Origin of the sequence: Sphingomonas sp. NY01 (assembly GCF_038809135.1) — a bacterium.
Classification (GTDB): domain Bacteria; phylum Pseudomonadota; class Alphaproteobacteria; order Sphingomonadales; family Sphingomonadaceae; genus Sphingomonas; species Sphingomonas carotinifaciens.
This window is the reverse complement of sequence record NZ_CP101722.1, coordinates 2,818,291-2,873,238: the sequence shown is the minus strand read 5'-3', so window position 1 is coordinate 2,873,238 and position 54,948 is coordinate 2,818,291. Positions and strand designations below refer to the sequence as shown.

At 67.9% G+C, this 54,948-nt stretch carries 50 protein-coding genes and 1 pseudogene (2 of these 51 cut by a window edge); 25 read left to right on the top strand and 26 right to left on the bottom strand.

What is annotated here, in order from left to right:
* Together gloB and NPJ82_RS13945 are read right to left on the bottom strand one after the other, a co-directional pair.
* Window positions 1–301: the 5' end (the start) of a hydroxyacylglutathione hydrolase gene (gene gloB / locus NPJ82_RS13950; protein WP_342657715.1), read on the bottom strand. 419 nt of this gene lie to the left of the window's left edge; 301 of the gene's 720 nt are visible here — the first part of the coding sequence; the start codon lies at window positions 299–301; its stop codon lies beyond the left edge, outside the window.
* The gene (locus tag NPJ82_RS13945) at window positions 301–735 is read right to left on the bottom strand and encodes a VOC family protein (protein WP_342657714.1); all 435 of its coding nucleotides are present in this window, start codon (window positions 733–735) and stop codon (window positions 301–303) included. Before NPJ82_RS13945 ends, gloB begins: the two co-directional genes overlap by 1 nt.
* A gap of 84 nt (window positions 736–819) precedes the next feature.
* On the opposite strand from NPJ82_RS13945, the gene NPJ82_RS13940 reads away from it, so the two are divergent.
* Window positions 820–1,536 carry an SIMPL domain-containing protein gene (locus NPJ82_RS13940; protein ID WP_149681468.1) on the top strand — a complete coding sequence of 239 codons (717 nt, stop codon included), beginning with the start codon at window positions 820–822 and terminating at the stop codon, window positions 1,534–1,536.
* Window positions 1,537–1,652: 116 nt separating this feature from the next.
* On the opposite strand, the gene NPJ82_RS13935 is transcribed toward NPJ82_RS13940, so the two are convergent.
* Genes NPJ82_RS13935 through NPJ82_RS13925 form a run of 3 tightly spaced genes read right to left on the bottom strand, consistent with a single transcriptional unit; the run spans window position 1,653 to window position 4,503 of the window.
* The gene (locus NPJ82_RS13935; protein WP_342657713.1) at window positions 1,653–2,336 is read right to left on the bottom strand and encodes a tetratricopeptide repeat protein; all 684 of its coding nucleotides are present in this window, start codon (window positions 2,334–2,336) and stop codon (window positions 1,653–1,655) included.
* Window positions 2,333–3,055 (bottom strand): alpha/beta hydrolase, encoded by a 723-nt coding sequence (locus NPJ82_RS13930; protein ID WP_112381336.1) that lies wholly within the window; start codon window positions 3,053–3,055, stop codon window positions 2,333–2,335. The genes NPJ82_RS13935 and NPJ82_RS13930 overlap by 4 nt, the downstream gene beginning before the upstream one ends.
* A gap of 53 nt (window positions 3,056–3,108) precedes the next feature.
* Window positions 3,109–4,503 (bottom strand): Mur ligase family protein, encoded by a 1,395-nt coding sequence (locus NPJ82_RS13925; RefSeq protein WP_342657712.1) that lies wholly within the window; start codon window positions 4,501–4,503, stop codon window positions 3,109–3,111.
* Between the two features lie 66 nt (window positions 4,504–4,569).
* Here NPJ82_RS13925 and NPJ82_RS13920 point away from each other — a divergent pair, with 66 nt between their 5' ends.
* The 4 genes from NPJ82_RS13920 (at window position 4,570) to NPJ82_RS13905 (ending at window position 11,393) form a co-directional block, all read left to right on the top strand.
* Window positions 4,570–5,385, top strand: coding sequence for an LD-carboxypeptidase (locus tag NPJ82_RS13920; protein WP_162853742.1), 816 nt, complete (start codon window positions 4,570–4,572; stop codon window positions 5,383–5,385).
* A 269-nt stretch (window positions 5,386–5,654) separates the two neighbouring features.
* The gene (gene thrS, locus NPJ82_RS13915) at window positions 5,655–7,655 is read left to right on the top strand and encodes a threonine--tRNA ligase (RefSeq protein WP_342657711.1); all 2,001 of its coding nucleotides are present in this window, start codon (window positions 5,655–5,657) and stop codon (window positions 7,653–7,655) included.
* Between the two features lie 141 nt (window positions 7,656–7,796).
* Window positions 7,797–8,330, top strand: a complete 534-nt coding sequence (infC, locus tag NPJ82_RS13910; RefSeq protein ID WP_112381333.1) for a translation initiation factor IF-3 — start codon at window positions 7,797–7,799, stop codon at window positions 8,328–8,330.
* A gap of 258 nt (window positions 8,331–8,588) precedes the next feature.
* A complete protein-coding gene (locus tag NPJ82_RS13905) occupies window positions 8,589–11,393 on the top strand; it encodes a TonB-dependent receptor (protein WP_342659026.1) in 2,805 nt (934 codons plus the stop codon).
* Between the two features lie 33 nt (window positions 11,394–11,426).
* Here the strand turns inward: NPJ82_RS13905 and NPJ82_RS13900 are convergent, their stop codons facing one another.
* A complete protein-coding gene (locus tag NPJ82_RS13900; RefSeq protein ID WP_342657710.1) occupies window positions 11,427–12,131 on the bottom strand; it encodes a hypothetical protein in 705 nt (234 codons plus the stop codon).
* Window positions 12,132–12,258: 127 nt separating this feature from the next.
* Here NPJ82_RS13900 and NPJ82_RS13895 point away from each other — a divergent pair, with 127 nt between their 5' ends.
* The 3 genes from NPJ82_RS13895 to gmk all read left to right on the top strand — a co-directional run bounded on the left by NPJ82_RS13895 (window position 12,259) and on the right by gmk (window position 15,172).
* A complete protein-coding gene (locus tag NPJ82_RS13895; RefSeq protein ID WP_342657709.1) occupies window positions 12,259–13,863 on the top strand; it encodes an ATP-binding protein in 1,605 nt (534 codons plus the stop codon).
* Entirely contained in the window at window positions 13,860–14,444 is a 585-nt protein-coding gene (locus NPJ82_RS13890) for a response regulator (protein ID WP_267350467.1), read from the top strand. Before NPJ82_RS13895 ends, NPJ82_RS13890 begins: the two co-directional genes overlap by 4 nt.
* Before the next feature lie 80 nt (window positions 14,445–14,524).
* The gene (gene gmk / locus NPJ82_RS13885; RefSeq protein WP_112381331.1) at window positions 14,525–15,172 is read left to right on the top strand and encodes a guanylate kinase; all 648 of its coding nucleotides are present in this window, start codon (window positions 14,525–14,527) and stop codon (window positions 15,170–15,172) included.
* Between the two features lie 259 nt (window positions 15,173–15,431).
* Here gmk and NPJ82_RS13880 read toward each other — a convergent pair whose 3' ends face one another.
* From NPJ82_RS13880 to NPJ82_RS13855, 6 genes are read right to left on the bottom strand one after another with little or no spacing between them, the layout of a single operon-like run.
* Window positions 15,432–16,118 (bottom strand): ATP12 family protein, encoded by a 687-nt coding sequence (locus tag NPJ82_RS13880; protein WP_342657708.1) that lies wholly within the window; start codon window positions 16,116–16,118, stop codon window positions 15,432–15,434.
* On the bottom strand, window positions 16,115–16,333 hold the full coding sequence (locus tag NPJ82_RS13875) for a hypothetical protein (RefSeq protein ID WP_112381329.1): 219 nt from the start codon (window positions 16,331–16,333) through the stop codon (window positions 16,115–16,117). The genes NPJ82_RS13880 and NPJ82_RS13875 overlap by 4 nt, the downstream gene beginning before the upstream one ends.
* The gene (locus tag NPJ82_RS13870) at window positions 16,330–16,998 is read right to left on the bottom strand and encodes an HAD-IA family hydrolase (protein ID WP_342657707.1); all 669 of its coding nucleotides are present in this window, start codon (window positions 16,996–16,998) and stop codon (window positions 16,330–16,332) included. The genes NPJ82_RS13875 and NPJ82_RS13870 overlap by 4 nt, the downstream gene beginning before the upstream one ends.
* Window positions 16,999–17,015: 17 nt before the next feature.
* Window positions 17,016–18,110, bottom strand: coding sequence for an RluA family pseudouridine synthase (locus NPJ82_RS13865; RefSeq protein ID WP_149681036.1), 1,095 nt, complete (start codon window positions 18,108–18,110; stop codon window positions 17,016–17,018).
* Window positions 18,107–18,481 (bottom strand): fluoride efflux transporter CrcB, encoded by a 375-nt coding sequence (gene crcB, locus NPJ82_RS13860; protein ID WP_267350460.1) that lies wholly within the window; start codon window positions 18,479–18,481, stop codon window positions 18,107–18,109. The genes NPJ82_RS13865 and crcB overlap by 4 nt, the downstream gene beginning before the upstream one ends.
* Before the next feature lie 55 nt (window positions 18,482–18,536).
* Complete coding sequence (locus tag NPJ82_RS13855; RefSeq protein WP_342657706.1) at window positions 18,537–19,271, bottom strand: hypothetical protein; 735 nt, start codon at window positions 19,269–19,271, stop codon at window positions 18,537–18,539.
* 90 nt (window positions 19,272–19,361) lie between these two features.
* Between NPJ82_RS13855 and NPJ82_RS13850 the strand changes: the two genes are divergently transcribed.
* A complete protein-coding gene (locus tag NPJ82_RS13850; RefSeq protein WP_298092383.1) occupies window positions 19,362–19,583 on the top strand; it encodes a hypothetical protein in 222 nt (73 codons plus the stop codon).
* Window positions 19,584–19,622: 39 nt separating this feature from the next.
* On the opposite strand, the gene NPJ82_RS13845 is transcribed toward NPJ82_RS13850, so the two are convergent.
* From NPJ82_RS13845 to NPJ82_RS13835, 3 genes are all read right to left on the bottom strand, one after another.
* Window positions 19,623–20,189 (bottom strand): glycine zipper 2TM domain-containing protein, encoded by a 567-nt coding sequence (locus NPJ82_RS13845; protein ID WP_112381324.1) that lies wholly within the window; start codon window positions 20,187–20,189, stop codon window positions 19,623–19,625.
* 82 nt (window positions 20,190–20,271) lie between these two features.
* Entirely contained in the window at window positions 20,272–20,703 is a 432-nt protein-coding gene (locus NPJ82_RS13840; RefSeq protein WP_112381323.1) for an OsmC family protein, read from the bottom strand.
* 77 nt (window positions 20,704–20,780) lie between these two features.
* Window positions 20,781–21,089, bottom strand: coding sequence for a glycine zipper 2TM domain-containing protein (locus NPJ82_RS13835; RefSeq protein WP_235903844.1), 309 nt, complete (start codon window positions 21,087–21,089; stop codon window positions 20,781–20,783).
* Window positions 21,090–21,212: 123 nt separating this feature from the next.
* Here NPJ82_RS13835 and NPJ82_RS13830 point away from each other — a divergent pair.
* Window positions 21,213–21,841: pseudogene (locus NPJ82_RS13830) on the top strand (trimeric intracellular cation channel family protein).
* A gap of 3 nt (window positions 21,842–21,844) precedes the next feature.
* Here the strand turns inward: NPJ82_RS13830 and NPJ82_RS13825 are convergent.
* Window positions 21,845–22,417, bottom strand: coding sequence for an N-acetyltransferase family protein (locus NPJ82_RS13825; RefSeq protein ID WP_342657705.1), 573 nt, complete (start codon window positions 22,415–22,417; stop codon window positions 21,845–21,847).
* Window positions 22,414–24,378 carry a signal peptide peptidase SppA gene (gene sppA / locus NPJ82_RS13820; protein ID WP_342657704.1) on the bottom strand — a complete coding sequence of 655 codons (1,965 nt, stop codon included), beginning with the start codon at window positions 24,376–24,378 and terminating at the stop codon, window positions 22,414–22,416. Before sppA ends, NPJ82_RS13825 begins: the two co-directional genes overlap by 4 nt.
* 253 nt (window positions 24,379–24,631) lie before the next feature.
* On the opposite strand from sppA, the gene groES reads away from it, so the two are divergent.
* Both groES and groL read left to right on the top strand, forming a co-directional pair.
* Complete coding sequence (groES, locus tag NPJ82_RS13815) at window positions 24,632–24,919, top strand: co-chaperone GroES (protein WP_112381318.1); 288 nt, start codon at window positions 24,632–24,634, stop codon at window positions 24,917–24,919.
* A 50-nt stretch (window positions 24,920–24,969) separates the two neighbouring features.
* A complete protein-coding gene (gene groL / locus NPJ82_RS13810; protein ID WP_112381317.1) occupies window positions 24,970–26,610 on the top strand; it encodes a chaperonin GroEL in 1,641 nt (546 codons plus the stop codon).
* 124 nt (window positions 26,611–26,734) lie between these two features.
* On the opposite strand, the gene NPJ82_RS13805 is transcribed toward groL, so the two are convergent.
* A complete protein-coding gene (locus NPJ82_RS13805) occupies window positions 26,735–27,718 on the bottom strand; it encodes a sugar phosphate nucleotidyltransferase (RefSeq protein ID WP_240313400.1) in 984 nt (327 codons plus the stop codon).
* Between the two features lie 237 nt (window positions 27,719–27,955).
* On the opposite strand from NPJ82_RS13805, the gene NPJ82_RS13800 reads away from it, so the two are divergent.
* The 3 genes from NPJ82_RS13800 to NPJ82_RS13790 all read left to right on the top strand — a co-directional run bounded on the left by NPJ82_RS13800 (window position 27,956) and on the right by NPJ82_RS13790 (window position 32,249).
* Window positions 27,956–29,344 (top strand): TIGR03013 family XrtA/PEP-CTERM system glycosyltransferase, encoded by a 1,389-nt coding sequence (locus NPJ82_RS13800; RefSeq protein WP_149681030.1) that lies wholly within the window; start codon window positions 27,956–27,958, stop codon window positions 29,342–29,344.
* 67 nt (window positions 29,345–29,411) lie between these two features.
* The gene (locus NPJ82_RS13795) at window positions 29,412–31,436 is read left to right on the top strand and encodes a tetratricopeptide repeat protein (RefSeq protein ID WP_342657703.1); all 2,025 of its coding nucleotides are present in this window, start codon (window positions 29,412–29,414) and stop codon (window positions 31,434–31,436) included.
* 9 nt (window positions 31,437–31,445) lie between these two features.
* A complete protein-coding gene (locus NPJ82_RS13790) occupies window positions 31,446–32,249 on the top strand; it encodes an ATP-binding protein (protein ID WP_112381313.1) in 804 nt (267 codons plus the stop codon).
* Between the two features lie 119 nt (window positions 32,250–32,368).
* On the opposite strand, the gene NPJ82_RS13785 is transcribed toward NPJ82_RS13790, so the two are convergent.
* Window positions 32,369–34,150: an ABC-F family ATP-binding cassette domain-containing protein gene (locus NPJ82_RS13785; protein ID WP_342657702.1), complete on the bottom strand. Its 1,782-nt coding sequence runs from the start codon at window positions 34,148–34,150 to the stop codon at window positions 32,369–32,371.
* Window positions 34,151–34,282: 132 nt separating this feature from the next.
* On the opposite strand from NPJ82_RS13785, the gene NPJ82_RS13780 reads away from it, so the two are divergent.
* Genes NPJ82_RS13780 through NPJ82_RS13770 form a run of 3 tightly spaced genes read left to right on the top strand, consistent with a single transcriptional unit; the run spans window position 34,283 to window position 36,683 of the window.
* Window positions 34,283–34,594: a hypothetical protein gene (locus tag NPJ82_RS13780; protein ID WP_112381311.1), complete on the top strand. Its 312-nt coding sequence runs from the start codon at window positions 34,283–34,285 to the stop codon at window positions 34,592–34,594.
* Between the two features lie 27 nt (window positions 34,595–34,621).
* Entirely contained in the window at window positions 34,622–35,296 is a 675-nt protein-coding gene (locus NPJ82_RS13775; RefSeq protein ID WP_112381310.1) for a response regulator transcription factor, read from the top strand.
* 19 nt (window positions 35,297–35,315) lie between these two features.
* On the top strand, window positions 35,316–36,683 hold the full coding sequence (locus NPJ82_RS13770; protein WP_267351720.1) for a HAMP domain-containing sensor histidine kinase: 1,368 nt from the start codon (window positions 35,316–35,318) through the stop codon (window positions 36,681–36,683).
* A 36-nt stretch (window positions 36,684–36,719) separates the two neighbouring features.
* Here NPJ82_RS13770 and NPJ82_RS13765 read toward each other — a convergent pair whose 3' ends face one another.
* Window positions 36,720–37,718 carry an LLM class flavin-dependent oxidoreductase gene (locus NPJ82_RS13765; RefSeq protein ID WP_342657701.1) on the bottom strand — a complete coding sequence of 333 codons (999 nt, stop codon included), beginning with the start codon at window positions 37,716–37,718 and terminating at the stop codon, window positions 36,720–36,722.
* 50 nt (window positions 37,719–37,768) lie between these two features.
* Window positions 37,769–40,084, bottom strand: a complete 2,316-nt coding sequence (locus tag NPJ82_RS13760) for a S8 family peptidase (RefSeq protein ID WP_342657700.1) — start codon at window positions 40,082–40,084, stop codon at window positions 37,769–37,771.
* A 135-nt stretch (window positions 40,085–40,219) separates the two neighbouring features.
* Here NPJ82_RS13760 and NPJ82_RS13755 point away from each other — a divergent pair, with 135 nt between their 5' ends.
* The 4 genes from NPJ82_RS13755 (at window position 40,220) to NPJ82_RS13740 (ending at window position 43,461) form a co-directional block, all read left to right on the top strand.
* A complete protein-coding gene (locus NPJ82_RS13755) occupies window positions 40,220–40,882 on the top strand; it encodes a pyrimidine 5'-nucleotidase (RefSeq protein WP_112381307.1) in 663 nt (220 codons plus the stop codon).
* Between the two features lie 3 nt (window positions 40,883–40,885).
* Window positions 40,886–41,713, top strand: a complete 828-nt coding sequence (gene dapD / locus NPJ82_RS13750) for a 2,3,4,5-tetrahydropyridine-2,6-dicarboxylate N-succinyltransferase (protein WP_342657699.1) — start codon at window positions 40,886–40,888, stop codon at window positions 41,711–41,713.
* Window positions 41,714–41,800: 87 nt separating this feature from the next.
* Window positions 41,801–42,766, top strand: a complete 966-nt coding sequence (glpX, locus tag NPJ82_RS13745; protein ID WP_342657698.1) for a class II fructose-bisphosphatase — start codon at window positions 41,801–41,803, stop codon at window positions 42,764–42,766.
* On the top strand, window positions 42,766–43,461 hold the full coding sequence (locus NPJ82_RS13740) for a CPBP family intramembrane glutamic endopeptidase (protein ID WP_342657697.1): 696 nt from the start codon (window positions 42,766–42,768) through the stop codon (window positions 43,459–43,461). The genes glpX and NPJ82_RS13740 overlap by 1 nt, the downstream gene beginning before the upstream one ends.
* A gap of 196 nt (window positions 43,462–43,657) precedes the next feature.
* Here the strand turns inward: NPJ82_RS13740 and NPJ82_RS13735 are convergent, their stop codons facing one another.
* From NPJ82_RS13735 to NPJ82_RS13715, 5 genes are all read right to left on the bottom strand, one after another.
* The gene (locus NPJ82_RS13735) at window positions 43,658–44,419 is read right to left on the bottom strand and encodes an ABC transporter permease (RefSeq protein WP_149681021.1); all 762 of its coding nucleotides are present in this window, start codon (window positions 44,417–44,419) and stop codon (window positions 43,658–43,660) included.
* A complete protein-coding gene (locus tag NPJ82_RS13730) occupies window positions 44,416–45,363 on the bottom strand; it encodes an ABC transporter ATP-binding protein (RefSeq protein WP_112381302.1) in 948 nt (315 codons plus the stop codon). The genes NPJ82_RS13735 and NPJ82_RS13730 overlap by 4 nt, the downstream gene beginning before the upstream one ends.
* A 31-nt stretch (window positions 45,364–45,394) precedes the next feature.
* Window positions 45,395–46,021, bottom strand: coding sequence for a DsbA family protein (locus tag NPJ82_RS13725; RefSeq protein WP_342659025.1), 627 nt, complete (start codon window positions 46,019–46,021; stop codon window positions 45,395–45,397).
* Between the two features lie 56 nt (window positions 46,022–46,077).
* The gene (locus NPJ82_RS13720; protein WP_112381301.1) at window positions 46,078–47,424 is read right to left on the bottom strand and encodes a M48 family metalloprotease; all 1,347 of its coding nucleotides are present in this window, start codon (window positions 47,422–47,424) and stop codon (window positions 46,078–46,080) included.
* 156 nt (window positions 47,425–47,580) lie between these two features.
* Window positions 47,581–50,256 (bottom strand): ribonuclease E/G, encoded by a 2,676-nt coding sequence (locus tag NPJ82_RS13715; protein WP_342659024.1) that lies wholly within the window; start codon window positions 50,254–50,256, stop codon window positions 47,581–47,583.
* Window positions 50,257–50,786: 530 nt separating this feature from the next.
* Between NPJ82_RS13715 and NPJ82_RS13710 the strand changes: the two genes are divergently transcribed.
* The 3 genes in view from NPJ82_RS13710 to NPJ82_RS13700 are tightly spaced (at most 49 nt apart) and all read left to right on the top strand, a layout consistent with a single transcriptional unit that may run on beyond the window.
* On the top strand, window positions 50,787–51,974 hold the full coding sequence (locus NPJ82_RS13710) for an N-acetylmuramoyl-L-alanine amidase (RefSeq protein WP_235903842.1): 1,188 nt from the start codon (window positions 50,787–50,789) through the stop codon (window positions 51,972–51,974).
* 49 nt (window positions 51,975–52,023) lie between these two features.
* Window positions 52,024–52,965: a rhodanese-related sulfurtransferase gene (locus NPJ82_RS13705; RefSeq protein ID WP_342657696.1), complete on the top strand. Its 942-nt coding sequence runs from the start codon at window positions 52,024–52,026 to the stop codon at window positions 52,963–52,965.
* A gap of 45 nt (window positions 52,966–53,010) precedes the next feature.
* Window positions 53,011–54,948, top strand: partial view of a transglycosylase domain-containing protein gene (locus NPJ82_RS13700; RefSeq protein WP_342657695.1) — the 5' portion only. Its footprint extends 546 nt past the window's final position; 1,938 of the gene's 2,484 nt are visible here — the first part of the coding sequence; its start codon is at window positions 53,011–53,013; its stop codon lies beyond the right edge, outside the window.

Sequence of the window (54,948 nt, the reverse complement as noted above, 5' to 3'; positions counted from 1 at the left end):
CGGTGTCGCCGACCCGCACCGTGTCGCCCTCGGCCAGCAGCGTATCGAGGCCGACGATCTTGGCCGTTTCCGCCGCGGGGCCGAAAAGCCGTGCGCCCGCCGCCTTCAACTCGGCATTGCCGCCGGTGTGATCCGGGTGCCAGTGCGTGGTCCATACCTGCCCGATCGCCCAGCCGCGCGCGGCGGCGGCGGCCAGCACGGGCGCCGCCTCACCGGGATCGATCACGACCGTTTCCCCCGCATCGTGCACCAGCCAGGCGTAATTGTCGCTGAGCACGGGAACGCGGACGATCTCCACCATCACCAGCTTCCGGTGTTGGGCATCGAAGCCCAGGGTTCGGCCGGGGCCTTGGGCTCGCCAGCCTGGAGCAGTTCGATAGAAATGCCGTCGGGCGTCTTCACGAACGCCATGTGGCCGTCACGCGGCGGACGATTGATCGTCACCCCGGCATCGGCCAGCCGCTGGCAGGTTTCGTACACGTCGTCGACCCGGTAGGCGAGATGGCCGAAATTGCGGCCACCACTATAGGTTTCCGGGTCCCAATTGTGGGTCAGCTCGACCTCGACCCGGCGGTCGCCGATCGCCTGATCGTCCTTGCTCGCCAGGAAGATCAGCGTGAATCGACCCTGCTCATTGTCGATGCGCCGCACCTCTTCCAGTCCGAGCAGGGCAAAGAACCGGATCGTCGCTTCCGGGTCGGTGACCCGGATCATGGTGTGGAGGTACCTGGTCATCAACAACTCCATTGTTCTGCATCAGCCGCGGTTCAGGAAGCGGCGCGCAGCATGCCCGACGGCTATATGGGAGGCGGCATGGTGATGGAAAGCCGGGGAATTGCACTGCGTTCGGGGCTGGTGCCGGCGGCGGCGCTGCTGGCGGTCGGGTTGATCGTGGGCGGGTATCTGCTGGGCGACGGATTGACGCGGGCGCGCCATGCCGATCGCTCGGTCACGGTGCGCGGGCTGGCCGAGCGCAACGTGACCGCCGATCTGGCGGTGTGGACGCTGAATTATTCCGAACAGGGCACCGATGCCGCGCAGGTGCAGGCGGCGATCGACCGCGATACGCAGACGATCCGGGCCTTCTTCACGCAACTGGGCTTTCCCGCCGATGCGCTGACCGCGGCCGGGGCGGGGGCGAACCAGAATTACATGAACGGCGTGCAGACGGTGACGATCAACCAGCGGCTGCAACTGCGCACCACCGACATCGCGCGCGCCCGGCGGGCGGTGGCGCGCCAGTTCGATCTGGTCCGGCAGGGCGTGGTGCTGCAGGAAGGATCGGGCATTTCGTACAGCTTCACCCGGTTGAACGCGATCAAGCCGGCGATGGTGGCGGAGGCGACGCGCGACGCACGGGCCGCGGCGGAACAGTTCGCCAAGGACAGCGATACCGATGTCGGCGGGATCAAGAGCGCCAGCCAGGGCTATTTCTCGATCGAGGCGCGCGATGGCGAGCAATCCGGCTACGGCGTGGCGGACACCCCGCTGAAGAAGGTGCGGGTGGTGACGACGGTGGACTTCTATCTGGATTGACGACGGCGGGTCAGTCCGAGCATGCGGCCCTGTCTCGATACGAGTTCCCGATGCGCTCCTTTGGAGCTACCCGATCTCTGCTCGACACGAACGGATGATGCGAATGCAGTCCGCTTCTACCGGGTCACTGTCGAGGGGATCGGGCCGAATTGCGACAGCGCGGCCCGCGCGCTGATACCTGCGGGCGCGGTGGGAGCGATCCGCATCGCCATGGTCCAGGCGGCGCGGGCGCCGGCCTCGTCGCCGTCGCGGGCGGCGATGTTGCCGGCCTCAAGCTGTACCGAGGCATCGTCGCTCGCCCGTTCCAGCGCGTGGGCGATGTCGGCCTTGGCACGCGGCAGGTCGCCCATCCGCCGCGCCAGCGTCGCCGACAGCAGCCATGCCAGCGGGTCCTCCGGAGCATTGGCCAGCGCGGCGTTGAGGTCGGTGCGGGCGCCGGCAAGGTCGTTCTCCGCAACCAGCACGCGGGCATGATCCAGTTGCGCCTCGCCCAGATCGAGGCCGCTCAGCGTGCCGGCGGCAAGCGCGTGGTCGAGCGCCGCCTTCGCCCTGGACGTATCGCCACCGGCCAGCCAGGCATTGCCAGCCTGCGCCCAATAGCCGGCGGCGCGGTCGCGCGGCGATAGGGCCGCCGCCTGTTCGAACGCCTGCGCGGCGCCCGACCAGTTCTTGCCCGCGGCCAATGCCAGCCCGCGACACTGCGTCGCCGCGGCGCGTGCGGCCGGGGTCGCGTCCTTCGGCTCGGTCGCGCAGGATGCGCCGGCCTGCGTGGCGAGGGCGAGCAGCAGGGGCAGGATCATAAGCGGGCCAGAACATCCTCGACGGCGCGGACGAGAAGGGCGATGTCCCCTTCCCGCGACAACCGGTGGTCGCCGTCCTTGACGAGCAGCGTCTGCACATCGGCTGAACGGATCAACTCGGCCAGCCGCACGGTGCGCTGCCACGGCACGTCCTTGTCCTGCTGGCCTTGCAGGAAGCGGACCGGGCCGTCGAAGGCGATCTCGCCGAACATCAGGCGATTGGCCTCACCCGACGACCAGAAATGGCGGGTGTAGAGCGTCGGTTCCGGACCATAAGGGTTGGCGCGGGTGATGCGGCCCTGCTGCAACAGCGCCATCTTCTCCTCCATGGTGAAGCCCCAGTCGGTGAAGTCGGGGGCGGGCGCGATGCCGACCAGCGCCTTTACCCGCTCCGCCCGCGCCCTGGCGGCCAGCAGCATCAGCCAGCCGCCCATCGACGAGCCGACCAGTACCACGGGTCCTTGCGCCACATCGTCCAGCATGGCGCAGACATCATCGCGCCAGTCGGCCAGCGACTGATCCTCGAACGCGCCTTCGGACTGGCCGCAGCCGCCATAGTCGAAGCGCAGAAAGCCACGGCCCTGCCCGCGCGCCCATGCCTCCAGCGCGAGCGCCTTGGAACCCTGCATGTCGGAGGCATAGCCCGGCAGGAACACGATCGTGGGACCGGTGCCGGGGGTGTGATGATAGGCGAGGCGGGGGCGTTGAGGCGTCGTCATGGCCCGTGCTTCTACGGGAGCGGGGACGGCGAAGGCAACGCCTGCGCGGGACGCTAGCTGCGCGTGGCCAGTCGCTCCACCATGTCGGCGGCGAGCAGGCTCAGCGTGTCGTCGCGGGCGCCCATCACGATGATGCGGTCGCCGGTCCGCGCCTCGGCGATCAGGCGGTCGGTGGCGGCGGCGCGGTCGGCGATGTGGTGCGCGTCGCCGCCTGCGGCACGGATGCCGGCGACGATGTCGCCGCTGCCGACGTTGCGGGTGACGGTGCCGCCGAAATAGACGGGATCGGGCAGGACCAGCAGGTCGTCGGGTGCCAGGCGTTCGGCAAAGGTGCGGATCAGTTCGTCGCCCATCATCTTCAGGGGGCCATAGCCGTGCGGCTGAAACAGGACGAGCAGCCGGCCGGGAAAGGCATGCAGCGTGTCCAGCGTCGCGGCGATCTTGTCCGGGTTGTGGCCGAAATCGTCGATCACCGACACGCCGCCGGCCGTGCCGACCAGATCGAAGCGTCGACGCAGACCGGTAAAGCCCTGGATCGTGCGAACGGCATCTTCGATCGGAACGCCTGCGGCGACGCAGGCGCCGATCGCGGCGAGCGCGTTCGATACGTTATGCCGGCCGGGCACCGACAGATGCACGGGCAGTCGTGTGTTTCCCACGACCAGGTGGAAGCCGATCGCGAAGGGCTCAGGGATCAGGGCCTCGGCGACCAGATCGGCCTCTCCCTCCACTGCAAAGGTCGTGACGTTCGGCAGGCCTGCCAGCAACGCCGCGGTTTCCGGATCGCCGGCATTGGCGACGACGCGCGTCGCATGGCCGGCAAAGCCGGAGAACAGCGCGCGCAGCTCGTCCAGCCCCTTATGGTCGAGGCTGACATTGTTGAGGACCGCGATGCGCGGGCGATAAAGCGCGATCGAGCCGTCGCTTTCGTCCACTTCGCTGACGAACGCGTCGCCGCGCCCGACCAGCGCGCTGGCGAACGGGGCGTCGGGGGCGACGAAGTTCTTCATCACCGCGCCGTTCATCGCGGTGGGGTCCCGCCCGAGCGTGTGGAGAATATAGGCGATCATGCCGGTGACGGTGGACTTGCCGCTGGTGCCGGCGACGCCGATGGGCAGGGGGGCGGCGTTGAACAGTTCGGCGAGCATCTGCGCACGGGTGCGGCGGGGACAGCCCAGGCGGTTGGCGGCGACGATGTCGGGCACGCTTTCCTCCACCGCGGCGGAGGCGATCACCATCTGGTCGGCCGTGGTGACGCCCGATCCGTCCTGGCGAAACAGGGCAATGCCGGCGCGCCGCAACGCATCGAACTTGGCGGCCACGCGCCCCTGATCCAGCCCCCGGTCGGAGCCCGCCACCGTCTTGCCCTTGGCCCGCAGGATCATCGCCAGCGGCATCATGCCCGAACCGCCGATGCCCACCAGGAAACAGGAATTGCCGTCGTCCATGGCGGCGCGCTATCGGCGTTTCGGTCGCGGGGCAACCGCTTGGCGCGTGCGGGGAACAAGGCATTCATGAAAATCGGCATCCTGGCGCCGTCCAGCATCGGCAACCCGGCGGCCGAAGCGCCGGTCAGCGCCTTCGCCGCGATCGCCTATCCCGAGGTCGACCTGATCTTTCATCCGCAATGCTATGAGGCGGACGGCCATTTCGCCGGGTCGGACGAGCGGCGTGCGTCGGCGTTTCTGGAGTTCGCCAACGATCCGGGGATCGACGCGATCTGGTTTCTGCGCGGCGGCTACGGCTCGAACCGTATCCTGTCGCGGGTGATGCCGAACCTGGGCGCGGCGGCGCGGCACAAGACCTATATCGGCTATTCCGACCTCGGCTTCGTCCTGGGGGCGCTCTATGCGCGCGGTATCGGGCGGCCGGTGCATGGGCCGATGGCCAGCGATATCCGGCGGGAGGGTGGGGATGTGACGGTGGCGCGTTCGCTCGGCTGGCTGGCGCGGGGGGACAGGCAGGGGCTGGAGCCCGGGTTGGACGGGCGGCCGGCGGCGGCGTTCAACCTGTCGATCCTGGCCGCGCTGATCGGCACGCCGTGGTTGCCCGACCTTGCCGACCATGTGCTGCTGATCGAGGAAGTGTCGGAGCCGATGTACGCTGTCGACCGGTTGCTGTTCACCATGGCCAATGCGACGCAGTTGAAGGGGCTGGCGGGCGTCCGCCTGGGGGGCGTGACCGCGGTGCAGCCCAACGAGCCCGAATGGGGCGAAAGCTTGGAGTTCATGATCCGGCGCTGGTGCGGGGACATGGGGGTGCCCTATCTGGGGCGCGCCGAGATCGGTCATACGCAGACGAACCGGCTGGTCCCGTTCGGGATCGCCTGAGATCGGAAGACGATTTTGCGCGCATATTATTTCACGCGAAGACGCGAAGGCGCGAAGATGTTGGGGGGGCGGGGCCACCGCACCGCTGCATGCGATACGATGATCGTGATGGCGCTGACGCGCCGTGAAACCTCTTTGCGTCTTCGCGCCTTCGCGTGAACCCAAAATCGATGGCAAAACGCGGGACGTGACCAAAGGCGCCAATCCGCCTATACGGCCCCCGCGCGCGGGCTTTGCCGTGTGCATCCCTCCATCATGAGAGTCGCATAATGTCCGCCATGTTCCGCATCACGCTGCCCGACGGTTCCGTCCGCGAGGTCGCGCCCGGAACTACCCCGGCGGACGTGGCCGCCGCGATCGGCCCGGGGCTCGCCAAGGCGGCGATCGCGGCGCGGGTGGACGGTGAGGTGCGCGACCTGTCGCGGCCGTTCGCCGGGGATTCGCAGCTTGCGCTCATCACCTTCAAGGACGAGGCCGACGCGCTGGAGCTTGCCCGCCACGACTTCGCGCACGTCATGGCGGAGGCGGTGCAGCACCTGTTTCCCGGCACGCAGATCACCTTCGGTCCGGCGACCGAGGACGGCTTCTATTATGATTTCGCCCCCAATCCCGAACGCGGGCCGTTCACCGACGAGGACCTGCCCGCCATCGAGGACGAGATGCGCCGCATCATCGCCCGCAACGAGCCGTTCGTGCGCGAGGTGTGGTCGCGCCAGGACCTGATCGACCGCTGGACCGAGCAGGGCGAGACGTTCAAGGCGGAATGGGCGGCCGAACTGCCCGAAGGCGAGGAACTGACCATCTATCGCCAGGGCGCGTGGCTGGACATGTGCCGCGGCCCCCACATGCCGACGACGGGCAAGCTGGACCCGGCGGCGTTCAAGCTGACCCGCGTTTCCGGCGCCTATTGGCGCGGCGACCAGGCGAATGCGATGCTCAGCCGCATCTACGGTACCGGCTGGCTGACCAAGAAGCAGTTGCAGGAGCATCTGACCCGGCTGGAGGAAGCGGCCAAGCGCGACCATCGCAAGATCGGCGCGGAAATGGACCTGTTCCACCTCCAGTCGGAGGCGCAGGGGTCGGTTTTCTGGCATCCCAAGGGCTATATGCTGTGGCGCCAGCTGGAGGCCTATATGCGCCGCCGGCTGGATGCGGCGGGCTATGAAGAGGTGAAGACCCCGCAGCTGATGGACGCGCGCCAGTGGGAGCAGTCCGGCCACTGGGGCAAGTATCGCGAGAACATGTTCGTCGTGCCCGACGAGATCCCGAACACGGAGGACGAGGGCGCGGTCATTTCCGGCGATGCCGACCTGATGGCGCTGAAGCCGATGAATTGCCCCGCGCATGTCCTGATCTTCCGTCAGGGGATCAAGTCGTACCGCGACCTGCCGATCCGCATGGCCGAGTTCGGCTGCTGCCACCGCAACGAGCCGCACGGCGCGCTGCACGGCATCATGCGCGTCCGCCAGTTCACCCAGGACGACGCGCATATCTTCGTGCGCGAGGACCAGCTGGTCGAGGAAGTGCGCAATTTCTGCGAGTTGCTCGACTCGGTGTACCGCGACCTCGGCTTCGAGGATTATGCGGTGAAGCTCGCCTTGCGCCCGGAAAAGCGCTTCGGCTCGGATGCGATGTGGGACCAGTCGGAGGACGAGCTGCGCCGTGCGGTGCTGCAATCCAGCCTGTCGGAGACGATCAAGGCGAAGTTCGAGGAATTGCCGGGCGAGGGTGCCTTTTACGCACCCAAGCTGGAGTTCCACCTGACCGACGCGATCGGGCGGACGTGGCAGGTGGGCACCATCCAGTCGGACCGGGTGCTGCCCGAGCGTCTCGATGCCTCCTATGTGGCGGAGGACGGCAACCGGCACCGCCCGGTCATGCTGCACCGTGCGATCCTGGGGACGTTCGAGCGCTTCATCGGCATCCTGATCGAGCATCATGCCGGGCGCTTCCCGCTGTGGCTGGCGCCGGTGCAGGCGGTGGTGGCCACGATCGTGTCGGATGCGGACGGCTATGCCGAGCAGGCGGCGGCGACGCTGAGGGCCGCAGGGCTGCGCGTCGAGACCGACCTGCGCAACGAGAAGATCAACTACAAGGTGCGCGAGCACAGCCTGGCCAAGGTGCCGGTGCTGCTGGTCGTCGGCAAGCGCGAGGCGGAGGAAGGCAAGGTCGCCATCCGCCGTCTCGGCAGCCAGGCGCAGGAGATCGTGACGCTGGACGAGGCGGTCGCGATGCTCAAGGGCGAGGCGACCCCGCCGGATCTGCGGTGATCCAAGCCCCCTCTCCCCGACGGGGAGAGGGAGCAGGTTGTGCCCCCGAAAAGACTCCCCGCACACCATCTTTCAAACCAACCGCATTTGCCCTATATTGAGAAGGCAACTGCCACAGGAGAAATACCCATACGTCCTCCCATGATGCGCCGCCCGATGCAGGCGCCGCCGATGAATGGTCCCCGCTTCAACGAGTGGATCCAGAGCCAGAAGGTTCGCGTGATCGACCATGAGGGCGAGAATCTCGGCGTGATGTACACTCGCGAGGCGATCGCGCAGGCTCAGGAAGTCGGCCTGGACCTGGTCGAGGTGTCGCCCAACGCGGACCCGCCCGTCGCCAAGTTCCTGGACGTCGGCAAGTATAAGTACGAGGCGCAGAAAAAGGCGAACCTCGCCCGCAAGTCGCAGAAGACGCAGGAGATCAAGGAGATCAAGATGCGTCCGAACATCGACGATCACGACTATGACACCAAGATGAAGAAGGTGGTCGAGTTCATCGGTGAGGGCGACAAGGTGAAGGTCACGATGCGCTTCCGCGGTCGCGAGCTTTCGCACGGCCAGCTTGGCATGAACGTGCTTCAGCGCGTCGCCGAGCAGGTGAACGAGGTCGCCAAGGTGGAGGCCTATCCGCGCATGGAAGGCCGCCAGATGCTGATGGTGCTGGCACCCAAGTAAGCCACGGCGAATCCGTCGAACGGGGCGCGCGCAGCGATGCGGGCGCCCTTTTCGTATGCGGCGCCATCGACGCCGCTGCGGATATGGCCGAACCCGTCGGTGTGGCGCCCCGGTGACACACCAAAAAATCCGATACTCCATCTTCGAAATAGATAGACTTTATCAACGGTGCGCACGTAGCCTGACCCCGAACTACAAAAACGAAAAGGCGGATCGGCAAAAGCCGGCAGCCGGGTTCAGGACAGGAGAGTGAAGCCGATGCGCGCGAGTGCGTTCCTGCTATCTGCCGCCACCTTTGCCATCGCGGTCCCCGCCGCAGCGCAGGATGTTCCCACCACGCCCGCCGAGGCCCAAGTGCCGGCCCAGGGCACCGCCAACGCCGCGGTCGGCGAACAGACCAGCGACGCAACCGATGCCGACACGACGCGCGCCGCCGCCCAGGCGCCGCTCAACGCCGGCGATATCGTTGTAACCGCCACCCGCCGGGCCGAGCGACTGTCCGACGTGCCGATCGCGGTATCCGCGATCAGCCAGGAGTCGCTGCAAAATTCCGGCGCCACCGACATTCGCGCGCTGGGCCAGTTGGCGCCGTCGCTGCTGGTATCCTCGACGGGCAGCGAGGCGAACGCATCGGCGCGTATCCGCGGTATCGGCACGGTGGGCGACAATCCCGGCCTGGAAAGCTCGGTGGCGGTGTTCATCGACGGGGTCTATCGCAGCCGTACCGGCTCCGGCCTGAACGATCTGGGCGAGGTCGACCGGATCGAGGTGCTGCGCGGACCGCAGGGCACGCTGTTCGGTCGCAACGCGTCCGCCGGCCTGATCAACATCATCACCAAGGCGCCGTCCTACACCTTTGGCGGCTATGGCGAGGCGACCTACGGCAATTACAACAACGTCCGGCTTGCGGGTGCGCTGACCGGGCCGATCATCCCCGACATGCTCGCCTTCCGCATCGACGGGGTGTTCAACAAGCGTGACGGCTTCCTGTACGATGTCGTCAACAATACCGATTACAACGACCGCAACCGCTATTTCGTGCGCGGGCAGCTGCTGTTCGAGCCGTCCAGCGACATCGCGGTGCGCCTGATCGGCGACTTCACCCGCCGCGACGAGAAGTGCTGCGGCGCGGTCTATGTCGACCTGCGCGAAAAGATCGATCCCACCCCAGGCGTGCCCGGCGACTTCGCAATCAACCCGGCCGGCAACCGCATCGTGCAGGTGATGCAACAGCTCGGCGCCGTGTTCCCGAGTGCGGGCGATCCCTATAACCGGCGCATCGCCAACTCGCCGGGCCGGGCTTACGGCAACGTCACCAAGGATTATGGCGGGTCGATGCAGATCGACTGGAATCTGGGCGGCGCTTCGCTGACCTCGATCACCGCATATCGCGAATACAAGTCGGGCAACGCCGCCGATATCGATTATGGCAGCCTCGACATCGGCTACCGGGACGATGACGGCAACGCGTTCCGCCAGTTCCACACCTTTACCCAGGAACTGCGCCTGCAAGGCTCGGCCTTCGACGGCAAGCTCGACTGGCTGGTCGGCGGCTTCTATTCCAACGAAGACTTGGTGGTGCGCGACAATCTGCAGTTCGGCAGCCAGTACGGCCTGTTCGCCGCCTGCCGCATCGTCGCCACGGTGAACCCTGCCGCTGCCCTGCGCAGCACCACGCCCGGCTCCGGCTGTCTCAGCCCCATCGGGCAGGGCGCGCTGACCCAGCAGCTCGGTGCCGCCGCGCCGCTGATCATCGGCAATCTGCGCCGTCTGTCCGCGCTCAACAATCTGGGCGATACCCGCGCCGATTATTATCAGGACAGCGAGAATTACGCCGCGTTCACCCACAACATCTTCCGCCTGACCGATACGATCAGCATCACCGCCGGCCTGCGCTACACACGCGAGCAAAAGGCGTTCCGCGCGTTCTTCAACAACACCAACACCCTGTGTCCGCAGCTTCAGGCGGGCACCGCGCAGGGTGGCCTGGGCGGCCTGCTCGCCAATCCGGCGCTGGCCAGCCTGGCCGGCGGCATCATCACGCTTGGCTGTACCGGCAACAGCTCGTCCGCGCTCAACGCGCTGAACCTGAACGACTCCTTCAAGGAGGATCAACTGACCGGCACCGGCGTCCTTTCCTGGAAGCCGAACAACAACTGGCTGGTCTATGCCAGCTATTCGCGCGGGTACAAGGCGGGCGGATATAATCTCGACCGGTCCGATCTCGGCACCGCGCTGTTCCCGCGCAGCAATGCCGATGTGCGCAACCTGCGCTTCGATCCCGAACTGGTGAATGCCTATGAAGCGGGCTTCAAGTTCACTTCGGCCGATTTCACGCTGAACGTCGCCGCCTTCCGCTCCGACTTCGACAACTTCCAGTTGAACACCTTCAACGGCACCAACTTCGTGGTAGAGAATATCGGCAGTTGCTCGACCAGCCTGAACGGCGGCGATCGCGACGCCAGCGCCACGACCGGCGCCTGTGCGTCCGACGTGAAATTTGGCGTGCGCAGCCAGGGTGTCGAGGTGGAGGCGGGGCTGTATCCGGCGCGCAACTTCTCAGTCAACATGGGCTATACCTTTGCCGACACGCGCCTGCGCCGCAATCTGGTGGGCAGTGCCGCCGGGGCGCCGCTGGACCCCGCGCTGTTCCTGCTGCCGGGCAACCAGTTGTCGAACGCGCCGCGCAACGTCGTCACCGTGTCGGCAAGCTGGACGCCCGAACTGGGCTCGTCGGGGCTGTCCGCGCTGTTCTACGCCGATGGGCGGATGAGCTCGGACTATAACACCGGCTCCGACCTGTTCTTCGAAAAGGAGCAGGACGGCTTCTTCGTCGCCAATGCGCGCATCGGCCTGCGCGGGCCCAACCGTGCCTGGGCGGTGGAGGCGTGGGTGATGAACCTGTTCGATCAGGACTATCAGCAGGTCGCCTTCAACGCGCCGTTCCAGGGTGCCGGATCGCAAGGGCAGGTGCAACGCTTCGGCGGAGTGGGGAACCAGATCTTCACCTCCTATCTGGGCGAGCCGCGCACCTATGGCCTGACGCTGCGCACCCGGTTCTGATCGAATTGCCGGGCCGGAACCTTGCCGGCCCGGTCAATCGCCGCCACAGCCACTGCACCCATCGGCGCCGTCGCCGTCGCCATCGCCAAAGTCGAGATCGAATTCCCCGTCGTGATCGCGCTTCTTGCGCCGGGCAGCGCGCAGCGCGGCGATCACGACCGCGGCGATAGTCACCGTCAGGATCACGGGCATCAACCCTGCCAGCGGAAAGGCTGCGGTCGTGAGCATCGCCGCCAGGGGCAGCGCCGTCAGCGCCAACGTCCGCTTTTCGACGACCAATGTCTTCGACCGGTCGACACGCACGCCCTGAATAGCGAAACGGCGTTCCGGCGCGGGCCAGATCGCGGCGGGCGGTGCATGGCCAAAGACTGCGGCGTATCGCTCCAGCGTCGCGCTATAGCGGTCGTGATAATATTCCTTCGCATCCCGCCCCCCGGGTGTCGGGCCATGATGCAGCGGGCGGCGCAATATGCGACCGCACAGATCGTCCCAATAGCTGCGCGTATAGGTCAGATGCAGGTGCCATGCCTGATCCACCGCATCGGAGGGCGTCATGGGATGATCGATGGTCGCGGCGAGGTAGAGAAAGCGGCGATATTCACGATCGACGGCCACCGCATGGCGACGCGACCAGCCCTGTTCCCGTGCCAGCCGATCGGTGAAGCGCAGCGCCGCATTCGGTGGATCAACGTCCAGCGCCTCAATGGCGGCCAGCAGCGCGCGCGCATCATCGTCCATCGTTGCCATCCCCATCCGACCTGTCACCGCATGACGCTACCATGTTCGGCTTGCCGAAAGATGTTCGCTTGCCGCATCCGGGATTTTCCCGGCTTCGGTTCGGGCGCGCTTCCTGTCACAAGGGTTCATGGCCACCATGCCGTTCGATCATCCGGCCATGCATTTCGGTCTTCGCACATGGCTGCCCCGATGGAGCGATGCAGTTGCGCTTTCGCTCTATGCTGTCGGGTTTGCGTTGGCGCATGCGGTGGCGGTGTGGTGGAGCGGGGAGGGGTTCTATTCGCTGTGGTTCCCTGCGGCGGGGTTGCGGTTTGCGCTGTTGTGGCGGCTGGGGGCGCGGCTGACGCCGGCAGTGGCGTTGATCGAGCTGGCGGTCGATGTGGCAAAGGGGGTGATCGTCTTTGCGTCGCCCGACTGGCCGATAGCGGTGGTGGGCATCGTGCGGCCGGTGCTGGCCTATGGCCTGGTCGTGGCCGCGATCCGCCGGCTGGCGAGCGGGCGGCGGGCCGAGTTGCTGGTCGCGCCGATGCCGTTCGGGCTGGCCGCGGTGGCGGCGCCGCACTTCGCGGCCTTGGTCGCCTTGCCGCAGGCGATGCTGCGGCCGGACATGACCGGGGTGGCGGGCGCGCAATCGATCGTGCTGTCGCTGACCGCCTTTACGGTGGGCGACCTGCTGGGCGTGCTGATCGTGGCGCCGCCCGTTCTGTGGGCGGCAGGGCTCGGCGCCCGTCGCGCCGCCCCGCAATGGCCGCGGATGCGAACCGCAGCGCTGGTGGAGGCGGTGCTTACGCTGGGCGGTGCGATCGGCATCGTCGCGGCGCTCGACCTGTTGGGGCTGGGGTGGCAACCGATGCCGGTGCTGCTGGCGGTGGCGTGGATCGGGCTGAGATTCGGGCGGCATGCGGCTTGGGCGGCGTTGCTGGTCGTCGTCGTGCTGACCCTGTCGCGCACCGCCGGCGCGGTGGCCACGCCGCAGCGCCTGAACCTCCACCTGGGATTGAGCATGATCGCGGTGGTCGGGTATCTGGCGGGCAGCTTTGCCGACAGCCAGCGCCGTGCCCGCACCGATGTCGCCCGGCGCGACCGGCTGCTGTTCCAGGCCGAACGATTGAAGACGCTGCGGGCCATGTCGGTCGCCGTGATCCATGAGATCAGCCAGCCGCTGTCCACGCTGGCGATCGAGGCGCGCCACCTGAACGCGATCGCGCGCGACGCAGGGCCGGAGATCGCCGCCAGCGCCGAACTGATCGATCGCAAGGCCGATACGTTGTCCGCCCTCGTCCGCCGGCTGCGCCGTTTCGGCGGGCGCGTGGTGGACGAGCCGACGCCGCTCCCGCTCGTCGCCCTGATCGACAGCGTGGTCGGGCTCGCGGCGCCCGAGGCGAAGGCGGCGCATGTCCGCCTGAACGTGGCGCCGGTCGATCCGGACCTTGCCGTTCTGGGGCAGGAAGTGGAACTGGCGCAGGCGGTGATGAACCTGCTCCGCAACGCCATCCAGGCCTGTGGAGATGCGACGGTCGACCTGAGCGTCGACGCCGTCGGGGATCGCGCGCGCGTGACGATCACCAACCGCTGTTCACCCAGCCGCGCGCCGCAGCCCGGCATGGGGGTGGGCACGCTTGTCGCGCGTGCGATCGTGGCGGCGCATGGCGGTTCGCTGGACCGCGACATCGACACCCGCGGCACCGTCCGCGCCATCCTGACCCTGCCGCTGATCGGAGATCCCGCATGACCGTCTTGTCGCCCGGCACCGTCTATGTCGTCGACGATGACCGCGATCTGGGCGCCAGCGTCGCCCGGCTGCTCGGTCGCCATGGCTTCGATGCGGAGCCGTTTCTGGATCCGGCCCTGTTGCTGGAGGTCTATCCACAGGCCCCGGCGCACTGCATCGTCACCGATGTGATGATGGGCGATCTGGACGGTTTCGGCTTTGCCGACCGGGTACGGGCGATCGACCCCTGTGCGGCGATCATCTTCATGACCGCATGGCCGACGACCGCCAATGCGGTCGATTCGGTGCGCCGGCATGGCGGCCTGGATTATCTGGAAAAGCCGCTGGACGAGGCGCGGCTGCTCGCCGCCGTTGCCGAGGGCGTGGCCTGGTCGAGAGGACGGCGCGACCAGCATGGCCGCACTATGACGCTGTCGCCGCGCGAACGGCAGGTGTTCGACCTGCTGGTCCAGGGGCACAGCAACAAGGCGGTGGCCGGGCTGCTCGGCCTCAGCCCCAAGACGGTGGAGGATCACCGCGCCGCCGTGCTGGCGAAGACCGGCGCCAATGGATTGGCGCAGCTGATCGCGCTGGTGGCCTGAAGGACACGCGGCACAGGGCATTTGCCCCCGTGGTTCTTCCAAAGCTTGACGTGGCGGCGGCCCCCGCGCCAAAGGCGGCCATGCCCAGCACGCCCAACGATCCGCACGGCTTCAAGCGCCGCGGCGTCCTGTTCGTCCTGTCCTCGCCGTCGGGCGCGGGCAAATCCACCATCGCGCGCATGCTGCTCGCCGCCGATCCGGAACTGGCGATGTCGGTGTCCGCGACGACGCGGCCGATGCGCCCCGGTGAGGTGGACGGCAAGGACTATCACTTCGTCGATCTGGAAGAATTCCGGCGCATGGCGGCGGAGGACGAATTCCTGGAATGGGCGCACGTCTTCAACAATCGCTACGGTACGCCGCGCGCGCAGGTGGAGGAGATGCTGGCGGCCGGCAAGGACGTGCTGTTCGACATCGACTGGCAGGGTGCGCAGCAGCTGTTCCAGATCGCCGGCGGCGATGTGGTGCGAGTGTTCATTTTCCCCCCGTCGATGGAGGAACTGCGCCAGCGGCTGGAGCGCCGCGCGACGGATGCGCAGGAGGTGATCGATGCCCGCATGGCGCGCGCCACCAACGAGGTCAGCCACTGGGACGGCTATGACTATGTGCTGGTTAACGACGATGTGGAGCGCTGTTTCGAGGGCGTCCGCACCATCCTGGCGGCCGAGCGCCTGAAACGGTCGCGCCAGACGGGCCTGATCGGCTTTATCCGCAAGCTGACGCGGTAGGGGACGGGGGCGTGGCGACGCCCCTGTTTCTAGATTCCCCGGCCATGTCACTGTCTGGCGGCTGGAGCAGGATCACATCACCTTGGCCCGTCCGTGTCGAAGCAGGGCCGCGGGCGGCGAGGTGTCTCTCGATACGTCGTCTCGATACGCGGCTTTGCCGCTACTCGACGACTACTCGAGACGAACGGGAGGGGGATCAATCCGGTGTCGTCCATCACTAGGCGAGACGAACGGGGACCAGTGGGGCATGCGGCCTGCTTTAGCCCCGCACCGCACGCAGAAAGCGTAGCGCGGCGTCGAATTCGGCGCGGCGGGCGGTGCGGCGTTCGGCGGCCAGAATGTCCTCGCCCCAGCGTTCGACCTGCCAATCCTCGTCGACATGGGCGGCCGCCCATATCGTATCGGCGTCGAACGCCTCTTCGACCAGCGCGAGGGCGAGTAGCAGCGAACCGGTCAGCGTGACCAGCGGCGACAGGGCGGCCATGGCGAACGGATCGAGGGCGGCGACCGCATCCCCCAGCCGTGCCAGCGTCGCCGGCGGCTGCGGCCGGTGGATGATCCCGGCGGTCGTCTCCACCGCGATGTCGTAGCGGGCGCGGGCCCAGGCGATCACCGGGTCCCACGCCGCCGCCTGTCGCGCCGCGAGTTCCGCCGGATCGTCCGCACGGTAGCAGAGCAGATCGCTCTCGCCGTAGCGCGCCAGTCCTTCGGCAAAATGGGCAGGGTCAGGCGCGATCCGATCGATCGCGGCATTGGCCAGCCCGGTCAGCGGCATCGCGCGCGGGTCCACCATGTCGGCAACCGCGGCCCATTCCGCCGCCACCGCCTCTGCCGCCGCCCGGGTCGGCAGCGCCAGCGGGGTGCGGCCGGGTGTGCGCACCGGGCGATCATCCAGCCGGATCACCCGGTCATCGTCCACCGAAACCTGGCGCCAGAACCGCTTCATTCCCCACCACTCCGCCAACGCTGCGCCAGGCTGGCGGGCACGATCGCCACCACCAGCAGCGCGGACAGCACGATCGCGATGCCCAGGATACGCGGCGCCAGCGTCGGCGCGCGCGATACCAGCACGAGGCCGAACACCGCCCCGGCGATCCCCATCATCCGCACGCCGACAATGGCCATCCAGCGGCGCCGCGCCTGTGCGTCGACGGGGCTCATGCCGGCACCAGCAATGCGGGCAGGTCCGCCACCCGCTCCGCCACGACATCGGCGCCGGCGTCGATCATCTCGCGGATGCCGTGATAGCCCCAGGCGACGCCGACGGCGCGCACGCCGGCTGCCTTTGCCATCGCCATGTCGAAACTGGTGTCGCCGATCATCACCGTATCCTGCGGGGTGGTCCCTGCCTCTGCCATCGCCGTCAGCAGCATCGACGGATCGGGCTTCGAGGGATGCCGGTCCGCGGTCTGCAACGTCACGAAATGCCGGGCGAGGCCGTGATGGTCCAGCACATGCGCCAGCCCGCGATCGGATTTGCCGGTGGCGACGCCGAGCAGCCAACCCTGCGCGTCCAGCCGGGCCACCAGCGCGCCGATCCCCTCGAACAGCGGCTCTTCGTCCAGCGTGCCGGCATGCCGCATGGCGAAAAACGCGTCCTTGTAATCGGCCGCCAGCCGGCGCTGCATGGCATCGTCCTGCGCCGGCGCCAGTACGCGCATCGCCTCGACCAGGCTCAGCCCGACGATGCTGCGCACCGCCTCCCGCGGTGGTGGGTCCAGGCCAAGGCCGCGAAACGCCTGCGCGGCGGCGCGGCAGATATTGGCCTGGCTATCGACCAGGGTGCCGTCGCAGTCGAACACGGCGAGACGAAGGGGAGGGGACATGCCGGCGGGCGCAGGGGTCAGTCGCGGCTGCCGCGCCCGCGCCGTTCGCCGCGGCGTTCCTTGCGCACCGTCTTGGCATGCGCCTTGGCACGCGCCTTTGTCTGCTCGCGGGTGGGCGGGCCCTTGCCCTCGTCCAGCGGCAGCGCGTCGCCGCGTGCTTCCTCGAAGCCGAGGCTCGCCAGGCTTTCGGCGAAATGGGTGGGCAGGCTGGCGGTTTCGTCGATGCGCCCGGCATCGGGGTGGTCGACGCGGATCCGCCTGGCATGCAGGTGCATCTTGCGGCTGATCCCGCCGGTCAGGAATGCCGCGGCGCCGCCATATTTGCCATCGCCGACGATCGGGTGGCCGATCGCCGCCATGTGGACGCGCAACTGATGCGTGCGGCCGGTAAAGGGCTGCAACTCGACCCAGGCGCAGCGATTGCCGGCGCGTTCGATCACCCGGTACCGGGTGCGGGCGGGCTGGCCGTTCTCCTCGTCGACATGCATCTTCTCGCCGCCGCTGCCCGGTTGCTTGGCGATCGGCAGTTCGATCATGCCGTCCTCGATCGAGGGGACATCGACGATCAGCGCCCAGTAGACCTTACGCGCGGTGCGGCCGGAGAACGCCTTGGCAAAGAATGCCGCGGCGCGCGACGAGCGTGCGACAAGCAGCGCGCCGCTGGTGTCCTTGTCCAGCCGGTGGACCAGCTTGGGACGACCCTCCGCCTCAAACTGCAGGGCATCGAGCAGGCCGTCGACATGCTCATGCGTCTTGGTGCCGCCCTGCGTCGCGAGACCGGGGGGCTTGTTCAGCACCAGCGCCTGGGCGTCCTTGTAGATCACCATGTCGCGCGCGAAGGCGATCGCGTCGTCGCTCAGCGGCGGGCGTTCGCGGCGCGGTCGTGCCTCCTCGTCGCGCGGTGCCTCGGGCGGGGGGACGCGAAGAAGCTGGCCGGCGGCGATGCGGTCGCCCGGCGTGGCGCGGCTGCCATCGACGCGAAGCTGCCCCGTGCGGGCCCATTTGGCGACGGTGGTGAAGCTGGTATCGGGCAGGTGCCGCTTGAACCAGCGGTCGAGCCGGATGCCGTCATCGTCATAGCCGACGGTGAATTCGCGAACCTTGTCCGTCATGCCAGCCCCCGCGCCAGTGATAGTCCGGCGACCAGCGCCAGGAGCGAACCTGCGACCGAGGCCGCGACATAGCCGATCGCCGCCAGCGACCGGCCCGCTTCCACCAGCATCACCGTGTCCAGCGAAAAGGACGAAAAGGTGGTGAACCCGCCCAGCACGCCGACGCCGACGAACAGGCGCCAGCCCTCCGCACCGCCGGTACGGGCCAACACCCCGGCGAGCAGGCCCATGGCGAGCCCGCCGACCAGATTGACCGTCAGGGTGCCGGCAGGAAAGCCGGGGCCGGCCAGCGCGAGCATCGTGCGCCCGGTCAGGTGCCGGGCCCCCGATCCAAGCGCGCCACCCAGCATGACGAGAAGAAGCGATTGCATCGCGGCGCCCTAGCGCAAGCGGCCCCGCTTCGCAAAAGACAACGCGCGCGGTCGATCAAATGCCTGCGTTGGTGATGAAATCCACGTCGCTGCCCCCGCCCGGGCGGGGCGAGACATAGACGATATAGGCGGCGGGCCCCCGCGTGCCGCCGATGACGTGGCGAGGCCCTTCCGCCTTGTGCTCGGCGGAATAGCCGCCTTGCCGGGCATGGGTGAAATACCAGTCGATCACCCGCGCCGGTGTGCCGCCCGCCCGGAAGGTGACCACCCGCAGCGCACAGCCATCGGCATCGGCGCCCGCCGCCTCGCTGATTTGTGCGCCGGGGTATAGGGGGAGGGTGGGGGGCAGGCGGTTGGCGTAGGTGGCGGAGTAGCGGACGTTTCGGGCGCAGGCGGCGGTAGCGGATTGGGTACCGGCCAGCGCACCGGCGGTCAGGGCGCCGTCCCTGGCGCGGCATTCCGGGCAGTTTGCGGAGGGCGCCGGGGCCTTGCGCAGCGTGGCGGGGTCGACCGGGTCGGCGGGGCGGGTGCCGGCGGGAACCGCACCCGGATCGGGCCGGGCGGGCGGGCGGACCGCGTTGCCGTTCGACGACTGGGCCAGCGCCGGGTCGACCATGATCTGGTCGCGCAGGGCGGCGGTCAGCGCCGGATCGCGGACGGGGTCGTCGCCATTGGCCTGGGTCAGTTCGCGGTCCAGCTGGTCGAGGTCATTCTGCGTCGTCGGTGCACTGCGATTGCAGGCGGCGAGCGAGAGCGCGGCCAGCGAGGCCAGGAGGAGCGGGCGGATCATGGTGCCGGTGGTAGCATCAACCGGTCGCGGGCGGGTTAACGGGACGCGCGACGCTTGTGCCATGATGGGGCAGGGACCATAATCGGGACCATGCTGAACATAGTCTCGATCCTGATCGGCCTCGTCGCACTGGTGCTTGGCATCGTGCCGTTCCTGCCATTCTTGGCGTGGGGATACTGGTTCGTCATCCCGATCGCCATTGTCGGCGCCGGCATCGGTGCGCTGTCGTCGCGCAATTCGGGGCGCAACCTGAACCTGGTGCTGATCGTGATCTTCGCGCTGCGCCTGATGCTGGGCGGCGGCATCATCTGAGGGGAATGGGGGCCGGCGGTGCTGCCGGCCCCGTGCTTGTCAGCGGCAGGAAACTTGACCGCGATCGATCTCCCGGCCGAGCAGCGCGCCACCGCCGGCACCGATCAGCGTGCCGAGCAGGCTGGACCGGCCATTGCCGATCAGGTTGCCGAGCACGCCGCCACCGAGCGCGCCGACGATCAGCCCCGTGGTGCCATCGTTGCGGCGGCAGTAATAGCGGCCGTTGTAGCCGCGATAGATGCGGTCGTTGCGACCGAGCCGGCGCGGCTGGTAATAGCGCCCGTCCCGGTAATAACGCTCGGCATAATAGCCGCGCTGACCGGGTTCGAAGCGGTTATAGTCATAGTTGCGCCAGCGATTGATGTTGCGCACGTCGCGGCGATGATCCTGGCGCGCGTCGCGGATGTCACGGCGATAGTCGCGCCGGGCCTCGCGCACGTCGCGGCGGCTGTCGGCGCGGCGCATGTCACGGCGATAATCACGCTGCGCCTCGCGCACTTCCTGACGATATTCGCGGTCCGCCTGCCAGCGCGTATTCTGCGCAGCGGCGGGCACGGCGCCTATCGTGGTCATGGCCAGAGCGGCAAAAAGGACGGTGGTACGCATGGTTACACTCCCTTTGGCATAGGTGGGATGAAGAACCCGTCCCATCTATGCCAGGTTGCGTGAACCGGAAACTACGTCTTGTTCAGGCCTCGGTCAGCGTGATGTCGAGCGTGATCTCGGCATTCAGGACCTTGGACACCGGGCAGTTCTTCTTTGCGCCGTCGGCGATCCTCTTGAACTCGTCTTCCTCGATGCCTTCGACGCGTGCGGTGAGCGCAAGCGCGGACTTGCTGATCGTGAAGCCGTCACCATCCTTGACCAGCGTCACCTTTGCCGTGGTCTCCAGCGTGCCGACCGAATGGCCTTCGCCGGCCAGCGCGAAGCTGAGCGCCATGGTGAAGCAACTGGCATGCGCCGCGGCGATCAATTCCTCCGGATTGGTGCCAGGTGAATCCTCGAACCGGGTGTTGAAGCCGTAAGGGCTGTTGGAGAGCAGGCCGGAACCGAGCGAAACCTGTCCCTTGCCGTCCTTGCCAAGTCCTTCGTAGCGGGCCGAAGCCGAGCGGGTGGTCATATGTCCATTCTCCTGAAATGAAACGGGCGCCGCGATCCAACGATCGCGGCGCCCGCCGGTTCAGGGTAGATGTGCTTTTAGCGGCAGCGGCGCGAGCTGGAGCCGCGATCGATCGCGCGGCCGGCCAGTGCGCCGGCGGCAGCACCGCCCAGGGTGCCGAGCGTACGGTCGCCGCGGGTGTCGATGGTGCGGCCGAGCAGCGCGCCGGCCACGCCGCCAACGACGAGGCCCGTGGTGCCGTCCGGCTTGCGGCAGCGGACACGGCCGCGGTCGTCGCGCCATTCCCGATACTTGCCGCGGCGCTGCGCATCGGCGGCGGAAACCGGCAGGACGACCGTCGGCACGACCATCGCGGTGCAGCCCAGTGCGAGCATCAACTTACGCATCGAATATACTCCCTTAGAATCTTGATCTGCTGGCGTAACGTGCCCCGGATAACGGGGGTTGCATGAACGGAGAACAACAAGCTGTTCATGATCCGGGCGCATGCCGCTAAAGCCGGAAAAGCGATGATGCCGTCTGTTGAAATCCTGCCCGTTGCGGCGCCGTGGCTCGATCTGGCCGGGTTGGCGGTGTTTGCCATTTCGGGAGCGCTGGCGGCGGCAAAGCGGGCGCAGACCATGGTGACGCTGGCGTTCTTTGCGCTGATTACTGGGGTGGGGGGCGGCACGGTGCGCGACCTGTTGATCGGGGCGCCGGTGTTCTGGATCCATGATGCGCGTGCGGCGGCGGTGTGCCTGTCGGCGGCGCTGGTGGTGTGGGTGACACCGGAGCGGTGGTGGCGGGGGCGGCCCTTGCGTGGTTCGACGCGATCGGGCTGGCGGCCTATGCGGTATATGGCGCGGCCAAGGCATTGAAATACGGGGTTCCACCCATTCCAGCCGTGGTGATGGGCGTGGTGACGGCATGTGTCGGCGGCATCATCCGCGACGTGCTGGCCGGCGAGCCGTCGATCCTGATGCGGCCCGAATTATATGTCACCGCGGCGGCACTGTCGTCGGCAAGCTTCGTGGTGCTGGTGGCATCGGGGATGCCGGTCGGACTTGCCGCACCGGTGGCGGCCACCGCCGGCTTTGCGTTGCGCGCGGTGGCGATCCATTTCCATCTGGCGCTGCCCGCCTATCGCGGACAGCGCTGAGCATCAGCCGCGAATCACGCCGACCTCGGCAAAGCGGCGCGGCTCGGACGGGGGTACGGCGGCATCCGCCAGCTCGCACTGCCAATAGCCGACATCGATCCAGCGGCCATGTTTGTAGCCGATCTCGCGGAACACGCCGGCCCGGCGAAAGCCGACCGCCTCGTGCAGCGTGATCGAGCGATCGTTGGGAAGCGCGATGCGCCCGATCGCCTGAGTAAAGCCCTGCTTGCGCAGCGTGGCGACCAGCGCCTGGTAGAGCAGCCGGCCCAGTCCCTGGCGCTGCGCCCCGTCGGCGACGTAGATCGTGGTTTCCACCGCCCAGCGATAGGCCTCACGCGGGGAGAATTGCGCGGCATAGGCATAGCCCAGCACGCGTTCGTCCGCATCGCCGGCGCCCTCGCTGACGGTGGCGACCATCCAGGGATACAGGCCATCGGACGCCGCGATGCGCTCCTGCATGAGCGCGGCATCCGGCGCCTCGGTTTCGAACGACACCACGCCCGCCAGCACATGGGGAGCGTAGATCGCCGCGATCGCCGCGGCATCGTCCGGACGGGCGGCGCGAACCCCGATCACAGACCGATCCGCGCCAGGATCAGGTCGAGCAGGCGCGTGTCGGACGCCGATGCGGTCGCACCGAAGCCGCCGCATTCCAGGCAGCGCGCCTGGATCGAGCCGCCGCGGGTCAGTCGTGCCACGTCGCCCAGCGCGCGGGCGAGCGTCGCGCGGCGGTCGGCGGCGACGCGCGCGAAGATGTCGCCGGCGGGTCCCGCCGTGTCGTCGCCATCGTCACCGCCGAAGCTGTCCGCCAGCTTCGCCGCGAAGCCCGGTTCCTTTTCCAGATATTCGGCATGGACCTTGGCCGGATCGAGCTTTGCCTGACGCGCGGCCCAGGCGATGGCGTCCGACAGGTTGCCGAACTGGTCGACCAGGCGCAACTGGTGGGCGGTGCCGCCGTCCCAGACGCGACCCTGCGCGATTTCGTCGACGCGTGCGGGCGTCATCCGGCGGGCGGCGGCGACGCGGCCGATGAACTGGCGATAGCCGTTTTCGATGCCCGCCTGCAGGATGGTGTCGAGCATCGGCGTCGTGCCGCCCAATATGTCGGGCTGACCGGACAGGGGGGTGGTCTTCACGCCGTCGCTGGTGATGCCGATCTTGGCCAGCGTGTTCTCGAATGTCGGGATCAGGCCGAAGATGCCGATCGATCCGGTGATCGTGCCCGGTTCGGCAAAGATGCGATCGCCCGCGGTGGAAACCCAGTAGCCGCCGGACGCGGCAAGGCCGCCCATCGAGATGGCCACAGGCAGTCCGCGCTTCTTGGCTTCCAGAACGGCGAGGCGGATCTGTTCGGAGGCCAGCGCCGAGCCGCCGGGCGAATCGACCCGCACGACCAGCGCCTTCAGCTTCTTCTTGGCGAGACCGTCGAGCATTGCCTTGCTGATCGTGTCGCCGGCCGCGGTGCCGGGGCCACCCTTGCCGTCGACGATCTCGCCGGCGACGGTCAGCACGCCGATGGCGTCGCCGGCGGTGGGCAGCGGGTTGGCGCGCACCCATGCGTCGTAGCCGACCGTGTTGAAGCTGCCGAGCGGGCGATCATTGGCGACGCCGGCGATCTGCGCGACGCGGCGGCCAAAGGCGATCCGGTCACCCAGCTTGTCGACGATGCCGGCGCCCAGGTTCGCGCGGGCGGTGTCGCCATTGGCGGCCAGCACCAGTTGGTCGGGCTGCGCAAGGAAGCGGGCGACCTGCGCCTTGGGACGCGCCTTGGCGATCGATTCGCGCCACTGGGCGAACAGGGAGCCGTACAGCGCCTGGCTGGCGGCCCGCGCGTCGGGGCTCTGGTCGGCGCGGGTATAGGGTTCAACAAAGGACTTGTAGCGGCCGACGCGGTAGACGTGCGTCGTCACCCCGAGCTTGTCGATCAGCCCCTTGTAATAAAGCTGGTTGCCGCCCGGCCCGGTGAACAGCGTGCCGCCCATCGGGTTCATCCAGATCTCGCTGGCCTGCGCGGCCAGGCGATAGTCGCTGTCGGTATAGCCGGTGGCATAGGTCAGGACCGGCTTTCCGGTGGCGCGGAAGCGGCCCATCGCGTCGGCAACCTCCTGGATCACCGCCGGATAACCGCCGGAAAAGCCGTCCAGATCGAGCACCAGCGCCTTGACCCGGTCATCGCCGCGCGCCGTGTCGATCGCGCGCACCACATCGCGCAGGCGGTACTGGCGGGGCATGTCCTGACCCGACAGCATCGAGAAGGGGTCCATCTCCTCGGGCTGTTCGACGATCGAGCCGCGCAGGTTGAGGAGCAGCGCGCCGGGCTTGATCGCCTTGGTACCCGGCCGGGCATTGAGTGCGGCGAACAACAGGCCGAAAAAGATCAACATGGCGATCAGGACCAGCAGGTCCTTGATCCCGACCAGCAATTTCCATGCGCCCCGCACCAGTCGCCAACCGCCGCGTCGGCGCCTGGATGGTGCCCCGCTGGGCGATCGGCTGAAATCCTGGTCGAGTGGCGAAGCGGCGCGAGCGTCGGTCATGCGCGGGACGCTAGAACAGCGGAGCGCGCGCGTAAATGGCCTGTATTAGCCTTCCAATACAGAATGGGCGGCAGCATGAAGCCGACAAAAACGGTAATCGCCGCTGGTTCCGCACGGCCGGCCCCCGCCCGCAATTTTTTCCGGCCCGGCCCGTTGACGCATCAGGACCCCCGCCACATATCCGGCGCGTTGGCACTCGCATTCGCGGAGTGCCAAAAAAGTGTCACACGTACTTAAAAGAGGGACATCCGCGATGAACTTTCGTCCGTTGCATGACCGCGTCCTCGTCCGCCGTGTCGAGGCGGAGGAGAAGACGGCCGGTGGAATCATCATCCCCGACACCGCCAAGGAAAAGCCGCAGGAAGGCGAAGTCGTCGCTGCCGGCACCGGGATCAAGGCCGAGGACGGCAAGGTGACGCCGCTGGACGTCAAGGCCGGCGACCGCATCCTGTTCGGCAAGTGGTCGGGCACCGAGGTCAAGGTGAATGGCGAAGACCTTCTGATCATGAAGGAATCGGACATTCTGGGGATCGTCGGCTAAACCTGGCCACGCTTCCACTTCTGTTTACACACATCTGAAAGGGTAGCCACATGGCAGCCAAGGACGTGAAATTCGGCCGCGACGCGCGCGAGCGCATCCTGCGCGGCGTCGACATCCTCGCCGATGCAGTCAAGGTCACGCTGGGCCCGAAGGGCCGCAACGTCGTGATCGACAAGAGCTTCGGTGCACCGCGCATCACCAAGGACGGCGTCAGCGTCGCCAAGGAAATTGAGCTCAAGGACAAGTTCGAGAACATGGGCGCGCAGATGGTGCGCGAAGTGGCCTCGAAGACCAACGACATTGCCGGCGACGGCACCACCACCGCGACCGTTCTCGCCCAGGCGATCGTGCGCGAGGGCATGAAGTCGGTGGCTGCGGGCATGAACCCGATGGACCTGAAGCGCGGTATCGACCTGGCGGTGACCAAGGTCGTCGAGGACGTGCAGGCCCGCTCGAAGCCCGTGTCGGGCTCGTCGGAAGTGGCGCAGGTCGGCATCATCTCGGCCAATGGCGACCGTGAAGTCGGCGAGAAGATCGCCGAAGCCATGGAAAAGGTCGGCAAGGAAGGCGTCATCACCGTCGAAGAGGCCAAGGGCCTCGAATTCGAGCTGGACGTCGTCGAGGGCATGCAGTTCGACCGCGGCTATCTGTCGCCCTATTTCATCACCAACCCGGAGAAGATGACGGTCGAGCTGAACGACCCGTACATCCTGATCCACGAGAAGAAGCTGTCGAACCTGCAGGCGATGCTCCCGATCCTGGAAGCGGTCGTGCAGTCGGGTCGTCCGCTGCTCATCATCGCCGAGGACATCGAGGGCGAGGCGCTCGCCACGCTCGTCGTCAACAAGCTGCGCGGCGGCCTGAAGGTCGCAGCGGTCAAGGCACCGGGCTTCGGCGATCGTCGCAAGGCGATGCTGGAAGACATCGCGATCCTGACGGCTGGCGAGCTGATCTCGGAAGATCTGGGCATCAAGCTCGAGAGCGTCACCGTCGGCATGCTGGGCACCGCCAAGCGCGTCACGATCGACAAGGACAACACCACCATCGTCGATGGGGCCGGTGAAGCCGACGCGATCAAGGGCCGCACCGAGGCGATCCGTGCGCAGATCGAGAACACCACCAGCGACTATGACCGCGAGAAGCTCCAGGAGCGTCTCGCCAAGCTCGCCGGCGGCGTTGCCGTGATCAAGGTCGGTGGTGCGACCGAGGTCGAGGTGAAGGAGCGCAAGGACCGCGTCGACGACGCGCTGCACGCGACCCGCGCGGCCGTCGAAGAGGGCATCGTCCCCGGCGGTGGTACGGCGCTGCTGTACGCATCGAAGGCGCTGGAAGGCGTGACCGGCGAGAATGACGACCAGACCCGCGGCATCGACATCGTTCGCAAGTCGCTGACGTCGCTGGTTCGCCAGATCGCGCAGAATGCCGGCCAGGACGGCGCCGTGGTCTCGGGCAAGCTGCTCGACGGCAACGACACGACGATCGGCTTCAACGCGGCGACCGACACGTACGAGAACCTGGTTGCGGCCGGCGTGATCGACCCGACCAAGGTCGTGCGCACCGCCCTCCAGAACGCGGCCTCGGTCGCCGGCCTGCTCATCACCACGGAAGCCACCGTGTCCGAGCTGCCGGAAGACAAGCCCGCAATGCCGGCCGGCATGCCCGGCGGCGGCATGGGCGGCATGGACTTCTAAGTCCAAAATGTCCCCGGCCGGCTCCGGCCGGTCGGGGATGTTGCAGGCGCCAGCCGAACGAAAAAGGGGCCGGAGGATCATTCCTCCGGCCCCTTTCTTGTTGCGGATGTCCGCGGGGAAAAGACTAGCGCTTCATGGCTTCCAGCAGGCGCTTGACCTCCTGGCTGCGTCCGCGCGGCAGGATCAGGATATCGTCGCCGCTGGCCACCACGATCAGGTCGGAGACGCCGATCGCCGCGACGCGCACCCGGTCGGTGCGGATCAGGCAGTCCTTCGTATCGACCGCGATCACCTCGCCGCGGTGCGCGTTGCCGAAGCCGTCCAGGTCGCTGATCGCGTGAAGCGCGTCCCAGCTGCCGACGTCGTTCCAGCCCATGGTGACGGGCACCACCGCGACCCGCTCGGCCTTTTCCATGACCGCATAGTCAATCGAGTCGGACGGGCAGGTGGCAAAAGCCTCCGCATTGGGATGGATGCGTGTTCCCTCACGCAGCGCCGACCCCATCGCCTTTTCGGCGGACACCAGCATTTCGGGGGCGTGCTGGGCAAGCGCCTGGAGATACATGTCGGCGCGGAACAGGAAGATACCGCCGTTCCAGACATGGTCGCCCGAAGCCAGCATCGCCTCGGCTCGCTCGCGCCGGGGCTTCTCGACGAAGCGGGCGACCTTGTGGACGCCGGTGCCGATCGCATCGCCAACCTGAATCCAGCCATAGCCGGTTTCCGGCGAGTCCGGGGTGATGCCGAAGGTGACGAGCCATCCATTGGCCACCAGCGGGAGCGCGGCGTCGATCGCGCGGTGGAAGGCGTCGACATCGGCGATGACGTGGTCGGACGGCATGACGAGCAGCGCATCCTCCGGCCGTGCGGCCAGGGCGGCGAGTGCGATCGCCGGCGCGGTGTTGCGCGCCATCGGCTCCAGGATCAGCGCCTGGGGCGGTGCACCGGCAGCCGTCAACTGATCCTCGACCAGGCTGGCGTGACGCGCACCCGCCACCACGATCGGCGCGGCATAACGGTCGCCCTGCGCGCGCTTGGCGGTGAGCTGAAGCATGGTGTCGTCCGCGGTCAGCGGCAGCAATTGCTTGGGCATCTCCGGCTTGGACATCGGCCATAGGCGCGTGCCCGACCCGCCGGACAGGATCACCGGAACGATCATGCTTTGCATCTTTTCCCTTTCGACGGCGCGCCGCAGATCGCGGGCGCTTTTATATCGTCAATAGCGCTCAACGCCCATCTTCACGCTTCGTTGTCGAATATATGCAAAAATCCTGTTGATTGCCAAATGGGTCGGACCGTCACCCCGTTGGGCGAACATCATCCGGCGGCGTGACATGGGAGCGTGATGGTTCGGCTGTTCAAACATTACGTGTCGCACGTCGTGCTGTTGCTCGGGTGCATCGACTTCCTGCTGCTCGTTCTATGCGCGGAATTGGGCTGGATCATCCGTGCGCGGCAGATCGGCATGGCGGTGGAGCCCTTGTCGACCCGGCTGTTCCAGCTGGCCAGCTTCGCGATCCCGCTGCAGGTCGCGCTGGTCGCCGTCGGGGCTTACGGCGCGGCCTCCTTCCTGTCGCTGCGGTTCGCCGCGGCGCGGCTGTCGGTGGCCGTGTCGCTGGGCGTGATCCTGTTGTCGCTGATCTTCTTCTTCCTGCCTTCGCTCAGTTTCTGGCGGTCGAACCTGTTCTACGCGATGATGCTCGCCATCCCGACGCTGGTGATGGTGCGGGCGCTGCTGGGCCGGACGCTGGGCGGCGACCTGTTCAAGCGGCGCGTGATCGTGCTGGGCGCGGGCGCGCGGGCGGCGCAGTTGACGGCACTGGCCGAACAGCCGGGCGCCCGCTTCGTCGTCGCCGACGTGATCGCCATGGGGGAGCCCAATCCGGTACTCCATCGCACCACGCCGCGGGACACCATTCCCAATCTGGCAGCGCATGTAATGGACCGGAATGCCGGCGAGGTCGTGCTGGCCCTGGAGGAGCGGCGCAACGCCCTGCCGTTCAAGGATCTGTTGCGGGTGCGGACGACGGGCGTGCGGGTCAGCGAGATATCGAGCTTCCTGGAGCGCGAAACGGGGCGCATCGACCTGAAGACGGTGAGCCACAGCTGGCTGATCTTCTCGGACGGCTTTGCCAGCGGCCGGATGGTGTCCGGTGTCGTCAAGCGCGTGTTCGATGTCGTCGTCAGCCTGATCCTGCTGGCGGTGACGTTGCCGGTGATGCTGCTGGCCGCGATCGCGATCAAGCTGGAGTCGAAAGGCCCCGCCCTGTACCGGCAACAGCGTATCGGGCTGTACAATCAGCCCTTTCATATCCTGAAGCTGCGTTCGATGCGCCAGGATGCCGAAGTGGGCGGTCAGGCGGTCTGGGCCGAGAAGGACGATCCGCGGATCACCCGGATCGGGCGCTTCATCCGCAAGGTGCGGATCGACGAACTGCCGCAGACCTGGACCGTGTTGAAGGGCGAGATGAGTTTTGTCGGCCCCCGGCCCGAACGCCCTTCCTTTGTAAGCGAACTGGAACGCGAACTGCCCTTCTATGCCGAGCGGCATATGGTGAAGCCGGGTATTACCGGCTGGGCGCAGATCAATTATCCCTATGGCGCGTCGATCGAGGATGCGCGGCACAAGCTGGAATATGACCTGTATTACGCCAAGAATTATTCGCCGTTTCTGGACGCGCTGATCCTGTTGCAGACGCTGCGCGTGATCCTGTGGCCCTCGGGCGCACGCTGACCGGGATGACGGTCACGCCTGTGTATAGCCGTGCGCGGGGCGCCGATGTACGACGGCGCCCAGAGCCATGAGTGAACCCCGTCCATCCCGCTATCCGCTGTTGCGTGGCCGCCGCCGGGCGCTGGGAGGGCGTCGTGCCTGGCGCCCCGGCCCCCGGTTGCGTCTCGGCATCGTGCTGGTCGCGGCCCTTGTTGTGCTGGGCGGGGTGGTGTCGCTGGCGCTGCGACCGGCCCCCCCGTCGGCGGATCAACTGTTTGCGCGGTCGCTGGCCGCGCTGGAGCGGGGCAACATCCATGCCGCCTATGCCGATGCGCAGGCCGCGGCGCGTGCGGCACCGCAGGCGGGCATCGTGCAGGCGGTACTGGCCCGGACACTGATCGACCTTGGCGAAGGCGCGGCTGCCGAGGCGGCGCTGGACCGGGCGGTCGCGGTCGGTTTTCCAAACGGGCGCCTGCATCAACTGCGCGCCGCCGCCAGCCTGTTGCAAGGCGATCCCGATGCCGCCCTGGCGCATGTCGCGCAGGCCGAACCGGCTTATGCCGATTATGCCTTGCGGGTTCGCGCACGCGCCCTGGCCGCCAAGGGGCAGGGTGCCGCCGCACAGGCGGAACTGGTCGATCTCCTCTCTCGATCACCGGGCGATGCGGCGGCCTGGGCCGATCTTGGGCGTATCCGGCTGAGCGCGGGCGAGGTCGGCGGAGCCGCGGCGGCGGCGGCGCAGGCGGTGCGTATGGCGCCGCGTGACCCGGCGGCGCTGACCCTGCAAGGCGAGGTGGTGCGCAGCCGCTACGGTCTGGTCGCGGCATTGCCGTGGTTCGAGGCGGCACTGCGTTCGGATGCCTATTACCATCCCGCCTTGATCGAATATGCCGGCACGCTTGGCGATGCCGGGCGGGCGACCGATGCCCTCGCTGCAACGCGGCGCGCGCTGGTGTCGCGGCCGGGCAGCCAACAGGCCTATTATCTGCAAGCCGTGATCGCGGCGCGCGCCGGCAACCGGGTATTGGCGCGGCGATTGCTGCAACTGACCGGCGGGGTCATCGGCAACACACCCGGCGTGATGCTGCTGGACGGGGCGCTCGCCTTTGCCGACCGGCAGGACGAGCAGGCCGCGGGCATCTGGCGCCGGCTGGTCGCCGCGCAGCCGATGAACGTTACCGCGCGACGCCTGTTGGCGAACGCGCTGTTGCGCTCGGGCGACGCGGCGGGCGCGCTGGACGTGATCAGGCCGATCGTGCTGCGCGGCGACGCCGATGGCTATGCCCTGCGGCTGGCGTCGCGTGCCAGCGCGGCGCTGGGCCAGCAGGCGCAGGCGGCGCAACTGCTGGACCGGGCGGCATCCGGCCAACGTGGCCCGTCGACCATCTTCCAGAGTGCCGATGCGCTCGGGGCATTGCAGGCGGAGGCCTCGCGCGCGGCGGGCGATCCCACCTATGCGCTGGGCGTGATCCGTGGCCTGGCGAGCGGCGGCAACCTGCCGCAGGCGGTTGCGCAGGCGCGGGCATTGGTGGCCGCGGCACCCGGCGCCCCCGCGGCGCAACTGGCCTACGGGGATACGCTGGCGGCATCGGGCCGCTATGCCGAGGCGGTCGCCGCCTATGGACGCGCGGCCGATCTGAGCTTCGACGAACCGGCCCTGCTGCGCCTGCTCGATGCATATGGTTGTTTGAACCGTCCCCGCGACGCCGCCGCGACGCTTGCCCTGTACCTGTCTCAAAACCCGCAAAGCATTGTCGGGACGCGCATTTTGGGTGGCTGGCAGTTGGGCGGGGGTGAGGTCGGGGCGGCGATCGAGACGCTGGAGGGGGTGCGGGCGGCGGCAGGGGATCGCGAAGCGGGACTTTTGGCCGATCTGGCAAGGGCTTATGCTCTGATCGGCGAAGGGGCGGTGGCGCGGATCTATGGCCGTGCGGCCTATGCACTGGCGCCGATGAGCGCGGCGGTGACGGACGCTTACGGCGTCGCCCTGATCGCGGCGGGGGACAGGAACGGCGCCCGGCAGTTGCTCGACAAGGCGGTCGCGCTGGCGCCGGGGGACGCGGCGATCCGGGCGCATCGGGCAGAGATTGGCGGGGCCGCCGCAGCCCGCTAGGAGGCGGGGATGATCGATCCCCTGGACCGTATCGCCGCTGCGCTGGAGCGGCTGTCTCCACCGCCGGCGCCCGATGCCGACCTGCTGGCCCACCCGGCCTATTTGTGGCGGGACGGCGCGCTGAGCGCCGCGCGCGCCTTCGATCCCCTGCCGCTCGACCTGATGCTGGGCGTGGAGCGGCAAAAGGCGGCGCTGTTGGCGAATCTGGAGCGGCTGGCGGCGGGGCATGCGGCGCAGGACGTGCTGCTGTGGGGTGCGCGCGGGACGGGCAAGTCGGCGCTGGTGAAGAGCGCGGTGGGCGCGGTGCAGGCCGCAGGCGGGCCGCTGGCGCTGGTCGCGGTGGACGCCCTTGCCAGCCTGCCGCGGCTGTTCGACCGGCTGGGTGGGCAGAACCGCGCCTTTGCGCTGTTCCTGGACGATCTGGGCTTTGACGAGCCGGGCGAGGCACGCGTGCTGCGCTCGCTGCTGGATGGCGGGACCGAGGCGCGGCCCGCCAATGTCCGCCTGCTGGTGACGGCGAACCGGCGGCATCTGGTGTCGCGCGACCTGAGCGAGCAGGACAGTGCGATCAACCCGCGCGACGTGGTGGACGACCAGCTGGCGCTGTCGGACCGCTTCGGGCTCAGCCTGGGGTTCCATGTGCTGGACCAGGACGGTTATCTGGCGATCGTGCGCGCCTATGCCGCGCGGTACGCTTTGCCGTTCGACGGGGCGGAGGCGGTGAACTGGGCGACGCGGCGGGGTAGCCGGTCGGGGCGCGTGGCGTGGCAATATGTGGTCGATCTCGCGGGGCGCGAGGGGCGGGCGGTTTAGGGGGAGCGGCTTTTGCGGCTGTCTCTCGATACACCGTCTCGATACGCGGCTTTGCCGCTACTCGACGGCTACTCGAGACGAACGGATTGGGTTGGAAGTGCGACGGGGCGCCGGGCCGATCAGCCCAGTGCCTCCACCTGTTCAGCCAGTTCCAGCCAGCGCATTTCGGCTTCGTCCTTTTCTTCTCTGGCCTTGCCGATCGCGGCGGACAGGCGGGCGAAGCCGGCGGGGTCCTTGGCGTAGAAGTCGGGATCGGCGAGCCTGGCCTCGTCGCGGGCGATGCCCGCCTCGATCTCCTCGATCCGGCCGGGCAGCAGGTCGTAGTCGCGCTGGTCCTTGTAGCTGAGCTTGGTGCGCGCCTGCACCGGGGCGGCGGGGGCCGATATGGCCTTGGCGGCAGGCTTCTTGCCCTCGGTGCGCGGCTTGCGCTTGGCGACCCAGTCCTCATAGCCGCCGGCGACGACGTCGATCGTGCCCGAGCCGTCGAGGCCGAGCGTCACGGTGACGGTGCGATCGAGGAAGTCGCGGTCGTGGCTGACGATCAGCACGGTGCCGTCATAGTCGCCGATCACCTCCTGCAGCAGATCAAGCGTTTCGAGGTCGAGGTCGTTGGTCGGCTCGTCGAGCACCAGCAGGTTGGATTCGCGGGCGAACTCGCGCGCGAGCAGCAGGCGGGAGCGTTCGCCGCCGGACAGCGTGCCGATCCGCGCCTCCGCCAGGCTGGGGTCGAACAGGAACTCCTTGAGATAGCCGTGGACGTGCTTGCGGACCCCGCGCACGTCGATCCAGTCGCCGCCGTCCGCCAGCACCTCGCGCACGCGCTTTTCCGGCGCCATCAGGCGGCGTTGCTGGTCGATGATGACGCCGTCCAGCGTCCTGGCCAGCTTCACCTCGCCCTCGTCGGCCTGGATCTCGCCGGTGAGCAGGCGGAGCAGCGTCGTCTTGCCGGCGCCGTTCGCCCCAACGATGCCGATGCGGTCGCCGCGCGTCACCTTCAGGCTGAAATCCTTGATGACGGTGCGGTCGCCATAACGCTTGGTGACATGCTCGGCCTTGATGACCTCCTTGGTCTTCACGTCGTCCGACGCGATGCCGAGCTTGGCGGCCCCCTGCGGCCCGATCATCGCGGCGCGGGTGGCGCGCATCTGGTGCAGCTTTTCGAGGCGGCCCTGGTTGCGCTTGCGCCGGGCGGTGACGCCGCGGTGGAGCCAGTGTTCCTCGATCTTCAGCTTGGCGTCGAGCTTCTCGGCGGCGCGGGTCTCCTCGGCATAGACCGCCTCGGTCCAGGCGTCGAAGCCGCCGAAGCCGACCTCGTTGCGGCGCAGATTGCCGCGGTCGAGCCACAGCGTCGAGCGGGTGAGGCGGGTCAGAAAGGTGCGGTCGTGGCTGATGACGATAAAGGCGCCGGTGAAGCGCTTCAGCCAGTCCTCCAGCCATTCGATCGCGGCGAGATCGAGATGGTTGGTCGGCTCGTCGAGCAGCAGCACGTCCGGGTTCATCGCCAGCGCGCGCACGATCGCGGCGCGGCGACGTTCGCCCCCGGAGGCGGTGGCCGATTCGCGCGACAGGTCGATGCCGAGCTGGTCGGCGATCGCCTCGGCCTCATGGGGCTGGGGCGCGTCGTTGCCGGACAGGACGTAATCGCGCAGCGTGGGAACGCCGGTCAGGTCCGGTTCCTGTTCGAGATAAACGACATGCGTGCCCGGCACGAGCGTGCGGCGTCCCTCGTCCGAATCGAGAATGCCGGCGATCAGCTTTAACAGCGTCGACTTGCCCGCGCCGTTGCGGCCGATCAGCGCGAGCCGGTCGCGTTGGCCGACATGGATGTCGAGGTGGCGGAAAAGCCAGCCGGAACCCTGGATGACGCCAAGGTCTTCGAACGAGAGAACGGGTGCTGCCATGATGCACCGCCACGTAAGCGCCCGCCCGGAACCGGGCAAGTTGTCATGCGCTTTTGCGGGCGCGCCCCGGCACCGACATTGCCCCCGCGCTCATTCAGAGGGTGTTCAACGCATGCGGGCTATGCCAACTCCATGAAGATGACCGTCCTCCTGGCACTGTTGGCCGCAAGCCCCGCACTGACGGCACCGGTGATGGCACAGGCCCCGGACCAGCGGCGGGGCGACCAGATGAAGGCATTGCAGGCACGCAAGCAGGGGCGCATCCTGCCCATGCCCGAAATCGAGAAACGCGTCCTGCCCCAGATGGAGGGGGCGCAATATCTCGGCTTCGACTTCGACGCGAGCGCGGCGATCTATACGATGAAGTTCCTGCGCAACGGCACGGTGATCTGGGTCGAGGTCGATGCACGATCCGGCCAGATCGTCGGCCGTACCGACCGCTGACCCCATTTCCCAAGGAGACCCACATCGATGCGCGTTCTGATCGTCGAGGACGAACCCCATCTCGGCCAGCAGTTGAAGAATACGCTGGAGGGCGCCGGCTATGCCATCGATCTGGCAACCGACGGCGAGGAAGGCCATTTCCTGGGATCGACCGAAAGCTATGACGCGATCGTCCTCGACCTGGGCCTGCCCGAGATCGACGGGCTGACGGTGCTGGACCGCTGGCGCAAGGAGGGCAAGACCACCCCGGTGCTGGTGCTGACCGCGCGCGACAGCTGGTCCGACAAGGTGGCCGGGCTGGATGCGGGGGCAGACGATTATGTCGCCAAGCCGTTCCAGACCGAGGAGCTGATCGCGCGGCTGCGTGCGCTGATCCGCCGCGCGTCGGGCAATGCCTCGTCCGAGCTGACCGCGGGCGATGTGCGGCTGGACACGCGCAGCGGCAAGGTGACGCGCGCGGGCGAGCCGGTGAAGCTGACCGCGCAGGAATACAAGCTGCTCAGCTACCTCCTGCACCACAAGGGCAAGGTGGTGAGCCGCACCGAGCTGATCGAGCATATCTACGACCAGGATTTCGACCGGGATTCGAACACGATCGAGGTGTTCGTGACGCGCATCCGCAAGAAGCTGGGCCAGGACGTGATCACCACGATCCGCGGGCTGGGCTATAGCCTGGAAGATCCGGAGGGCGCCGCCGCCTGAGGCGGGACGGCCGACACGCATGACGGACGCGGACCCTCCCAAACGGAAATGGCGCACGGGATCGCTGTCGCGCCGCATGATCCTGATCTCTGCGGCGTGGATCTCGGTGCTGCTGGCGGGCGGCGGCTTCGCGCTGGACCGCGTGCTGACCAGCGCGGTGACGCAGAATACCGACAACCAGCTGCAATATATCCTGAAATCGCTGCTGGTCGCGGCCGAGATCGGCCCGGACGGCGAGGTGATCTTCGGGCGCGATTTGGTGGGCGATCCGCAGTTTCTGGAGCCCTATTCAGGCCTGTACTGGCAGATTTCGGCGCCGGGCAAGGAGGTGTTCCCCTCGCGCTCGCTGTGGGACCGGCAACTGGCCTATGGCGCTCCGCATGACGACAAGGGCATCCATACCTATACCAGCAACCAGTTTCCCGATCAGAAGCTGAGGATCGTCGAGCGCGACGTGAAGCTGCCGGGATCCGACGTTCGCTGGCGGTTCCAGGTCGCACAGAGCCGGGAAGGGCTGGACGCGCAGATCGCGTCGCTCCGGCGCACGCTGGTCCGCAGTTTCGCGCTGCTTGGCCTGGGGCTGGTGGTGCTGGCCTGGTTGCAGACCTTTTACGGGCTGTGGCCGCTGCACCGGGTGCGGCAGGAGATTGCGCGGATGCGCGCCGGGCAGGCCAACCGGATCTCGTCGGAGATGCCCAGCGAAGTGGCGCCGATGGTCGAGGAACTGAACGCGCTGATCGAACATAATGAGCGGCAGGCGGAAGAGGCGCGGCGCCACGCGGGCAATCTGGCCCATGCGCTGAAGACGCCGCTGACCGTCATCATGAACGCGGCGACCGCGCAGGCCGATGATCTGGCGGATACGGTGGTGCGCGAGGCGCGGACGATGCGGCGGCAGGTGGACCATCATCTGGCGCGGGCACGTGCGGTCGGGCGGCGCGGGTCGGCGCACAGCCGGGCCGAGGTGTGGCCCAGCCTGGAGTCGGTGGAACGCGCGGTGGCGCGCCTTTACCGCCATGTGCGCATCGACGTGACGGGCCCGAAGGACCTAGCGGTGCATGTCGAGCGGCAGGATCTGGACGAGCTGCTCGGCAACCTGATCGAGAATGCCGCGAAATATGGCGGCGGCAGCGTGTTCGTGACCGTGGGGGCCGAGGCCGGCTATGTCGAGTTCCTGATCGAGGACGATGGCGCGGGGATCGCGGAGGCGGATCGCTTGCGTATCTTCGATCGCGGGGTGCGGCTGGACAGCGGCAAGCCGGGCACCGGGCTGGGGCTGGCGATCGTGCGCGACGTGGCGGAAATCTACGAGGGCACGGTCAGTTTGGAGGAAAGCGAGGACCTGGGCGGGTTGATGGTGCGGCTGCGCCTGCCGGCGGCGGCCTGAACCCCGCCGGCCCCAACCCATCGAAAGGGCGGTGTATCACGCCGCCTTGGCGAGATCCTGGGCGACCTCGGCGGCGATCGCGATCGAGCGCTTGCGCGCCTGATGGTCGTAGATCGCACTGGTCACCATCACCTCGTCCACCTGCGTGCGCTCGACAAAGGCGGCAAGCTGACGCGCGACGGTCGCGGGGCTGCCGGTGGCGGAGCAGGACAGGACCTGGTTCAGCACGGCGGCGCCCTGCGGCCCCAGGCTGTCGCGATAGCCGGCGACGGGGGGCGGCAGGCGGCGCGGGTTGCCGGTGCGCAGGGCAATGAACGCCTGTTGCTGCGAAGAGGCGAGATATTCGGCCTCTTCGTCCGTATCGGCGGCGAAGATGTTGAAGCCGGCCATGGCATGGGGTCTGGCAAGCGTCGCGGAGGGGCGGAACTCGCGCCGATAGACGCCAAGCGCCTGATCGAGTGCGTCGGGCGCGAAATGCGAGGCAAAGGCATAAGGCAGGCCGAGCGCGGCGGCGAGTTGCGCGCCGAACAGGCTGGAGCCGAGGATCCACATTTGCGGGCTGGCACCGGCACCGGGGGTGGCGGTGATGCCGGTCTGGCCGTCATCGGCAAAATAGCTTTGCAGTTCGAGGACGTCGCGGGGGAACGCGTTGGGGTCGCTGTCGAGGGTGCGGCGCATGGCGCGGGCGACGCGCTGGTCGGAGCCGGGGGCGCGGCCGAGGCCGAGATCGATGCGGCCGGGGAAGAGCGCGTCGAGGGTACCGAACTGTTCGGCGATGACGAGCGGGGCGTGGTTGGGCAGCATGATGCCGCCCGCGCCGATGCGGATGGTGCGGGTGGCGGCGGCGACATGGGCGATCACCACCGCGGTCGCGGCCGAGGCGATGCCCTCCATGCCGTGATGCTCGGCTACCCAATAGCGTTGATAGCCGAGCGATTCGGCATGGGCGGCGAGGTCGGCGGCATTGGCCAGCGATTGCGACACGGTGCCACCTTCGACGACGGGCACCAGATCGAGCAGGGAAAGACGGGTCATGCCTCAGCAGATGGGAAGCGCGGCCGCCGCTCGCAAATAAAGAACGGCTATCAAAGGCCGAAGGCCCAGCGCAGTGCGAGCCCGTAATCGTCGGGAAGTGCGGCGATATTGCCGGGATCGCGGCGCCAGAACAGGTTGGTGTGAAGGTCGCCGGGACCGAGCGGCAGGGTATAGCGCGCCTCCATGTCGATCTCGCGGCCGGTGGGGGCGAGATTCAGGCGCTGCACGGTCCAGGCGGATACGCCCGCACCGGCATAGTCCCAGCCGGTGGGCAGGCGATAGTCGATGCCGCCCCGCGCTACGCGCAGCGGCTGGGCGACACGCAGGCCGAGCGAGTCGCGGCCGAAGATGCCGGCCTTGCCGATGTCGGCGGCGAAGGCGGTGGTGCGGAGGCGGGCGGTGCCGGCAAGGCCATGGCGTGCGCTGGCGTGCGTCCAGCCCTGACGCCATGTCGCGCCCAGCGTCCAGCCATCCGCATTCCGCCAGCGCGCGGTGGCATCGGCGAACCAGCTCGTCGCGCCCATGCCGCCCAGCCCCGGCCCGAAACGGGCGCCGAGCAGCGTGTCGCCTTCCATCAGGCGGCTGGCGGTGAGGGTCGTCAGGAGATCGCCGAAGCGGCGGTCGAGGGTCAGCGCGGCGCGGTCGTAGCGGCTGCGGTTCCAGCCGTCGGCGACGGGGCGGAGCGCATCGCAGCGGGTGAGGACCTGCCCGCTGTCGATCGCGGCGGTGATGCCCAGGCCCTGCCATGCCTGGCGGATGGCACCGGTACCACGGGCGACGCTGTCGAAGCCCATCGAGCCGGCAGGCGCGATCAGGAAGGCGGGTTCGGCCTGACCGGTAAGCTGGGCGGTCAGCGCCCCGCCGCCGCTGCCGAAACCGAAACCAAACGACAGCGAACGGCCGAGCGCCTGCGTGACGGTGCCGGCGATGGCGCGGGCGCCCTGCGCGTCGGTGACGGTGAGGTAGCTGGGACGCAGCAGCACGTCGCCGCGTGGACCTTGCGGCGCGAGCGTCATCGACACGGTGGTGCCGCCGGCCTGCATGCCGACCGCGCGAACGCGGTGCAGGAGCGCGGGAGCGAGGCCGGGGGCGGGCGCGGCGCGGCTGATGCCATGGGCGAGATCGGTGGCGAAGGCGCGACCATAGCCGTCGAGGATCACCGCGCCGAGCCCGGCGCTGCGCGCGTCGCCCATCGGGGCGGACAGGACGGCGTTGTTGCCGAACGAAACCGCCGCCGCCGTTCCCGCCACGCTGGTGCCGCCGACCGGCTGGAATGCGGCGGACAGGTTGAGGATGCCGCGGCCATAAACGGCGTCGATGCCGGCGGCGCCCGCATCCTGCGCGGTCCGGTAGAGAATGTCGACGATCTGCGCGCCCGTCAGGTTCGGAAACGCCTGGGCGAGCAGCGCGACGGCGCCCGAGATCTGCGGCGCGGCAAAGGACGTGCCCGACCAGAGGAACAGGGTACCGGTCTCGTCGGGCGCGCGCACCTGTTCGCCGACCGCGGACAGGAAATGCGGCGCGCTGGAGCCGGCAAGATTGGTAAAGGTCGAAATGGTCCCGGTGGCACCGACCGAGCCGGCGATGATCACCTGATTGCGCGCATTCGCATTGTCGTTGGCGATCTGCGCGAACAGGTCGGGGTCGTTGGCGCCGTCATTGCCAGACGCGATGACGACGACGATTCCCGCCGCCGTGGCCCGGTTGATCGCGGCGACGAGGCCGGACGGCATTGCCGAGCTGCCGCCGAGCGAAATGTTGACGACCCGCGCACCCGCGCTCCGTGCGGCATCGAGGCCGCGGGCGATGGCGCTGGTCGGGAACTGGCATCCGGTCGAATCGGTCCCTGTGTCCTGGGTGGCGCAGCTTCCCGGCTGGTCGGCGCGCAACACGATCAGGGACGCATCGAAGGCGACGCCGTGCGTGCCGGCGCCATTGCGCCGGCCGGCGGCGGTGAAGGCGACCGCGGTGCCGTGGCCATCCTCGTCATCAACGGTGCGGGTGCTGGCGACGTCGGTGGAGGCAGCGGCGATGCGGCCGGTGAACTCGGCCGAATCCAGATCGATGCCGCTGTCGATGATGCCGATGCCGATGCCGGCACCCGTCGCGCCGCGGTTATACGCAGCGAGTGCGTTCATGGATATGGCGCCGACCGTCGCGCGGTATTCGGCGGTGTCGTAGTTGATGGTCGGGGAGGGGGCCGGCGTAGGGGCGGGGGCGGGCGTCGGGGCAGGCGTTGGCGTCGGGGCCGGGTTGGCGACCGGCGGCGCGGGGTTGCTGCCGATCCCGCCACCGGCGCCGCCACAGGCCGCGAGCAGGCCGGCCAGGCCGATCGCGGAACCGTGCCGCCAGTTGCGCTTCATCATTGCCTAATGATCCCCCAAATCCGCGACGCCGAATATGTCTACCGGGCCAAATAGTTCTACCGGGTTTGTAGAGGGTTAAAAGAGGCCGGCGGCGCGCGCTTGCCCCGTCGCACCCGCAGCTTTAAGCGTCCGCCGATGCTGGCGCGCCTATCCCATATCGACTGCTGGATCTTTGATCTGGATAACACGCTCTATCCGGCGCGCGCGAACCTGTTCGCCCGTATCGATGCCCGGATGACGGCGTTCATCGCCGATCTGCTGGGCGTGGACGAGACGGAAGCGCACCGCGTGCAAAAGGCCTATTTCCATGGTCATGGCACGACGCTGGCGGGGCTGATGGCGGATCACGGCGTCGATCCGCACGCGTTCCTGGCCTATGTCCACGATATCGAGATGGACGTGCTGGAGGCGGATGCCCCGCTGGCCGCCGCCATCGCGCGGCTGCCGGGGCGCAAGCTGGTCTTCACCAACGGCGATACGCCCTATGCGCTGAAGGTGCTGGACCGGCTGGGACTGGGCGGAAGTTTCGAGGCGGTGCACGACATCCATGCCATGGACCTGGTGCCAAAGCCGCATCCGTCCGCCTATGCCGGCCTGTGCGCCGCGTTCGACATCGACCCGACCCGCGCGATCTTCTTCGAGGACATGGCGCGCAACCTGGCCCCGGCCAAGGCGATCGGGATGACCACCGTGTGGGTCGACAACGGATCGGAGCAGGGGCCGGGCGAGGACCGCAGCTTCATCGATTTCACCACCGCGGCGCTGGCGCCGTGGCTAGACAGCATATTGGAGGATTGACGCATGAGCCAGGATCTGGCCGCCACCATCGACGCCGCCTGGGAAGACCGGGCGACCCTGGGCTTCGACACCGCGGGCGAGGTGCGCGTGGCGGTGGACCGCGCGCTGGCGCTGCTCGACAAGGGTGAGGCGCGCGTCGCCGAGCCCGACGGCGCGGGCGGCTGGCGCGTCAACCAGTGGCTGAAGAAGGCGGTGCTGCTGTCCTTCCGCCTGAACGACAATGTGCTGATCGACAATGGGCCGGGCGCCGGCCACTGGTTCGACAAGGTGCCGTCCAAGTTCAGCGGCTGGTCGGAAGCGGAGTTCCGCGCCGCCGGCTTCCGCGCGGTACCCGGATCGGTGGTGCGTCGCGGCGCGCATGTCGCCAAGGGCGCGATCCTGATGCCGAGTTTCGTCAATATCGGCGCGCATGTCGGCGAGGGCACGATGGTCGACACCTGGGCGACCGTCGGAAGCTGCGCGCAGATCGGCCGGAACGTCCACCTGTCGGGTGGTGCCGGCATCGGCGGCGTGCTCGAGCCGCTGCAGGCCGATCCGGTGATCATCGAGGACGGCGCGTTCATCGGTGCGCGCGCCGAAGTGGCCGAGGGCGTTCGCGTCGGCGAGGGCGCGGTGCTGTCGATGGGCGTGTATCTGGGCGCATCGACCAAGATCATCGACCGGGAGACGGGCGAGGTCTTCCGCGGGGCCGTGCCGCCCTATGCGGTGGTGGTGCCGGGCACGACGCCGTCGGTGGACGGCAAGCCGGGCCTGTACTGCGCGGTGATCGTCAAGCGGGTGGACGCGCAGACCCGGTCCAAGACGAGCATCAACGACCTGCTGCGCGACTGACGCGAAGGCTTGCCACCCCGCCCTGGCGGGCCTATCTCTGAACATGTAAAACATGTTCAACGGCTAGGCCCAGCCCAGGGGAATTCCATGACCGCGACCGCCAGCAACGTCCTCGACCGCGTCCTCGTTCTCGAAATGGTGCGCGTGACGGAGGCGGCGGCGATCGCCGCCTCCACGCTTACCGGCCGCGGCGATGAAAAGGCCGCCGACGCCGCCGCCGTGGAGGCGATGCGCGCCGCGCTCAACGAACTCGACATGGACGGCACCGTGGTGATCGGCGAGGGCGAGCGCGACGAGGCGCCGATGCTGTTCATCGGCGAGAAGGTGGGCACCGGCAACGGCCCGGCGATCGACATCGCCCTCGATCCGCTGGAGGGCACCACTATCTGCGCCAAGTCCGGCCCCAACAGCCTGGCCGTGCTGGCGATCTCGGAAGGCGGCGGGCTGCTCAACGCGCCCGACGTCTATATGGACAAGATCGCGGTCGGCCCCGGCTATCCAAACGGGGTGATCGACCTGGACCGCAGCCCGACCGAGAATGTGAAGGCGATCGCGTCGGCCAAGGGTGTCGAGCCGAAGGACATCATCGCCTGCGTCCTCGATCGGCCGCGCCACGAGGCGCTGATCGCGGAGCTGCGCGGTATCGGCTGCGGCGTGGTGCTGATCGGCGACGGCGACGTGGCGGGCGTGATCGCGACCAGCGACCCCGACACGACGATCGACGTTTATATGGGATCGGGCGGCGCGCCCGAGGGCGTGCTGGCCTGCGCCGCGCTGCGCTGCGTGGGCGGGCAGTTCAAGGGCCGCCTGCTGTTCCGCAACGATGACGAGATTGCGCGCGCCCACAAATGGGGTGTCAGCGACCTGAACAAGCAGTACGACCTGACCGAGCTGGCGCGCGGCGACTGCATCTTTGCCGCCACCGGGGTGACCGACGGGTCGCTGCTGGAGGGCGTGAAGCGTAAGGGCAAGGTGATGACGACCGAAAGCGTCGTCATGCGTGCCTCGTCCGGTACGGTACGCTGGGTGAAGGGCGAGCATCGCATCGGTTGATGCTGCTGCCGGGGGCGCTGCTGGCACTGGTGCTGGCGGCGCAGGTCTGGTTCCTGCGCGGCCGGTCGCGGGGGGCGGCGGGGCGGTATCGGCGGTGGCTGATCCGCGCGCCGCTGGCGATGCTGGTGCCGGCGCTGGTGGCGCTCGCCGCGCTGGGGCGGCTGGATGCGCTGTGGCGGTTTCCGCCCGAGTTCATGGCGCTGCGTGCGCTGCTTCCGTCGATGGAGGCGACCGCGGTCGCGATCGGCAGCCTTGCCGGGGTGACGGGCGGCCTTTCCATCATCGCGTTACGCGCGCGGTTCGGACGGCCTTTGCCGGCGGCGTTGCGGGGGATGATGCCGGCACCGGGCGAGCGGGGCTGGGCCGCGCTGGTCGCGGCGATGGCCGGGGTGGTCGAGGAACCGCTCTACCGGCTGGTGCTGCCCTTGCTGGTGACGATGCTCGGCGGCAGCGCGGTGGTGGGATTTGCCGCCGCGGCGATCGTGTTCGCGCGGGCGCACCGCTATCAGGGGATACGCGGGATGGCGTTGTCGGGCAGCTTCGGGCTGGTGCTGGCGGGGCTGTACGTACTCAGCGGGCAATTGTGGCTGGTGGTGGTGTTGCACGCGCTGAACAATGCCGGGGCGCTGGTGGTGTGGCCGGCGGTTGCTGGGGCGCGGGGAGCGGCATCCACCACAGCCGTTCGTCTCGAGTAGCCGTCGAGTAGCAGCAAAGCTGCGTATTGAGATGAACAGGTGAACATGCTCCCAGCATGTTCACCTGTTCATCGTATCGAGAGACACATCCCCGCATGTGGCGATGTCTCGATACAAGCTCTCGATACGCAGCTTCGCTGCTACTCGATCTTTACTCGACACGAACGGATAAACTCATGTTTTCGTTCGCAAGACGTCAGCTTTTCAGGCGCCAGCCGGTCCTGAAGATCCAGGTGATCCATGCAAGGCACGCCAGCAGGAACAATGCGGTGACGCCAAGGCTGATGCCCAGCGCCACGTCGGCGGTGCCGAAAAACGTCCAGCGGAAGCCGTTGATGAGGTACACGACCGGGTTGAACAGCGTGATCGTGCGCCATGGTTCGGGCAGGATGGTCACCGAATAAAAGGCGCCGCCGAGAAAGGTGAGGGGGGTGACGACGAGCAGCGGGATGACCTGCAACTGTTCGAACCCCTTCGCCCAGATGCCGATCGCGAAGCCGAACAGGCAGAAGGTGGCGGCGACCAGCACCAGATAGGCGAGCATGGCCACCGGATGTGCGATGGGCAGGTCGACGAACAGATGCGCCGTCGCCAGGATGACGAGGCCGATCACCACCGACTTGGTGGTCGCCGCCCCGACATAGCCGAGGATCGTCTCCATCGGCGACAGGGGCGCGGACAGTAGCTCGTACATGGTGCCGGTGAATTTGGGCATGTAGATGCCCAGCGACGCATTCAGGATGCTTTCCGAGAAGATCGCGAGCAGCATCAGCCCCGGCACGATGAAGGCGCCGTAGGGCACGCCTGACACCTCCGTCATCCGGCTGCCGATCGCGGAGCCGAAGACGATGAAATACAACGACGTGGTGATGACCGGGACCATCAGGCTGGTCCAGATGGTGCGGCCGAAACGCGCCATTTCGAAGCGATAGATCGCCCAGATACCGTGCAGGTTCATGCGGCTTGCTCCTCGGCGCGGCGGCCTTCGACCAGATCGACGAAGATGTCCTCCAGGCTGGACTTGAAGGTTTCGAGGTCGGTGAAGGCGATATCGAGTTCCTGAAGACGGCGGAGCAGCGAGGGGATGCCGGTGCGCTCGCCGCGCGCGTCGAAGGTGTAACGCAGGCGACGGCCTTCATCCTCCAGCGCCGGATGCCATTCGGCGAGTTCGGCGGGCACGCTGGTCATGGGTTCGGCCAGCGTCAGCACCATTTCCCGCTTGCCCAGCTTCTGCATCATCGCGGTCTTGTCCTCGACCAGCAGCAGGCGGCCCTTGGTGATGACGCCGACGCGGTCGGCCATCTCCTCGGCCTCCTCGATATAATGCGTCGTCAGGATGATGGTGGTGCCGCGTTCGCGCAGGCGGTGGACCAGCTTCCACATGTCGCGGCGAAGCTCGACATCGACGCCGGCGGTGGGCTCGTCCAGGAACAGGATGTCGGGTTCGTGCGCCAGCGCCTTGGCGATCAGCACGCGGCGCTTCATGCCGCCCGACAGTTCGCGGATCTTGGCGTGGCGCTTGTCCCACAGCGACAGGTCGCGCAGCACCTGTTCGATATGCCCGGCATGGCCCGAGCGGCCGAACAGCCGGCGGCTGAAGGTGACGGTGGCGAGCACGGTTTCGAACTGGTCGGTCGCCAGCTCCTGCGGCACGAGGCCAAGGACGCGGCGTGCGGCCTTGTAGTCGCGCACCGCATCATGGCCGGCGACGGTGATCGTGCCGGTCGACGGCGTGACGATGCCGCAGACGATCGAGATCAGCGTCGTCTTGCCCGCGCCATTGGGCCCGAGCAGGGCGAAGATCTCGCCGCGCCGGATGTCGAGATCGACCGGGTGGAGCGCGGTGGTGCCGCCGGCATAGGTTTTTCCCACGCCGGCAATGGACAGGATCGTATCGGTCATGTCGCTGTTTTGCCGCCTTTAAAGAGGTCGGTCACCGCCGGGCGTCGGCAATGGCCTTTTGCAGTTCCTCTAGCGGAAGCGCACCGGAAAGAACACGGCTCCCGACGATCCAGGCAGGCGTGCCGTTCAGCCCCAGGCGGCCGGCGGTTTCCATGTTGCGGACGATCTCGGCATCGGCGGTGGGGGTGAAGGCGGCGAGCTTGCCGGTATCGACGCCCGCGGTGCGCGCCGCGGCCGCGATCGAGGCGTCGGTGACCTGGCCACCGGCGTAGAGGGCATCGTGAAACGCCTGGAACTTGCCCTGCGCGGCGGCCAGCAGGCTCATGCGTGCGGCGTTGCGGCTCGACTCGGCGAGGATCGGCAACTCGCGGTAGACAATGCGCAGTTTGGGATCGGCATCGGTCAACTGCTTGAGCAGGGGCAGGCTGGCGCGGCAATAACCGCAATTATAGTCGTAATATTCGACCAGCGTGACATCGCCCTTCGGGTTGCCGCTCCAGGCGCTGCCGAACGGTTTGGTCACCTGATCCGCCACTTGGGCGACCGCCTTGCCCGATTCGCGTTCCTGCAACCGGGCCATCGCCTCCGGGATCACTTCCGGATGTTCGAGCAGATAGGCGCGCACGTCGGTTTCGCCCCGCGTCTGGACCAGGAGCATGCCGAGCGCGCCGACCGCCAGGCCGAGCGCGGCGACGAGCGCCAGAACGAGGCGGTTCAACGGCGGCGCTTCCGGGTGGTGTCGGCGGCGTCCTGCGATGTCATGGCAATGTCCTGCGCCCTGATCCAGTCGGGCGTGTTGGAGGGGATGTTGGCGAGCGCGTAGCGCGCGCTCTGGATGGCGGTGCGGGTGTCGCCCATCATGCTGGCACGCTCCGCCGTGGCGAGGGCGGCGCGCGCGGTGTCGCCGGTCTGCTCATAGGCGGTGCCGAGCTGCACCCAGGCGAACGGATTCTGGTCGTCGCGCTGGGTGGCGATGCGCAGGACCTTGATCGCCTCGGGCAGATGCTGCTTCTGTTCGGTGGCGATCAGCGCATGGCCGAGCGTGGTGGCGATCAGCGGATTGTTGCGCGACCCCTCGGTCGCGGCGCGAAGCGGGGCCAGTGCCGCCTCCGGCTCGCCCGCTTCCAGCAGGATCTGGCCGCGGATTTCCTGGAAATAGGGGTCGTTCGGATCCTTGACCATCAGGGCGCGGCTCTCGGCATCGGCTTTGTCCGGGTAGCCGGCCTTGTGATAGGCATAGGCGCGCGCATAATGGGCATAGACCGACTGGTCGGCGGCCGGGAAGGCGTTGAGCGTGGACGCGGGCGTGCCGACATAGCCCTGCAGCTTGGCCTTCACCCGCCGGAAGCGCTCCTCCAGCGGCCCGTTGACGGGGGCGTTCCACGAGGGGGCGGCCTGAAGATCGGCGGTCAGCGTCGCGATGCGCGTGCCGGACAGCGGGTGGGTCTGCGCGAACGGATCGATATTGGTGTAGCCGTAGCGGAATTCCTGGTTCTGCAGCTTCTTGAAGAAGCTCAGCATGCCCTTGCCGCTGATCCCGGAGGTGGTGAGATAGCGCGCACCGGCGGCGTCCGCGCTCGACTCCTGCGTGCGGGTATAGCCCAGCACCTTGCCCATCGCTGCCTGCTGGCCGAGCGCCATCATGCCGGCGCCCGCCTCGCCGCTGCCTGCCGCCATGGCGGCCAGCCCCAGCACCATCGAGAGCAGATACATGCCCATCGCGGGCTTCATCGCCTGATCGGCAAGGACGACATGGCCGTCGGCGATATGGCCCAGCTCGTGCGCGATGACGCCCTGTACCTCGTTGGCGTTGTCCGCCGCGGCGATCAGGCCCGAATGCACGTACACCGTCTGGCCGCCCGCAACGAAGGCGTTGATCGACCCGTCGTTGATCAGGACGATGCGCACGTCGCGCGGCGACAGCCCCGCCGCCTTGATCAGCGGCGCGGACATGTCGGCGAACATCGCCTCCGTTTCCGCATCGCGCAGGATCGACTGGGCGGCCGCGGGCTGCGCGAAGGCGAGGACCGAAAGGGTGAAGGCGGCGAGGAGACGCTTCATGGGCGTGATTATCGTGACCTTGGGGGCGCGCGGCAACCTGCTTTGCGAAGCGGCGTGCATGGGCGGGGGCGGATGAACCGCAGCGGAATGAGAAACGCCCGCCATTCCGGGGGGAATGGCGGGCGTCTCGTCATCATCTGTCGGCGTGTCGGCCTGTCAGGCGCCGAACGTCCGCTGCCACCAGCCGCGGCGCGGCGTATCGGTGGTGTCCTCGGCCGCGGCCGGCGCCGCCGGTGCGGCATCCGCTGCGTCCGGCTGGACCTCGGCTGCGACCGGCTCGGCGGGAGCCAGCGTCGCGGCGGCAGAAGGGCCCTCGTCGGCGGCATCGGCGACGGGCGCCTCCACCTTCTTCTTGCGGGTGCGCTTCGGCTTGGGGGCGGGCGCCTCCTCGACGACGGGGGCTTCGGCCGGAGCCTCCTCCACCTTCTTCTTGCGCGTCCGCTTCGGCTTGGGCGCGGGCTCCTCGGCTGCGACCGGCTCGGCGACGGGCGCCGGCGTCGCAACCGTTTCCTCGGCTGCGGCCGGGGCGGTCGCGGCGCGGGCACGCGGGCGGCGACGCGTCTTGGGGGCGGGGGCCTCCTCAACGGCGGGCGCTTCCTCGGCGACCGGCTCCGGCTCGGCGACCGGCAGCGGCTCCGGCAGGGCGTCGGCGATCGGCGGGGCCGCTTCGGGCTCCGCTTCCGGTTCGGCAGTGTCGGCGACGGGCTCGTCCGCCTGCACCTCGACCGCTGCCTCGCCGCGGTTGCCACGACCACGACGGCCGCGACGGCCACGACGACGGCGACCTTCGCCGCCCTCGGCCTCGGCTACGGGCTCGGCGTCCTGGGTATCGGCCTCGACCGCATCGACATCCTCGGCCTGCTCGGCTTCGTCGGTGTCGACCGCCTCGTCCTCGCCCTCGGCTGCCTCGTCCTGCTGGCCCTCGTCCTGACCGCGACCGCGACGTCCGCGACGACGGCGGCGGCGCTTGCGACCATTGCCTTCGCCCTCGCCCTGCTCGGCCCGCGGGCGCGCTTCCTCGGCGCGCTCCTCGACCTCTACCTCGTCCTCTTCTTCCTCAATCTCATCGATCAGGTCGCTGTCGTCTTCCTCGACCGGCAACAAAGCATCGATGCGCGGCGGATGCGCCGGCGGCGGACCGGACGCTTCGACCGACATGCGCGCGCCCTCTTCCTCGCGATCGGGCAGGATCTCGACGGAGACGCCGTAGCGTTCCTCGATCTCGGCGATGTCGGCGCGCTTCTTGTTGAGCACGTAGACGGCGGCTTCCTGGCTGGCGCGCAGCGTGAGGATCGAGCCGCGGCCGCGGGCGGCCTCGTCCTCGATCAGGCGCAGCGCCGACAGGCCCGAGGACGAGGCGGTGCGGACGAGGCCGGTGCCCTCGCAATGCGGGCACTGGCGGGTCGATGCCTCCAGCACGCCGGTGCGCAGGCGCTGGCGGCTCATTTCCATCAGGCCGAAGGACGAGATGCGGCCAACCTGGATGCGGGCGCGGTCGTTCTTCAGCGCCTCCTTCATCGCCTTCTCGACCTTCCGGACATTGGAATGATTGTCCATGTCGATGAAGTCGATGACGACGAGGCCGGCCATGTCGCGCAGGCGAAGCTGCCGCGCGATCTCCTGTGCCGCCTCAAGGTTCGTCGCCGTGGCGGTCTGCTCGATATTATGTTCGCGGGTGGAGCGGCCGGAGTTGATGTCGATCGAGACCAGCGCCTCGGTCGGGTTGATGACGAGATAGCCACCCGATTTCAACTGGACGACGGGATTGTACATCGCCGCCAACTGATCCTCGACATGCGCGCGCTGGAAGAGCGGCACGGCATCGGCATATTGCTTCACGCGGCGGGCATGCGCCGGCATCAACAGGCGCATGAAGTCCTTGGCGTGGCTGTATCCTTCCTCGCCCTCGACGATCACTTCCTCGATTTCGCGATTATAGATGTCGCGGATCGCGCGCTTGATAAGATCGGAGTCGCCATAGACGAGCGCGGGTGCCGACGAGGTCAGCGTCTTTTCGCGAATACCGTCCCACAGGCGGGCGAGATAGTCGAAGTCGCGCTTGATCTCGGTCTTGGTGCGCTGAAGCCCGGCGGTGCGGACGATGCAACCCATCGACGAGGGGAGCGCCAGATCGGCCATGATCGACTTCAGCCGCTTGCGATCGGCCGCGTTCGAGATCTTGCGGCTGATGCCGCCGCCATGGCTGGTGTTGGGCATCAGCACGCAGTAGCGGCCGGCGAGCGACAGATAGGTGGTGAGCGCCGCACCCTTGTTGCCGCGCTCTTCCTTTACGACCTGGACGAGCAGCACCTGACGGCGGCGGATCACGTCCTGAATCTTGTAGCGGCGGCGCAAGGACTGGCGACGCGCCCGCAGCGCCTCGACCTGGTCGTCGTTGACGGTCGCCTTTTTCGGGCGCGGCGCATCCTCGCCCTCTTCGCCTTCGCTCAGATCGGCGTCGTGGTCGCCCGGCTCATGGTCGTGATCGTCCTCGCCGTCGAAATCCTCGTCATCCTCGGCGTCGAGTTCGGCGCGCAGGGCAGCTTCCTCGGCGGCATGCTCGGCCTCTTCGCGGAGCAGCGCCTCGCGATCCTCCTTGGGGATCTGGTAGTAATCGGGGTGGATTTCCGAAAAGGCGAGGAAGCCGTGGCGGTTGCCGCCGTAATCGACGAACGCCGCCTGCAGCGACGGCTCGACGCGGGTCACCTTGGCGAGATAGATGTTGCCCTTGAGCTGCTTGCGCTCGGCGGACTCGAAATCGAACTCTTCGATGCGGTTATTCTTGACGACCGCCACCCGGGTCTCTTCCCGGTGGCGTGCGTCGATCAGCATACGCGTGGTCATTATATGGTCTCCACGCGCGCGCCGGGCCTGTGGGCTGCCGTCGCGCGCGGTAAATGGGTGCGGCGGCGCGGGGCGCCGGGTCGCAACGATGTAGGCGGAATGTGTCTGCGCGCTGCGCCTGCCCGGTGGGAGTTCCGGGCGCGACCCACGACGCCGCGACCCCGCCGGCAAAAGCCGATCGGTCAGCGTAGTGGGGCAATTGCGGCATGCGAGCGTCAACCTGGTTGGCCGCGACGGGAAATCGCGCGGGCCGTGATACCCCCTTCGGTGCCGGAAAACGGCGTGACCCAAGGGTGCAAATCGGAGGCTAGCATCTCCGCGATATGACCGCAACCGGAACGATTCGGCCGCGGCTGCCGGCAAGAATTTGCCGAATGACGGATTAACCCCATTCCGCAACCCTGGAGACAGGTAGGCAGGTTATACTCTCCCGATCGATCCCAGGGTCGAAAAAGGGTAATGCGTTGATGGCTTTTCTCTGGACCGTCAGGACCAGATCGCGGCATGACCGAAGGGGCATGGCGACGCTGCTGGTTTTTCTCCTCGGGTGGTTTCTGCCCGGCCCCGCGCTCGCCGCGGTGGTGGAGCGCGTGAGCGTGGCGGAGGGGCGGATCGCGATCCGCTTCGACGGCGCGGTGAAGCGCGCGCGAAGCGTGATGCTGGGCGAGCCGCGGCGGATCTCGGTGGACGTAGTGGGTGCCTCACCCGGGCATCTGCGGGTCCGCGACGGCTTCGTGCGCGCAGTGGAGCAGCAGCGTATCGCGCCGGATACGACGCGCATCACCTTCCAACTGGCGCAGGACGCGGTGGTGCATGACGGCGGCTTTGACGGGGAAGGACGCGAGCTGACGCTGTCGCTCCGGGCGGTGCCCGCCGGCTATACGCAGGCCAGTCTGGGTGGAGCGCTGGACTTCTTCCCTTTCCGTTTCGGCAGCGAACCGCGCTACAAGCTGTCCATCCCGGTGCCGCCGCCCACCAAGGCGCAACCATTGCCCAAGGTCGCTGGCAACGACAACCGCCCGCTGGTGGTGATCGATGCCGGGCATGGTGGCGTCGATCCCGGCGCGATCAATCCGGAAACGGGCCTGCGCGAAAAGGACGTGACGCTGAAGATCGCCAAGGCGATCCGCGACAAGCTGTTGGAAAGCGGGCGCGTGCGCGTGGCCCTGACCCGCAGCGACGACCGCTATCTGGTCTTGCGCGAACGATATGGCATCGCACGACGCCTGCATGGGGATTTGTTTATATCGGTGCATTGTGACAGCGTGGGGTCCGGGGAGGCGAGCGGGGCGTCGGTTTACACGCTGTCCGAGGTGGCGTCCGACAAGGAGGCGGCGCGGCTGGCGGCGCGGGAGAACAAGGCGGACGTCATCGCAGGCGTCGACCTGGGGGACGAGGCAGCGGACGTGTCGTCGATCCTGATCGACCTGGCGCAGCGCGAAACCATGAACAATTCCGCGGGGTTCGCCCGGTTGCTGGGGCGCGAGGCGCGGCCGTTGATCCCGACCAAGACGGTGTTCCACCGCATGGCGTCGCTGATGGTGCTGAAGGCCCCCGACATGCCCTCCATCCTGTTCGAGACCGGCTATATCTCCAACGCGCGCGACGCAGCGTTCCTGGACAGCCGCGAAGGGCGCAACAAGATCGCCGAAAGCGTCACGCGCGCCGTGGAGATCCATTTCGCGCGCAAGATGGCGGCGCGCTGACCGGCGGAGGTGGATAAGCGCGACCGGAGGCCGTAAAGCGCCGCGCATCATGATCCGCGTCTGTGCCCTGTACCGCTTTGCCGCCTTTCCCGACCCTGCCGCGCTGCGCGCGCCCCTGCTCGCCGCAGCCGAGGCAGCGGGGATCAAGGGTACCCTGCTGCTGGCGGGCGAGGGCATCAACGGCACCATCGCGGGCAGGCATGACGGCATCGAGGCGGTGCTGGCGCATATCCGGGGCCTGCCCGGCTGTGCCGACCTGGAGGTAAAGGACTCGACCGCCGAGACGATGCCGTTCCATCGCCTGAAGGTGCGCCTGAAGGCCGAGATCGTGTCGATGGGCGTGGCCGGCATCGATCCGACGCGCGAGGTGGGCACCTATGTCGCACCGGCCGACTGGAACGCCCTGATCGCGCAGCCCGACACGCTGGTGATCGACACGCGCAACGATTACGAGGTCGCGATCGGCACCTTTGCCAACGCGGTCGATCCGGGCACCGCGAGCTTTCGCGATTTCCCCCAGTGGTTTCGCGACCACCGCGACGCATTGCTGGCAGGCAAGGCCCGCGTCGCGATGTTCTGCACCGGCGGCATACGGTGCGAAAAGGCGACCGCGTTCCTGAAGGCCGAGGGGGTGGATGCGGTCTATCACCTGGACGGCGGCATCCTGAAATATCTGGAAACCGTGCCCGAGGCGGAGAGCGCATGGGCCGGCGAATGCTTCGTGTTCGACCACCGGGTCGCGGTGCGCCACGGACTGGAACAGGGCGAGCATCAGCTATGCCATGGCTGCCGCATGCCGGTCAGCCCGGCCGATCGCGCGTCGCCGCTGTACGAGGAAGGCGTGTCCTGCCCGGCCTGCCACGGGCAGCGCGACGAGGCCACGCGCGCGGGCGCGGCGGAGCGCCACCGGCAGGAGATGCTGGCGCGGGCGCGGGGCACCGCGCATGTCGGCGCACGGTTCGACGCAGCGCCGCGGCGCGACGACCGCTGATGGGTGGCAAGCGGGTGCGAACCTGCTACACGCCGGCGCGGTAACATGGCGTCCGATCCTTCCTCCACCGCATCCCCGACCCCGCGCCGCCGCCTTTTCGCGCGGTGGTGGGTCAAGGCGCTGGCCGCGCTGGCGCTGCTTGCCGCGATCGGTGCGGGCGTGTTCTGGCTGATCTTCATGCGCGACCTGCCCTCGGTCGATGCGCTGAAGGCCTATGAGCCGCCGCTGCCGACGCATGTGCGCGGCATCGATGGCGCGCCGATCCAGTCCTATGCGCGCGAGCGGCGGGTGGAACTCTCCTACGCCGAATATCCGCCGATGCTGATCCGCGCCTTCCTGGCGGCGGAGGACAAGACCTTTTTCGAGCATGGCGGCGTCGATTATCCGGGACTGGCCGGTGCGGTGCTCGATTATGTGCAGAAGTTCGGCAGCGGCCGGCGCGCCAAGGGCGGATCGACGATCACCCAGCAGGTCGCCAAGAACCTGTTGATCGGCAACGAATATTCGCCGACGCGCAAGGTGCGCGAGGCGATATTGGCGTACAAGATCGAGGATACGCTGACCAAGCCGCAGATATTGGAGTTGTACCTCAACCAGATCGCGCTGGGCCGCAACGCGTTCGGCGTGGAAGCGGCGGCACATGCCTATTTCGACAAGGAACTGGACGAACTGACGCTGGGCCAGCTCGCCTATCTGGCGATCCTGCCCAAGGGGCCGTCCAATTACGATCCGGTGCGCCATCCGGACCGGGCGCTGGCGCGTCGCAACTATGTGCTCAGCGAAATGCTGAGGAACAACTTCATCACGCGCGCGCAATATGAAAGCGCCAATGCCGAGCCGCTGGGCACCGTGCTGCGCCGCACGTCGAAATACGAGACGGTGGGCGGCTATTTCGTGGAGGAGGTGCGCCGGCAACTGCTCGACAAGTTCGGCGAGACGGCCAAGGACGGGCCGTACAGCGTCTATTCGGGCGGTCTGTGGGTGCGGACCTCGCTCGACACGCGGTTGCAGGACCTGGCGGCCAAGGCGCTGCGCGACGGCCTGATCCGCTATGACGGCGGGCGCGGCTGGTCCGGTCCGATCCGCCATGTCGATATCGACGGTGACAAATGGCTCCAGGCGCTGCTGAACACCAATATCGGCGTCGATTACGAGAATTGGCGCGCGGGCATCCTGATCGCGCGCGAGGGATCGGACTGGTCGATCGGCTTTGCCAACGGCCGCACCGGCACGTTGCCGCGCGCCAATGCGCAGATGCCGGTGCGCGGCAAGGGCGGCACCGCGTTCGCCGCGTTCAAGGCCGGCGACATCGTCGCGGTGGCGCCGTCGGGCAGCAGCTTCGCATTGCGGTCGATCCCGCGCATCTCCGGCGGCTTCGTGGTGGAGGAACCGGCGAGCGGCCGGGTGCTGGCGATGCAGGGCGGGTTCGACGCGCGGTTGCAGGCGTTCAACCGGGCGACGCAGGCGCAGCGCCAGCCGGGATCGACGATCAAGCCGATCGTCTATTCCGCCGCGCTGGACAATGGCATGACGCCGGCGTCGATCGTGGTCGACGGGCCCTTCTGCGTCGATCAGGGCGCACGGCTGGGCACCAAATGCTTCCGCAATTTCGGCGGATCGCGCGGGGCGGGGCCGCACACGATGCGCTGGGGCATCGAGCAGTCGCGCAACCTGATGACGGTGCGGACCGCCGCGACGGTGGGGATGCCGCGCGTGGTGGCGACGATCAAGAAGATGGGGATCGGCGATTTCCCGCCCTATCTGTCCTATGCGCTGGGGGCGGGGGAGACGACCGTTTCGGCGATGGTCAATGCCTATGCGATCCTGGCGAACAACGGGCGCGGCGGGGCGCCCAGCCTGATCGATTTCGTGCAGGACCGTCACGGCAAGGTGATCTGGCCGGAGAACTGGCGCGCCTGCGACCGCTGCAACGCGGCCGATTATGACGGCAAGCCGATGCCGCGCCCGCAGGGCCGGCAGCGC

What these genes read in the sequence shown, in the direction of transcription:
- NPJ82_RS13945 (WP_342657714.1), bottom strand. Translation starts at nt 735, where the DNA reads ATGACCAGGTACCTCCACACCATGATCCGGGTCACCGACCCGGAAGCG.
- NPJ82_RS13940 (WP_149681468.1), top strand. Translation starts at nt 820, where the DNA reads ATGGAAAGCCGGGGAATTGCACTGCGTTCGGGGCTGGTGCCGGCGGCG.
- NPJ82_RS13935 (WP_342657713.1), bottom strand. Translation starts at nt 2,336, where the DNA reads ATGATCCTGCCCCTGCTGCTCGCCCTCGCCACGCAGGCCGGCGCATCC.
- NPJ82_RS13930 (WP_112381336.1), bottom strand. Translation starts at nt 3,055, where the DNA reads ATGACGACGCCTCAACGCCCCCGCCTCGCCTATCATCACACCCCCGGC.
- NPJ82_RS13925 (WP_342657712.1), bottom strand. Translation starts at nt 4,503, where the DNA reads ATGGACGACGGCAATTCCTGTTTCCTGGTGGGCATCGGCGGTTCGGGC.
- NPJ82_RS13920 (WP_162853742.1), top strand. Translation starts at nt 4,570, where the DNA reads ATGAAAATCGGCATCCTGGCGCCGTCCAGCATCGGCAACCCGGCGGCC.
- thrS (WP_342657711.1), top strand. Translation starts at nt 5,655, where the DNA reads ATGTCCGCCATGTTCCGCATCACGCTGCCCGACGGTTCCGTCCGCGAG.
- infC (WP_112381333.1), top strand. Translation starts at nt 7,797, where the DNA reads ATGATGCGCCGCCCGATGCAGGCGCCGCCGATGAATGGTCCCCGCTTC.
- NPJ82_RS13905 (WP_342659026.1), top strand. Translation starts at nt 8,589, where the DNA reads ATGCGCGCGAGTGCGTTCCTGCTATCTGCCGCCACCTTTGCCATCGCG.
- NPJ82_RS13900 (WP_342657710.1), bottom strand. Translation starts at nt 12,131, where the DNA reads ATGGACGATGATGCGCGCGCGCTGCTGGCCGCCATTGAGGCGCTGGAC.
- NPJ82_RS13895 (WP_342657709.1), top strand. Translation starts at nt 12,259, where the DNA reads ATGGCCACCATGCCGTTCGATCATCCGGCCATGCATTTCGGTCTTCGC.
- NPJ82_RS13890 (WP_267350467.1), top strand. Translation starts at nt 13,860, where the DNA reads ATGACCGTCTTGTCGCCCGGCACCGTCTATGTCGTCGACGATGACCGC.
- gmk (WP_112381331.1), top strand. Translation starts at nt 14,525, where the DNA reads ATGCCCAGCACGCCCAACGATCCGCACGGCTTCAAGCGCCGCGGCGTC.
- NPJ82_RS13880 (WP_342657708.1), bottom strand. Translation starts at nt 16,118, where the DNA reads ATGAAGCGGTTCTGGCGCCAGGTTTCGGTGGACGATGACCGGGTGATC.
- NPJ82_RS13875 (WP_112381329.1), bottom strand. Translation starts at nt 16,333, where the DNA reads ATGAGCCCCGTCGACGCACAGGCGCGGCGCCGCTGGATGGCCATTGTC.
- NPJ82_RS13870 (WP_342657707.1), bottom strand. Translation starts at nt 16,998, where the DNA reads ATGTCCCCTCCCCTTCGTCTCGCCGTGTTCGACTGCGACGGCACCCTG.
- NPJ82_RS13865 (WP_149681036.1), bottom strand. Translation starts at nt 18,110, where the DNA reads ATGACGGACAAGGTTCGCGAATTCACCGTCGGCTATGACGATGACGGC.
- crcB (WP_267350460.1), bottom strand. Translation starts at nt 18,481, where the DNA reads ATGCAATCGCTTCTTCTCGTCATGCTGGGTGGCGCGCTTGGATCGGGG.
- NPJ82_RS13855 (WP_342657706.1), bottom strand. Translation starts at nt 19,271, where the DNA reads ATGATCCGCCCGCTCCTCCTGGCCTCGCTGGCCGCGCTCTCGCTCGCC.
- NPJ82_RS13850 (WP_298092383.1), top strand. Translation starts at nt 19,362, where the DNA reads ATGCTGAACATAGTCTCGATCCTGATCGGCCTCGTCGCACTGGTGCTT.
- NPJ82_RS13845 (WP_112381324.1), bottom strand. Translation starts at nt 20,189, where the DNA reads ATGCGTACCACCGTCCTTTTTGCCGCTCTGGCCATGACCACGATAGGC.
- NPJ82_RS13840 (WP_112381323.1), bottom strand. Translation starts at nt 20,703, where the DNA reads ATGACCACCCGCTCGGCTTCGGCCCGCTACGAAGGACTTGGCAAGGAC.
- NPJ82_RS13835 (WP_235903844.1), bottom strand. Translation starts at nt 21,089, where the DNA reads ATGCGTAAGTTGATGCTCGCACTGGGCTGCACCGCGATGGTCGTGCCG.
- sppA (WP_342657704.1), bottom strand. Translation starts at nt 24,378, where the DNA reads ATGACCGACGCTCGCGCCGCTTCGCCACTCGACCAGGATTTCAGCCGA.
- groES (WP_112381318.1), top strand. Translation starts at nt 24,632, where the DNA reads ATGAACTTTCGTCCGTTGCATGACCGCGTCCTCGTCCGCCGTGTCGAG.
- groL (WP_112381317.1), top strand. Translation starts at nt 24,970, where the DNA reads ATGGCAGCCAAGGACGTGAAATTCGGCCGCGACGCGCGCGAGCGCATC.
- NPJ82_RS13805 (WP_240313400.1), bottom strand. Translation starts at nt 27,718, where the DNA reads ATGTCCAAGCCGGAGATGCCCAAGCAATTGCTGCCGCTGACCGCGGAC.
- NPJ82_RS13800 (WP_149681030.1), top strand. Translation starts at nt 27,956, where the DNA reads ATGGTTCGGCTGTTCAAACATTACGTGTCGCACGTCGTGCTGTTGCTC.
- NPJ82_RS13795 (WP_342657703.1), top strand. Translation starts at nt 29,412, where the DNA reads ATGAGTGAACCCCGTCCATCCCGCTATCCGCTGTTGCGTGGCCGCCGC.
- NPJ82_RS13790 (WP_112381313.1), top strand. Translation starts at nt 31,446, where the DNA reads ATGATCGATCCCCTGGACCGTATCGCCGCTGCGCTGGAGCGGCTGTCT.
- NPJ82_RS13785 (WP_342657702.1), bottom strand. Translation starts at nt 34,150, where the DNA reads ATGGCAGCACCCGTTCTCTCGTTCGAAGACCTTGGCGTCATCCAGGGT.
- NPJ82_RS13780 (WP_112381311.1), top strand. Translation starts at nt 34,283, where the DNA reads ATGAAGATGACCGTCCTCCTGGCACTGTTGGCCGCAAGCCCCGCACTG.
- NPJ82_RS13775 (WP_112381310.1), top strand. Translation starts at nt 34,622, where the DNA reads ATGCGCGTTCTGATCGTCGAGGACGAACCCCATCTCGGCCAGCAGTTG.
- NPJ82_RS13770 (WP_267351720.1), top strand. Translation starts at nt 35,316, where the DNA reads ATGACGGACGCGGACCCTCCCAAACGGAAATGGCGCACGGGATCGCTG.
- NPJ82_RS13765 (WP_342657701.1), bottom strand. Translation starts at nt 37,718, where the DNA reads ATGACCCGTCTTTCCCTGCTCGATCTGGTGCCCGTCGTCGAAGGTGGC.
- NPJ82_RS13760 (WP_342657700.1), bottom strand. Translation starts at nt 40,084, where the DNA reads ATGATGAAGCGCAACTGGCGGCACGGTTCCGCGATCGGCCTGGCCGGC.
- NPJ82_RS13755 (WP_112381307.1), top strand. Translation starts at nt 40,220, where the DNA reads ATGCTGGCGCGCCTATCCCATATCGACTGCTGGATCTTTGATCTGGAT.
- dapD (WP_342657699.1), top strand. Translation starts at nt 40,886, where the DNA reads ATGAGCCAGGATCTGGCCGCCACCATCGACGCCGCCTGGGAAGACCGG.
- glpX (WP_342657698.1), top strand. Translation starts at nt 41,801, where the DNA reads ATGACCGCGACCGCCAGCAACGTCCTCGACCGCGTCCTCGTTCTCGAA.
- NPJ82_RS13740 (WP_342657697.1), top strand. Translation starts at nt 42,766, where the DNA reads ATGCTGCTGCCGGGGGCGCTGCTGGCACTGGTGCTGGCGGCGCAGGTC.
- NPJ82_RS13735 (WP_149681021.1), bottom strand. Translation starts at nt 44,419, where the DNA reads ATGAACCTGCACGGTATCTGGGCGATCTATCGCTTCGAAATGGCGCGT.
- NPJ82_RS13730 (WP_112381302.1), bottom strand. Translation starts at nt 45,363, where the DNA reads ATGACCGATACGATCCTGTCCATTGCCGGCGTGGGAAAAACCTATGCC.
- NPJ82_RS13725 (WP_342659025.1), bottom strand. Translation starts at nt 46,021, where the DNA reads ATGCTCCTGGTCCAGACGCGGGGCGAAACCGACGTGCGCGCCTATCTG.
- NPJ82_RS13720 (WP_112381301.1), bottom strand. Translation starts at nt 47,424, where the DNA reads ATGAAGCGTCTCCTCGCCGCCTTCACCCTTTCGGTCCTCGCCTTCGCG.
- NPJ82_RS13715 (WP_342659024.1), bottom strand. Translation starts at nt 50,256, where the DNA reads ATGCTGATCGACGCACGCCACCGGGAAGAGACCCGGGTGGCGGTCGTC.
- NPJ82_RS13710 (WP_235903842.1), top strand. Translation starts at nt 50,787, where the DNA reads ATGGCGACGCTGCTGGTTTTTCTCCTCGGGTGGTTTCTGCCCGGCCCC.
- NPJ82_RS13705 (WP_342657696.1), top strand. Translation starts at nt 52,024, where the DNA reads ATGATCCGCGTCTGTGCCCTGTACCGCTTTGCCGCCTTTCCCGACCCT.